We start from the raw sequence: 56,340 nt of genomic DNA, 5'->3' as shown, positions 1-56,340 counted from the left end.
TTGATGGGTGCGATCTGGGGGACGCCGCGCTCAGCCACGAGGCTGTCGTAGATCGGCGTGCCGGAGGAGAAGGACGGAGAGGGGTAGCCGACTCCGTCGTAGGAGCGGGGCGAGGTCATGGGGCATACGGTAAGCCCACAATGCGCCTGCTGAGGAGAGCGGGAGGGGGAGCAGTTCGAGTGTTTACACAGTCTTCGCTCGCACAAAGGCTTCGAAAGTAGGAAGAACGGACATATCGGAGTCTGCTTCCGGACAACCTTGGCGCCCCGTCAGTGATCGAACAGTGGCCGGACGGCGTTGCCGGTCCGCCTTGTGGTGACGGGCCGGTGGACGGCCGGGGGCCCTGCGGAGAAACTTTTGCGGACGGGGCGTGCGCTGGCGCATTCGAGCCCCCACCGAGGGTTCGACAGGGGCTCGTGAATGTTTCGGGAATAAAGATCCCGTCAGCGCGCTGACCTCCCGGTTCGAGGGTCTCCGCCGGGGCCCGATCGAGGGGCTCCGATCGATGGCCGCGGCTCCGGTCCGGCGCGGTCGGGGGCCCGGAACCGTCGGTTTCCCCGGCCCCGCCCGGTCCCGTCGAGTCCCGTCGGGACCCCCGCTCCTCAAGCTCAGTGCGGCTGCATCGCCTGGTTCTGCGCGGGCAGGCCCGGCCTGGTGATCTCCGAGGTGCAGAACGAGCAGCGGGTCGCGGCGGCCGGGATCGAGCTCAGGCACTCCGGGCAGTCCGCCTTCGCGGCCGGCGCGGGCTTCGCCGACTCGAAGCGCGCCTGCAGCTTGCCGACCGGCACCACCACGGCGAAGTAGATGACCGCGGCGGTCAGCACGAAGCCGATCACCGCGTTGACGAAGAGGCCGTACGGGAACCGGGTGCCGGCCACCTCGAAGGTCTTCTGGGTGAAGTCGCCGACGGCGCCGGACGCGACACCGACCAGCGGGGTGAGGAAGGCGCTGACGAACCCGGTGACGACGGCGGTGAAGGCGGCACCGATCACGATGCCGACCGCGAGGTCCACCACGTTTCCGCGCAGCAGGAAGCTGCGGAATCCCTTGAACACCGGGTGACTCCAAATCCGTACGGGGAAGGGGGAGATGGGGGCGCGGCGGCGCCCCGGCCGGACATCCTGCCGAGCGACCCGGCCCGAGGTCCAACCGGGTTCACCCGATCCGCGTAACCGCTTCGGGGCCCGGCGGCGACGGGCCCGGCGGTGCGCGGGCGCTCCGCGTACCGGCCTATCGGGCTTCGGTGCTCCACGCAACTCGGCTGTGCAAAACGGTACTTGACACGGAGGCGAGCTGTGACCCGGTGTGTTCCCCGGACAGGCCCGTCGCGACCGGGCCCGTGGCGGTGCGGCCGGTCGTGACACAGCCCGCCGACGGCCCGCCCCGACGGCCGCCCGGAGCGGAGGCGCCACGGCGCGAGGACGGCGAGCCGGGGCGCGGCCGGGGGTGAGACGGGGCGCACGGTGGTCGCAACCGGCGCACGACGGCGGGTCCCTGGCGCACGTCCGGTGTACAAGCGCGGGCAGACGGGCCACCATCAGGTTGCGCGAAGGGGCTGTCCCGGGCGGAGCACTGTGCCAAGGTCGGTCCATGCCCGACCATATGTCGGCCGATCCGGCCGGAACCCGTCCGCGTGTCCTGCACCTGATCAGTGATTCACGCCGCGGCGGCGCCCAGAACTTCGCCCGTGACCTCCACCGGGAACTGGGCCGCCGGGGCCAGTCCTCCGCGCTGTGCGCCCTCGCCCCGCACCCGGTCGTCCACCCCGGCTCCGTGGAGGCCGACCCCGGGGACTGTCCAGGCGCCTCCGGCCTGCGCACCGCCTCCGTCCTCGGCCCCGGCCGACTGCGCCCGAGCACCCTGAGAGCACTGCGCTCCGCCGCGCGCGCCGCCGACGTCGTGCTCGCCCACGGCTCCGACACCCTGGCGGCCTGCGCCCTCGCCCTGGCCGGCACCCGCACCCCGTTCGTCTACGTCTCCGTCGGCCACCCCCGCTACTGGACCGCCAGTCGCCTGCGCCGGGTGCGCGGCGGCGCGCTGATGCACCGCGCCGCCGCCGTCACCACGCTCACCGACGAGGCGCGCGCCGTCCTGGAGGAGCAGTTCGCACTGCCCGATGGCAAGGTGCACGTGATCCCCAACTCCCGTGCCGCCGAGAGCTATCCGCCCGCCGACGGCCGGGACGACCGGCGCGCCGCCCGGCACGCGCTGGGCCTGCCGGCGGACGTCCTGCTGGTCGCCTGGATCGGCGCGATAGCGCCCGAGAAGCGGCTCGACCTCGCCCTCGACGTGCTCGACCGCCTGCCCGACGTCCGGCTCGCCGTCGCCGGTGACGGCCCGCTGCGCGAGACGCTGGCCCGCCACCCGGCCGCCGCCCGCGCCCACTTCCTGGGCCCGCTGCCCGACCCGGCCCCGCTCTACCGCGCCGCCGACGCGCTGCTGCTCACCAGCGACAGCGAGGGCGTGCCCGGCGCGCTGATCGAGGCGGCGCTGGCCGGGGTGCCCGCCGTCGCCACCGACGTCGGCTGGGTGCGCGAGGTCGTCCGGGACGGCGCCACCGGCGCGCTCGTCGCCCCCGGGGACCCGCTCGCCCTGGCCGAGGCGCTGGGCAAGGTGCTGGCGGTCAACCGGGCCGGCCTCGGGGCCGCCGCCCGGGCGCACGCGCTGGAGCACTTCGAACTGGGCGCGGTGGTGGACGACTGGCAGCGGCTGGTGGCCGAGGTGTGGACGGCGGGTGCGGCACCCGCGGACTGATGCGGCGCCCGCCGACCGACGTGGCGCCCGCCGACTGATGCGGGACGGGCCGACGCGTCGGCCGCCGCTGCGCCGTTCGGACGAATCCGGGCCCGCCGTCGCGCACCGACCCGTCGGTAACAAGGCGTCGCCAGCAGACTTCCCGGTGTGAACTCCAAGTCGCTGCTGCGGTCCACCGTCCTCCTCGTCGTCGCCGCCGGGATCGCCGTGTCCCCGGTCCAGGCCGGCGCGGCGAACCACCAACCCCCCGCCGTGGGGTCCGAGTTCGCCAGGCTCGACCAGCCTCAACCGGTGCGCGAGGACGCCCGGACCGAGGCGGTGGAGTTCTTCTGGTACGACTGCGGACACTCCCAGGCGCTCGAACAGCCCCTGCAGGCCTGGGCCGAGAAGCACCGCTCGGACGTCGCGCTGCGCCGCGTTCCGGCGATCTGGCCGGGCAGCCCGGAGGCGGAGGTCCAGCGCGGCCACGCGCGGATGTACTACACGTTGGAGCGCCTCGGCCTGGTCGAGCGCCTGCAGGTCGGTGTCTTCCGCGCCATCCACACCGAACACGTCGACCTCGCCACCGAGGCCTCCGCCACCGACTGGGCCGCCCGCCACGGCGTCGACGCCCAGCTGTTCGGCCGGACCTACCGGTCCGCCGAGGTGCGCCGGTCGGTCGACGACGCCGCCGCCGCGTTCGTCCGCTACGGCATCAACGAGCTGCCGACGGTCATCGTCCAGGGTGAGTACCGGACTTCGCCGACGAAGGCCGGCGGCGTCCAGGCGATGCCCGAGGTGCTCGACTACCTGGTGCAGCAGGAGCAGTTGAAGAAGGGCTGAGCCCCGCACCATCGGTGACGATGCGTCAGCTCGCTCGTGCACGACTTCGGCCCGCGACTTCACCCGCAGGCCTTGTCTAACCATTCAAATTCTGTTTAATGGTTAGCATGAGCGGGCTGACGATCCCGCACGTCCGCCACCGCCACGTCGACGTCGACGGGCTGCGCGTCTTCTACCGCGAAACCGGCCCGGTCGACGCCCCCGTCCTCCTGCTGCTGCACGGATTCCCGTCCGCCTCCCACCAGTTCGCCCGGCTGCTCGACGCGCTCGGCACCCGCTACCGCCTGATAACCCCCGACTACCCGGGCTTCGGCCACAGCGACAGCCCCGCGCCCGACGCCTTCGCGTACCGCTTCGACACCCTCGCCGACGTGGTCGAGGGCTTCTGCCTCGCCCTCGCCCTGGACCGCTTCGCGCTGTACGTCTTCGACTTCGGCGCCCCCGTCGGCCTGCGCCTGGCCACCCGCCGACCGGAGTGGATCACCGGCCTGGTGGTCCAGAACGGCAACGCCTACGAGGACGGACTCTCCGACCGGGCGCGGCAGTTCATCGCCAACCGGCGCGGCGTCCCGGGCGCGGGGGACGCCGCCCGGTCGATCCTCACCCCGGAGATCACCCGCGGCCAGTACGAGGGCGGCACCGGCGACCCGAGCCTGGTCGCGCCCGACGGCTGGACCCTCGACCAGCACTTCCTCGACCTGCCCGGCCGCAAGGACATCCAGGTCGAACTGGCCCTCGACTACTTCTCCAACGTCGAGCGCTACCCCGACTGGCAGGCCTGGCTGCGCTCCCACCAGCCGCCCACGCGGGTGCTCTGGGGGCGCAACGACCCCTTCTTCACCGAGGCCGGCGCCCGCGCCTACCTGCGCGACCTGCCCCGGGCCGAGCTGCACGTGTTTCGACACCGGGCACTTCGCACTGGAGGAGAAGCTGCCCGAAATCGCCCCGCTGATCGACGACTTCCTCGCGCGCACGCAGAAGTGGCGAGGGGGCGGCGGAGGACCGACTGAGAGGCGGCCGGGAAGCAGCCGACCGGCCGGGGCGTCCTCCCTCCGGGCAGTGGCCCTCAGTCGCGGCGCAGCAGGTACGTGACGAAGCCGAGCGTCCCCCGGTAGCCGTGCAGCCACTCCCTGCGGCGCCGGTCGGCGGCCTCCCGGGCGGCCGCCGCCTCCGGGTGGTCCGGGTGGTCCAGCGCCCACTCGGCGAGCGAGCCCGTCCAGGCGAACTCGTACTCCTCCCACTCCCGTTCCGTGCTGACGTGCCCGGACACCGGCGTCCAGCCGTCGGCCAGGACCCGGTCGGTGGTCGTCGCCAGATCCGTGAACTCGTCCCGGGCCGCGCCCAGCCCGTCCAGCGCGGCCTGCGACGGCTCGCGCTGCCAGAACCCGTCGCCGACCAGCAACCGGCCGCCGGGGGAGAGGAGTTCGCGAGCCGCCGCGAGCGTCGGCAGCAGTCCGCCGAAGGCATGGGTGGAGCCGACGCACACCACCAGGTCGAAGGGCTCCTTCGCGGTGAACTCCCGTGCGTCCAGGTGGTGCAGACCGATCCGGCGCTCGACGCCGAGGACGGTCGCGGTCTCCCGGGCGCGGGTCAGGGCCCGGGCGTCCAGGTCCACCCCCACGGCGTGCCAGCCCGGACGCGCGGCCAGCGTGCGGATCAGCCAGGCGCCCTCGCCGCAACCGAGGTCCAGCGCCCGGCCGTCCGCCCGCCCGGCGGTCGCGCGGTCCAGCAGCCGGGCCACCGACTCGTCCGCCAGCGGGGCCGCGATCGGGTGGTGGGCGTGGGCGAGACGGGAGATCTGCTGACGGTCCATCCGAGCAGTATGGAGGCGATCGGCCGGCCGTGCCGGGGAATCCGCCGGGGGAGCCCGGACCGCAGGGAGGACGCGGGGGCCGCAGGGGGAACCGGGACCTATCCGCAGGCGGGTACGGGGGTCACGCCCGCGAGTAGGTCCGGCCCTTCCACGCCGCGCCCCGGCCGCGCCAGTGCTGCACCGCCGAGTCGACCGTCATCGCCAGGTACAGCCCCGCCGTGAACGGCAGCAGCAGCACGGCCGGCGCCGGCTGCCCGTAGTACCGGACCATCGGCAGGTACGTGCCCGCCATCAGCGCCCACGCCGCCCCGCCCGTGGCCGCCACCGCAGGGGCCCCGGCGACCAGTCCGGCCGCCGTCGCCACCGGCGGCACCAGGTACACCAGCCCCAGCCCCAGCACCGTCCCGAGCAGCAGCAGCGGCGAGTGCCGCAGCTGGGCGTACGCGCTGCGCGACACCATCCGCCACAGCTGCTCCAGCCGCGGGTACGGGCGGACGCTGTCCACCTCGTCGGCGAGGCCCAGCCAGGTCCGGCCGCCGGTGGACTTCACCGCCCGGGCCAGCGACACGTCGTCGATCACCGCGCCCCGGATCGCCGCCACCCCGCCGGCCCGCTCCAGCGCCTCGCGCCGCACCAGCGAACAGCCGCCCGCGGCGGCCGCCGTCCGGGCCCCCGGGCGGTTGCTGCGGCGGAACGGGTACAGCTGGGCGAAGAAGTACACGAAGGCCGGCACGATCAGGCGCTCCCAGCCGGTCTCCACCCGCAGCCGGGCCATCTGCGAGACCAGGTCCAGGCCGTTGCTCTCGGCCGCCGCCACCAGCTCGGCGAGCGAGTCGGGGCCGTGCGCGATGTCCGCGTCCGTCAGCAGCAGGTACTCGACGTCCGGACCGGCCAGTTCCACCCCGTGCCGCAGCGCCCACAGCTTGCCCGTCCACCCGGGCGGCAGCGGGGGCGGGGTGGTGACGGTGAGCTCCAGCCCGTCGATCCTCCGCAGCTCCGCCGCGACCGGGCCGGTGCCGTCCGAGCTGTGGTCGTCCACCAGGATCACCCGCGCCCGCCCCGGGTACTTCTGCGCCAGCAGCGTCGGCAGGCTCACCGGCAGCACCGCCGCCTCGTCCCGGGCCGGCACCACGATCGCCGCCTGCGGCCAGCGGACCGGCGGGCGACGCGGCGGCAGCCGCACGTCGGTGCGCCAGAACAAGCCGTGGCAGCAGGCCAGCCAGAGCCAGACCAGCAGGGAGGACGCGGCGATCCACAGCAGGACGGTCACCCCGGCAGTCTGCCGCAGAACGGGGTCGGGCGGACGGATCGACTAAAGTCTTGACCCGTGAAGATCGCACTGATGGACTCCGGAATCGGCCTGCTGGCCGCCGCCGCCGCCCTCCGGAAGCTGCGCCCGGACGCGGACCTGGTGCTGTCCTCCGACCCGGCCTCGATGCCCTGGGGGCCGCGCACGCCCGAAGAGGTCACCGAGCTGGCCCTCGGCTGCTGCCGGGCCGCCGCCGCGCTCGAACCGGACGCCCTGGTGGTCGCCTGCAACACGGCCTCCGTCCACGCGCTCGCCGCCCTCCGGGCCGAGCTGGAGCCCGGACTGCCGGTGATCGGCACCGTTCCCGCCATCAAGCCCGCCGCCGCGCTGGGCGGCCGGGTCGCGATCTGGGCCACCCCGGCCACCACCGGGAGCGCCTACCAGCGCGGGCTGATCCGGGAGTTCGGTGGGACGGCGGACGTCACGGAGGTCGCCTGCCCGGGCCTCGCGGACGCCGTCGAGCACGGCGACGACGACGCCATCACGGCCGCGATCGCCGACGCCGCCGCCCGTACGCCGGTCGGCACCGACGTCATCGTGCTCGGCTGCACCCACTACGAACTCGTCGACGACCGCATCCGCGTCGCCGTCGCCCCGACCGCCGCCCCGGGGCTCACCCTGCACGGCTCCGCCGACGCCGTCGCCGCCCAGGCCCTCCGCCGGGTCAGCGACCCCACCCGGACGGGGAACGGCACCATCACCGTGCTCCACGCCGGAGCCACCGCCGTCCTGCCCCCGGCCGCTGCGCTCTACCCGCAGGGCATCGCCCTGGCCACCCTCATCGGCTGACCTGCCGGCCCGGCCGCGGATCGTCGTGGCCAGGACCTCCCACCAGGACTTCCCCACCAGGACCTCCCCGCGAGCCGGGGAGGTCCTGGCGTCTTCGCTGCCGAACGCGCACCGGATGTGCCACCGGTACGGCGACGGCCTTGCGCCCCGTGCGCGAGGAATTCGGTGCCCGGAATTCCGGCGAAGGGTCTCGCGGCTCGCGGCCCGATTGTGCTCACCTGATGTCCAATTTCGGGGAGGAATGTCAGGAGGGGCGATCCGCCCGGTTTCTCCCGGTCCGAAGAGTCGATGGGTCCGGCACGGCTCCCCGCAATTCCGGCTGCGCGAGAAGTCGACCCGGTCGATTTTCCGCGCGGGCCATGCGTCGATGGCGACTCCGGTGCATTGGTGTGCGGCACGCCGCACCGGAAGTCTGCCATTCCCCTGCGGGCGTGATGCCGAGCGATGTCACCCGATGACTACTCGCGTAGAAATTCGGGGTTTCCGTGCCTCGCGCGAAGCGGTGCCCGGCAGCCCGTCCGGCCGGTGAGCTGCGGCGGCCTGCGTGAGAAGTCGACTTGGCCGACTTCTCACGCCGCCCGCGGGCCGGCCCGGGCGGGCTGGCACATCCAGGCGGTGGCGCGCTGTGCGAGAGGTCGGTGGGAGCGAGTTTCGGCGAGGGTCGACTTGTCGTGGCCATGCAATGATGGCTCGGATATCTACTCGCCCAGATTTTGATGTGTACATGTGTTCTCGTGCGAGAAGTCGGCCTGGTCGACTTTCGGTGCGGAGCGGCCATCGGATCATGGTCGGCGACTCGGGGGCTTGAGCGTGCCGCGTTATGTGGCGGCGTCGATCTACTCGCGTAGACACGCTTATCGTGCACAGGAAGTCGGCCCAGTCGACTTCCCGCGCAAGGGGCTCACCGGCTTCCCGGGTGGCGCTGGTCGGCATGGGTGGATCGCGTCGGCCGTGCGGGATATCGGGCGATTCGAGTTCTCTGTCCGGCGATGCCTCTGTGGCAATTCCCGACCGCGCTCTACTCGCGTAGACCATTGAAGGTGGCCATCACTGGCCAAGCTACTCGCGTAGATCAATCGCGCACATCGAACACTTTCGTGCCGAACGGGAATTTTGCATGACTGTCGGGCAAGCAGCCATCAGCCCTGGTGGCCGGCGGCCCGGGTGCGTGGGAAGTCGGCCTGGCCGACTTCCCACGCACTCACCCGGGGTCAGGCGACGGCCTGGCGGCGCCAGCGGCGGTAGGCGGGTTCGAGGCCGGAGAGGATGGTGTCGAAGCGGCGGGTGGTGGTGGAGGAGTCGACCTGGAGGCGGCTGATCTGGAGGGGGTGGGAGGGCAGGCGGGGGCCCAGGCGGTGGTCGGAGAGGAAGCCGAGGCGGTAGCCGAGTTCCTGCAGAACGGTTTCAGCACGCGGGTCGTGGCCGCCGTCCGGGTAGGCGAAGGCCGTCGGCGGCTCGCCGAGCCAGCGGGTGAGGGCCTCGTGGGCGCCGGTGATCTCGGCGCGGACGGTGTCGTCGTCGCAGCGCCCGAGGCACGGGTGTCCCTGGGTGTGGTTGCCGATCGCTACGCCCCCGTCCCGCAGGGCGAGGAGGTCGGCGGGGGTGAGCTGCTCCTGGCCGGGCGGTCTGCGGTCGGCGCTGACGCGCAGCTCGTGCAGGCTGCGCCGGCGGTCCGGGTCGGGCATCGCCTTGAGCCGGCGGAGCAGCTGGGAGGGGTGGCCGCGGTCGAGCGAGCGGGCCCGGCCGCCGTGCCGGGCGAGGAAGTCGGCCTCGTGCCACCAGAAGGGTCGCTCGGTGCCGATGAGCTCCGAGATGACGAAGGCGGTGGCCGGAATGCCGCGAGCGTCGAGCGCGGGCAGGGCGTGGGTGAGGACGCTCCGGTCGGCGTCGTCGAAGGTGACCAGGACGCTCCGGGGCGGCAGGGGCCGCCGCTCGGTCACGGCCTGGAGGACGGCGGTGAGCGAGACGGGAGTGGCGAGCCGCTGGAGCCGGTCGAGCTGGGCGCCGAACGACCGGTGGTCGGTTACCCCGTGGTACGCGAGCACGGCGAGGCGCTGGGCGGCCCGGGCCCGGAACAACGGCTGGACGGGGGCGAACCGCAGCCATTCGCCCCGTGCGTCCTGCTGTTCCGTCTCGACGGCCAGTCGGCGACGGCCCCCGCCGTGCCGGCTCGCCTCGTGCCGGCTCGCCTCGTGCCGCTCCGCCGCGCACCCGACGGGCGGTGGCAGCGCGCGCACGCCGGGCGCGGGCCTGGCGCGGGCCGTGGAGATCGATGGTGTGGACTGGGACTGCGGCACGGTTCCCCCTCGTTCGCCGAGCGGCGTGGCGGTACCGCCGGAGGACGGAGCCCGGCCTCCGACTCCAGGGGTCGGCGGCTCCGCCCCTGGACTTTCCTGTTCTCGGTGGGGGGTTCACACCCGTCCCTCGAACGGCTCCTGGATCATTCAATGCCTTTGAGACCGCTGCACCGCAGCGATGGTTGTACCGGGGGGACGAGGATTTTTCGTGGACTGATTGTGGAGTAGAAATGCGCAACCGGGGGCCCGATCGGCCTCCGGTCGGGGCTCCGGATCAACCCCGGCGGACATCTCCGCCCCACTCCCGCCCCACCCCTCCGGTCACCCCCGTCCCATTCCCCTCCCGTTCTCGTTCGACACTCGTTCGACCCCTGTCCGGCGCCCGCTTCCGCGGTCGCGCAGAGTGGTCGGATCCGCACTCCCTGCGGGCTGCCTCCCGCCACGGCCCGGGGTACCTTGGGCTCATGGCAGATGCGGACCGTGATCCCTTCCACCTGCACGGCGCCTCCCGGATGGCCCGTGCGTGCAGCGGCGGAGCCCTGGTCACCCACCAGCTCCCGCTGGCCGTGGTGGGCCTGGCCTGCCTGGCCGTGGGCATCGTGGTGGCGGTTCTCGTCCCGGACAATGACGGCCCGGCCTGGGCGATGGCGGTCGCCGGCTGTCTGGCGGCCGGCGTCCTGCTGCTCGGCCGGATCGCCTTCGGCCTCCTCCGCGATCGACGGCGTGCCGCGCTCTGACCGCCGGCTGGTCCGACGGGTGCGACGGAGGAAGTGGACCAAGAACGGGCCAAGCGCGCGTCAAACGCGGACCGGGCGGGGGATCGGGCGCGGACCGGAAGGGGAACGGAAACCGACCGGATCGGAGAGTGTCGCCCACCCTTATGTCGATCGAGTTCGGAATTTTGAAACCGCGGGTCGAGTGAAATTGGTCAGGGCGACCGAATATCGTCTTGCCGGGCAATCTTTGGCCCCTTTGTTTCCTCATTCTTTGGACGCCGGCTCCACCGCGCCTCTACTGTGAATGCGTTCTTCCGGGTCGAGTCGAAACGCCGTGGAGGGGGAGCGATGAGCGGCAGACCGGATAGTGCCGGGTCGGCCTCATGAAACGCGGTGGCGATCTCGCCGTCGCCGCCCTGGCCGCGGTCGTGGCGCTGCCGCTGGCCCTGCTGATCGCCGTCCTGGTGCGCTGCACCACCGGTGGACCGGTGCTCCAGCGGCAGACCCGGACCGGGCGGCACGGCCGCGAGTTCCAGATCCTGCGCTTCCGGGCCGCCGGGGCCGGTCGGCTCGGCACCCTGCTGCGCCGCACCGGCCTGGAGGAACTGCCGCGGCTCTGGAACGTGGTCCGGGGCGAGATGGGGGTGATCGGCCCGGTACCGGCCCGGCCCGACCAGGTGGACCGCTACTCCGGCCGGGAGCGCGTCCGGCTCGCCGTGCGCCCGGGACTGACCGGCTGGGCCCAGCTCCACGGCCATGCCGCCGAGCTCGACCTCTGGTACGTCGAGCACCGCTCCCTCCGGCTCGACCTGCGCATCCTCGGGCTCACCGTCCTGGCCCTGCTGCGCCCGGCACACCGGTGACCCGCGGGAAACCGCCCGAGCCGACCCCCGGCCGAGCCGACCCCGCTGCCGACCCGGTCGGGCCGCGACTGCCCGAACCGCCCGGCTAGGCTGCGCCACATGGCCATTCCCCCCTTCCTCGCCGACCTCCGCTCCCTCGTGGGCCACCGCCCGCTCTGGCTGAGCGCCGTCGTCGCCGTCGTGCTGGACGACCAGGACCGGGTGCTGCTCGCCCGCCGGGCCGACGACGGCCGCTGGGCCCCGATCGGCGGCATCCTCGACCCCGGTGAGCAGCCCGCCGACGGTGTGGTGCGCGAGTGCGAGGAGGAGACCGGTGTGGTGGCCGTCCCCGAGCTGCTCGCCTCGGTCACCGTCTCGCCCGAGGTGACGTACCCGAACGGTGATGTGACGCAGTACCTGGTGCTGACCTTCCGCTGCCGCGCGGTCGGTGGCGAGGCGCGGGTGAACGACGACGAGTCGCTGGAAGTCGGCTGGTTCGCGCTGGACGCGCTGCCGCCGATGATCGGGATCGAGCACGAGCGGCTGCGCCACGCGCTCGGGTGCGAGGGCCCGGCCGTCTTCACCTGGGAGGGCAAGGAGCGCCCCTGAGCGGCGCCCGCCCCGGCCCCGGTCAGCCCTTGTACTGCCGGTAGGCCTCCTCCGCCGCGTCCAGCACCGCCGCCAGGTCGCCGCCCGCCGTGGCGGTCGCCGCCGCGGCCACGGCGCCCTCGACGAACGGGGCGTTGGCGAACCGGACCGGGAACGGCAGGCCGTGCTCGTCGGCCTCGGACAGCAGGGCCCGGACGGTGGTGACGGCGCCGCCCAGGTCGGCGAGCACCACCACGCCGTGGCCCTGGTCCACCCGGCGGGTCGCGGCCGCTACCAGGACGGCGCTGATGCCCGGCCCGTCCGACGGGTCGCCGCCGGTCGCGGAGACCGGGGCGGGGGAGTCGGATCCGGTCAAAGCGAGCGCCAGGTTGCGCACGGCGGTGGCCAGTTCCTGGCTGTGCGAGACCAGGACGACGCCGACCCGGCCGTGCGTGGGGGGTCGACCGGGGGTCGGCCGGGGCAGCGGCATGGGCGAGGGGGGCGTACGGGGCGCCGGGGGGTGGGCCGAGGGGGCGTCGGAGATGGGGATGACGTCGGCGCGGGTGCCGTCCCGGCGGCTCATCGGCTGCTCCCTTGGGCGGTTCGGTGGGTGGGCGCGGGCGGGGGCGCCCGGCCGTGCGGTGCGGCCCCGTGCGGGGTCGCGGAGGGATCCGTACGGCCGGCGGGGACGGTCTCCCGTGTCCGGCGGCCCGGGCGGCGCCCTGGCAGCACTCTGGCAGCTGCCCGGCGCCCCCGCCGGTCGGGACACGCCTCGACCCTCCCCGCGCCTCCCCGAGGCGGTTCCGGCCCCCCTGTGGCGGCTCCCCGCCCCGCGGGAGGAGTCCTCGTCAACCCGCTGACCGGGGACGGGCGGTGTGGCTAGGCTGGCCCCGGAACGCCGTCGGGAGGAGATCGGTCAGTGGCAGTCAACAGCGGGACGGACCTGGAGGTCGGTGGCGCGCAGCCGGTGCCGACGCCGAGCGGGAAGCCCAAGGTGGACTTCACCGGTGCGGAGTGGCTGTGCAGCAGCCAGGGGGTCGGGGACGTCCAGATCGCTTTCGTGGACGGGTACATCGGGATGCGGGACGGCCGCCAGGAGGACGGGCCGGTCCTGGTCTTCACGCCGGCGGAGTGGCGGGCCTTCGTGCTCGGCGCCCGGGACGGCGAGTTCGACCTCACCTGAGCCGCTCGTCGGGGCTGGCCCGGGCGGCTGGCCCGGGCCTGCTCGGCGGGGTTGCCCGGGCCGGCCATCGCGGAGCGGGACCCCGGACGACGACCGGGGCTCCGCTCCGCGGGCGTTTTTCCGGTCCGAACATCACAACTGATGATCTATTGAGCGTGCCCCGTCATAATTTCTGTTGACTGTTAGACAAACGCAGCTCAGAGTATGAGCACAGGCAGACGCCGTGCCCACCGCCCCCACGCGGCCAGACACGGCGCCTGCTGTGCGGCCCGGCAGCGCTGCCAGGCCATCCTCCCAGTCATCCCCTGCGCACCGGGGTGCGTCGGCCGGTCCCGGCCCACGAGGGGCCGGCAGTCGCCGGGAGGCTGGCGCCGGATCCGAGAGCGACTCGGACGACGGCACCGACGCTCGGGACCCGCACGCCCCCACGCGGCGGCGTCCCGAGCAGATCCACGGGAGCGACGGGCCGGGGCCCCGCGGATCTGGCTTGTGGTGTGGAACTGTTGGCTTGTGTGTTCGTGCTGTGTGCGATGACGAAGCTGGGTGCTCGGCAGTTCGGCACGACAAGTGCACAGTGAGGGATACGCGTGTAGGGCCGCGTTGCGACATGCCGTCCCCCCGGAGGGTGAAACCCAGAACGGCTGTCGTGCTGAACCGAACGTAGCCCGGACGGTTGCTCAGAGTCAACATTGGTCTCTGAGCGTCGATCTCCCGCGCGTCCCCCGTCGGCGCCCCACCCACCTCGCGAGCGTGGTGTGCCGGACACGTACGATGTTCCCATGTCTTTTCTCCGCCGTCGCTCCGGACAGCCCGCCGGCCCGGACTTCGACGTGCTCGCGATGGACCCGGGCGACTGGCCCGGTGACTTCGGTGCGGCCATGATGACCGGCCCGGACGGCTCCTGCCAGGGGATTTTCCTGCGCTACGACCTGTTCGGCGGCAGAGGCCCGGCGATGTTCATCGGCAACCTCCCCGAGGGTTCGCCCGCCCGGGAGACCGGCGACGACGTGCCCTTCGAGGTGCGGCAGCTGCTCGCGGCGCTGGAGAACGACGAGCCGGTCGAGTTCGTCTCGGCCGAGGACTTCCCGGTCATGCTCGGGGACGACCTGCTGATCGTGAAGAAGGTCAAGGTCAGCGAGGAGCGGGTGTTCTGCGCCCAGTTCGGCCGCAGTGACGGTGTTCTGGTCACCATCGCGTCCTGGGACCGACCGATTTCGGACGACCTGTATCAGCTGCTGAAGCCGCTTCCGGCAGACATGTTCCAGCAGGGCTGATCCCTGTGGGTCCCGCGGGCCCTCCTGGGGGCCTCACCGGTCACCCGGAGCCCCAGGGGTCACCCGGGCCCGTACGGTCCTCCCAGGGGCCGGTTCCGGCCGGGCCGACCGGCGCCCGCCCGCGGGCCGGACGCGGCTTGACGGTATCGATCAACGGTTCGTACAGTCGCGAACATGCCGTGCCGTCTCCCGTTGCTGACCCGTCGTAGGCACCTGGACCTGCGGCGCACCGCCAGCGCGGCGTGTCCGGGCCGCTGAGGGGGATCCGTCCCCCGGCGGCGGGCGGTCGACCGGGTCCGGTCGGCGTCGAAACCAGGGGGGGCGGGCCGTGAACCGACCTCCGGGGCCGCCAACCGGTACCGCGCGCCCGTACGGCGTGCCGCCCGCATCCGTCGAGCCCACGCTGCCGCCCGGAGGCACCGCATCATGACGACCCGCGCCGCCGACCGTCCGTCCGTCGACCACTCGCCCGAGGAACGTTCCGCCGGCGACCGCCCGCCCGGCAACCACCCGCTCGCCGACCGCCCGTCCGTCGGCCGCTCCCGGAGGGCGACTTCCGGACAGGCCGATTCCGGCCAACCCGCACCCGGATCCGGCCCCGGGCCGAGCGCCGGGCCGACGTCCCCGCAGGCGTCCGAGCCGACGTCCGACCGCGCGGCGGTCGAGACCGCACTGGCCGGGCTGCCCCGGGTGGTCGACCTGCTCGCCGCCCGCGCGGAGGAGCACGACCGCGACGCGACCTTCCCGTACCAGGGCATCGAGGCGGTCCACGAGGCCGGACTGCTCACCCTCACCGTCTCCCGCACGTACGGCGGACCGGGCGGCACGCTCGCCGACACCGTCCGGCTGCTGTCCCGACTCGGGCGCGGGGACGCCTCGGTGGCCGTGGTCACCGCCTTCACCCTGCTCCGGCACGCCGAGCAGGCCCGCCGCGCCGACTGGCCGACGGCCGGCTACCGGCGCCTGCTCACCGAGTCCCGGCGAGGCCCCGCGCTGGTCAACACGCTGCGGGCGGAGCCCGGAACGGGACCGGGCGGACTGCCGGAGACGGTGGCCCGGCGGGACGGCGACGGCTGGCTGCTGACCGGCCGGAAGACCTACTGCACCGGCGCCGAGGCGCTGGCCTGGATGGCGGTGACGGCGCGGACCGACGAGGCGGAGCCGAGGGTCGGGACCTTCCTGGTCCGCGGTGAGAGCGAAGGCCTCGAGATCGACCCGACCTGGGACCAGCTCGGCCTGCGTGCCAGCGCCAGCCACGACGTGGTGCTGGACCGGGTCCGGGTGCCGGCCGACCTCGCGCTCGGCCTCGGCGCCCGCGAGTCGAGGAGTGCCGCCAGGAACGGCACCGGGGCTGGCGCCGGGGTCGGTGCCGGGACCGTCTCCGCGGCCGAACTCTCCCTCGCCTGGCACGATCTGGCCCTCTCCGCGGTGGCGATCGGTGTCGCCCGGGCCGCCGAGTCCTGGCTGGTCCGATTCCTCGGCCAGCGCACCCCGGCCAACCTGACCGAGCCGCTCGGCACGCTGCCCCGCTACCGCTGCGCCCTCGGCGAGATCGAGGCCCAGCTGATCGGTGCCGAGGAACTGGTCGAGGGCCTGGCGCCCCGGGTGGACCGCGGCGAGCCGGACGCCGTCGCCCGCACCGGCCCGGCCCACCTGCTGGCCACCCGGGCCGCGACGGCGGCGGTCCAGCAAGCCGTCGCCCTGACCGGCAACCCCGGTCTGAGTCGGCGCCACCCGCTGGAGCGTTACCTGCGGGACGTGCTCAGCAGCCGGGTGCACCTGGCGTCGGACGAGACCGTCCTGGAGGCCGCCGGCCGGGCCGCCCTGGAGCGGGGCGCCCGGCTCTGACGGTCGGCCGGCCCGTTCGGGTCCGACCGGCCTGTTCTGGCCCGCCCGGGCCCGGCAGTCGGGCAACCGCCGGTCCGGGCACGGCGGTTCAGCGCGTCCCGACCGCGGCCCGGACGGCCCGCCGGGCGAGCGCGGCGTCGTCGTAGAGCCGGCGGATCATGATCCGCTGCTCCTCGCCGGCGCCCGGCACGTCGTACAGCCGGATCTCCCGCATCAGCACCAGCACCAGGTTCACCAGGAACGCGTCCCGGGCCATCGTGCCGCCGCTCTGGGCGAGTTGGCTGATCTGACGGCGCGCCGCGGTGTCCCCGGAGAGCACGCTCCACAGCACCGCCAGGTCGTAGCCGGGCAGGTACCAACCGGCCTGCTCCCAGTCGACCAGCACCGGGCCGGACGGCGCCAGCAGCATGTTGCTGAGCAGGGCGTCGCCGTGGCAGAGCTGCAGCGGGGTCTGGCCGAGGCCGTGCAGCAGGCCGCGCAGGTCGCCGGCGTCCCGGTCGGTGAGCTGGCCCACCGAGTGGTAGCGGGCGATCTCCAACTGGTAGTCCAGGCGCGGCTGGAACACGTCGGTCGGCGGCCGCCACAGGTTCAGCGTCCGGACCGCGGTGAGCAGTGCCCGCACCTCGCCCGGGGTGGGCGCGTTGACCGGGTGGCGCTCCCGGGCGGCCGGGCGGCCGGGGACGCGCTCCATGACCAGCACGCAGCGGTCGTGGTCGGCCGCGACCAGCCGGGGCAGCCGCACCGGCGGGCGGTGCCGGACGAACGCCCGGTAGACCGCGACCTCGTGGTGGAAGTCGGCCACCAGCTGCTCGAAGTACTCACTCCGCACCGCCTGCGGCGCCAGGCACTTGGCGACCACCGGGGCCCGCCCGATGGTGCCCGCCACCAGGATGTGGCGGCTGCCCTCGCGCAGGACCTGGCGCGGGGTGAACGCGGGACATATCCGCGCGACGCTCGCCAGCGCGGCCCGGACCGACGGGGTCTGCAGCGCCGACGGATCGATCCGCTCCGGCCCGCCGGGCTGGCCGGGCCGCCGGGCGCGCAGCACCTGGCCGTCGGCCTGGCGGGCGAGCGGGATCCGGCCGCCGGCGGGCGGGGCGCTCTCGGGGCCGCGCAGCCCCAGCGCGGTACGGCCGGTGGGACCCAGCGCCGTACGGCCGGCCGGGACGACCCGGGTGTCCGCGGTCCGGCCCTCGACGCCGCGCGGAGCCGCCGGACGGCTCGCCGGGGGCGCCTGCTTGGGGCCGGGCCGCCCGGCGGCTGCGGTGGGGGGGCGCAGCGCGGTGCGGGTCGCGGTCGGCGTGGGGGTCGTCGCTGAGGAGTACATGGGCTGAGGGTGGTCCCTTCCGGTCCGTCGGCGGGTGCGGCCCCGCGGGGGCGGGGAGGGCCGGTGCCGTGTGCTTCCTGGCGTGACGGCGGCCCTGCGGGTGGTGCGGTACGGCGTTGGGCGCTGCGAGTGGTGCGCGGGCGCCGGGCACGGACGCGAGGTCGGCGACCCCTGGTCGGCGGTGCTCCCGCCGTCCGCACCCTGGGGAATGCGGTCGGCCGGACTGCCGTGGCCGTGCCCGGCGCTCCCGCGCCACCCGGCCGCGCCACCCCCTCGGGTGAGTACCGGGAGCGTCCCGTGACACCGTCGGGGGACTGCCCCGACGCCGGTGGGACGCCGTCCGACCCTCGGGGGCGAGGTGGCGCATCCCTACAACACACCCGTCGGGCACTGGCTTAGTAGTCTGGCGGGCCCTGGCGAACGGTGGCGAATGCTCGCCCGAGGCCGACCGGAGCCTCTAGCCTCGGAGGAGCCGAGGAACCTGGGGGCTTCATTGAGCAGGGGACCCAACACCCGACTCGCCGACCTGTTCGTCCTGACCGGATGGTCGAAGGGCGAACTCGCGCGGCTGGTCAACCGCCGGGGTGCCGCGATCGGACAGATGCAACTGTCCACCGACACGTCGAGGGTACGGCGTTGGATCGAGCAGGGGGAGATCCCGCGCGATCCGGTGCCGAGGGTGCTGGCGTCCGTGTTCACGGAGCGGCTCGGCCGTGTCGTCACCACTGAGGACCTCGGTCTGGAACGACACCGGCCCACCAGGTCCGGAGCGGCGTCGTCCGCAGCAGTGCCATGGTCGCCGGATCGAACAGCCGCGGTCCTCACCGAGTTCACGGGAATGGACCTCATGCTGAACCGACGTGGATTGGTGGGCGCCGGAGCCGCGCTCACGGCCGGGGCGGTCATCGCCGACTCGCTGAAGGGCTGGCTGGGCGGGGACGCCGTCGCGTACGCGGCCTCCGTCCCCGGGCCTCGACAGGTGGTCACCGGGAGCGCGGCGCGCCCGGTGGTGGACGTGTACGACGCGGGCCCGGTCGGGCTCGACGAGGTGGAGTCGCTGGAGCGCTCGGTGGAGGTGTTCCGGGCCTGGGACGCGGCCCGCGGGGGCGGGCTGCAGCGCAAGGCGGTGGTCGGTCAACTGAACGAGGTCGGCGGCCTGTTGACGCACCGGCACCCGCCCGCCGTGGAGCGGCGGCTGTGGGCGGTCGCGGCCAACCTCGCGGTGCTGGCGGGCTGGATGTCGCACGACGTGGGCCTGGAGCCCACCGCCCAGCGGTACTTCATGATCGCGGCCGACGCGGCCAAGGAGTCCGGCGACCGGCCGCGGGCCGGCGAGGCGATCTCCCGGGCCGCGCGGCAGATGGTCCACCTGGGCCGGGCCGACGACGCGCTCGACCTGATGTCGGCGGCCAAGGCGGCCGGTGGGGAGCTGATGCCCAGAACGCGCGCCATGCTGAACACCGTCGAGGCCTGGGCGCACGCCTCGATCGGGCACTCCCAGGACACCTACCGGCTGCTCGGCGAGGCCGAGGACCTGTTCGCCGAGGACGCGCCGGAGCCGCCGCCGTCCTGGATGCAGGTGTTCGACGAGGCCGAACTGCGCGGCATGCAGGCCCTGGTGCTGCGCACGCTGTCCGAGCACGACCCGGGGGCGGCCTCCGGGGCCCGCCGGCACGCGGAGCGGGTGATCACCCTGCGGGAGGGCACCGGACAGCTGCGCTCGGCGCTGTTCGACCGGATCACCCTGGCCTCGGTGCACCTGATCACGGGCGAGCCGGACGCGGCGGAGCTGCAGGCCAAGATGGTGATGAACCTGATCGGCCAGAACTCCTCGCACCGGACCTGGGACCGGCTGCGCGAGATGTACCGGCTGACCGCGGCGTACCGGGGGGTGCCGGTGGTGGACGAGCTGCGGGCCGAGCTGGGGCGGGAGTTGCGCGCGGCGGACGGCAAGAACCGGCCGCGGCTGACGTGAGGGGCGCAGCTGGTGTCCGTGGTCCCGGGTGTGGCCGGGGAGTGTGGCCGGGCCCGGTGGGTCCGGTGCGCCCGTCGCCCGGTCCGGCCGGGCGGGGCGGGCGGGGCGACGGGCTCAGTCCGGCGGTGCCGGGCGGAGCAGCATGCGCAGCGCGGTGACGGTGCCGTCCGTGCCGAGGACGGGTTCGCCCGCGCACTCGACGCTGTCGTGCCGGCCGCCGGGCCGGCGGATCCGCAGGGTGCCGGCGGCGATCCGGCCGTGCACCAGGGCGTCGGTCATCATCCGGCGCAGCAGCGGCCGGTCGGCCTCGGGGACGCGGTCGGGCAGCCGGTCGAGGCTGAGCGGGCCGTGGTCCGGGTCGCAGCCGAGGAGGAGGTAGGTCTCCGGGTTCCAGTGGATGCCGTCGGTCAGCAGGTCCCATTCGGCGGAGCCGAGGAGGCCGTCGTCGTCGCGGCCCCCGCCGAGGTGGGGGCCGGACGGCTCCTGCGCCGTGCCGTCCACTCTGTCGTCCGTTCCGCCGTCGGCGTCTCCGCCGGTGCCGTCGTCGCCCGCCCCGCCGTCGTTCGCGCCACCACTGTTCGCACCACGGCCGTTCGCGCCCGCCGGGGCGCCGTCCACCGTGCCGGTGCCCGGCGGCCGGGCAGCTCCTAAGGGCATGTTCATGGCGGGTCCATCGTTCGGATTCGGCCCGCTTTGTGCGGGTCGTTCGGGTAGTGAGAAGACTGTCGCACAACGTCCTCATCCCCGTGGGTGATTTGGACAGAACGCAGGCAAAATTCCCCTGGCATATGCCACTGTGGCAGCCGGCTCCGTCGCCCTGTGTGCGGACCGGGGCCCGAGGCGGTAACCTTCGGTGTTTCCGGCGCCCGGGCGCCCACCGCAGTACCGACCACAGACCCCGGCGACGGAAATCCCGTTGCCACTACGACCGCCGCAACGGATGCTGACCTCATGTTCGAGCCAGTGATAGCACCCAGTGCCAGCCTCCTAGGCCTCCTGCAGCGAGGCCGTGGTGACGGGCAGCTCCATGCGCTGGCCGCCGACCGTGCCGAGGCCATCGCCGCGCTGGAGGAGTGCGTCACCAGGGATCCGCGAGCCGACTGGCAGGTCGAGAGCCGCTCCCTCTACTACGCGCGCCTCTACATGGAGCTGGAGGCCCCCCTCGACGGCATCGAGGACCACCTCCACTCCGCCGAGGACCTCGTCACCGACGACGAGAGCCGCACCGGCCTCGCCCTCTCCGTCCTGGGCCACCTCGCCGCGTACGGCCGGCGCGACGCGCTGCTGATGCTGCGCGAGTACGCCGCCACCGGCGCCAACTGGGCCTGGGCCCTCGACGAACTCGCCCTGCGCGACGACGACCGCGGCCTGCTGCTGCTCGGCACCGCCGTGCTGGACCACTTCCCGCCCGGCCCCGAGGGCGACGCCGAGCTGCGCGAGTTCATCCGCAACGCGTACGAGCCCCGGCCCTGGCGGCTGTGGGCGGCCTACCACCCGCGGGTGGCGGCGGCCGGGGAGCAGTCGCCCTTCGACCTCTGGCAGCGCCAGGTCAACCGCGGCGGCGTCACCCCCGGCTGGTCCACCGCCGACGTGCTGGTCTGGGCCGACCAGGGTGACCTGGGCGGTCTCGGGGCCGGGGCCTTCCTCGGCCGGCCCGACGCCCGCCCGGAGCCCGCGCGCGACACCGACTCCCCGAGCGGCCCCGACGCGGTGGACCGCCGCGCCGCCGCGGCCGCCCGCTGCCTGACCGCCGTGGTCCGGCCCGAGGACCGTCCGGTCTTGCTGGAGGCCGCCCGCAGCGGCCTGCCCGGCGCCCGTCGCGCGGCCCTGCGCCACCTGGTCGAGCAACGGGACCCGGCCGCGGTCGAGCTGATCGAGGCCGCCGCCGCCGACGTGGACGACCGGATCGTGCGGGCCGCCCTGGAACTGCTCGGCCGGATGCGCGGCCCCGAGGTGCTGGCGCAGGCCCGCCGCTGGGCCGATCCGGCCACCGGGGGAGCCGACAGCGCGCTCGGCGAGGCCGCCGTCCAGCTGCTCGCCGACGCCGGGGAGCCGCAGGACGCGCCGCTGGTGGTGGCCGGGCTGCGCCGCTGGGTCTCCGTGCGCGGGGTCGGCGGTACCGGGCTCGGGTCACTGGTGGACGGTGCGGGGCGGCTGGCCGCCGCCGACGCCGTACCGGTCCTGCGCCACATCTACGGGGAGGCCGCCTCCTCCGAGCTCCGCGGACGCGCCGCCCGGGCGCTCGCCGTCACTGACGTGCACTTTCCCGAGGGCCCGGCCGTCGAGTGCCTCTGGGACTGCGAGGAGTCCACGCGTGAGCTCGCCGCGCGCCATGTCGCCACCACGGGCGACGCGCGTGTGCTGGAGCGGTTGCGCAGGCTCGCCGCCGACCCGGCCGAGGAGGCCGAGGTCCACGCCGCCGTGCGCGGCCGATTGACCGCCGCCCGGGAGTTCGGGCGCTAGGTCCTCACAGCCGAGTGGGCCGGGACACCGTCGGGTGTCCCGGCCCACTGCTGTTCGGATCCGCGGCCCCTCGGGGGCGGTTCGGAAACGTGCTTCGGAGTGCTTCGGACAGTCCTTCTGGAACGTGGTTCTACTTCGCCGTGCCTGCGTCGGCGCCGTCCACTTCGGCGCGGCTACTTCACCGCGCCCGCGTCCGGGGCGAGGACGCCGCCGGCCACCAGTCCGATGATCAGGACGCCGAGCAGCACCCGGTAGACCACGAACGGCAGGAAGCTGTGGGTCGAGATGTACTTCAGGAACCAGGCGATCGCCGCGTAGCCGACCGCGAAGGCGATCAGGGTGGCCAGGATGGTCGGACCCCAGGCGGGTGCCGGGCCCTCGCCGATCTTGAACAGTTCCAGCGCCCCCGAGGCGAGCACCGCCGGGATCGCCAGCAGGAACGAGTAGCGGGCCGCCGCCTCCCGGCTGTAGCCGAGCAGCAGGCCCGCGCTGATCGTGCCGCCGGAGCGGGAGACCCCCGGGATCAGCGCCAGCGCCTGGGCGAAGCCGTAGATGCCCGCGTGCGGCAGCGTGAGGTCGGTGATCGGACGGGCGTGACGGATGGCGCGGGTGCGGTCGGCGAAGGCCAGGATCAGGCCGAAGACGATCAGCGTGGTGCCGATGATCCGCAGGTCGCGCAGATGGGTCTCGATGGTGTCCTGGAACAGCTTGCCGAGGATGCCGATCGGCAGGGTGCCGATGATCACGAACCAGCCCATCCGGGCGTCCGGATCCGAGCGCAGCGCCGGGCGGACCAGTGACCGCGCCCAGGTCTTCACGATCGACGCGATGTCCCGGCGGAAGTAGATCAGCACCGCCGTCTCGGTGCCGAGCTGGGTCACGGCCGTGAAGGCCGCGCCCGGGTCGTCCCAGCCCAACAGTGCGGAGAAGACCCGCAGATGGGCGCTGGAGGAGACCGGCAGGAACTCGGTGAGCCCCTGGATCAGGCCGAGGACGGCCCCGTGGAACCAGTTGATCACCGGGCACCCGCCGAGGGTATCCGTCGGGCAGTGGACAGGGGCGGCATGGGCGGGTCCTCGCGGGTCGGAAGGGGCGTGCGGACGACCGCGACCCGCCCGGCCCGCAGGCCGCGCGCGGGCCCGGCGCGCGGCTGATGGTACGGGGTGAAAGTGACAGTTCTTTGTTCGCCCTTTGTCAGGCCTTTGCACGGGGGGTCATTTCGGGCGTCAGGGGCGTTTACGGCCGCGCGGCTGTCTCTCGGGTCGGGTCCGGTTGCTCTGCGGGCGGCGCCCGGCCGCGTCGCGAGTCGGACCCGGCTGCTCTGCGGGCCGTGGCGCGTTCCGGCGGGCCCGCTACCGCTCGTCGCCGTCCAGCTCGGCCAAGGTCGTGTGCAGCCAGGCCAGTTCGGCCTCGGTGGTGGCACGGGCGATCAGCAGCTGGCCGCGTCGGAACGGGTCGGGGAACTCCTCGGCGCCCATCGGGCGGTCGCCGTCGTAGTAGAAGCTCGCCGGTTCGGAGAGGAAGGCCAGCCGGCGGCGGAGCACGGCTGCCTGGGCGGCGGGGTCCCGGAGGTGGCGCAGGAAGGCGAGCAGGGTGAACCAGCGGTTCTCGTCGCTGATGTCCAGCGGCTCGGGCTCGCGCAACCGGTCGAGGAGCGCGGCGCGGCCGGCCTCGGTGAGGTGCAGGGTGTGCCGGGGCGCGGCGGCGCTGCCGGGCTCGGTCGCGCGGACCAGCAGCCCGGCGGCCTCCAGGCGCTTGATCGCGGGGTAGAGCGTGCCGTCGCTGATCGGCTGCACGTGCCCGGAGAGCGCGGAGAGGTGGCGGCGCAGCTCGTAGCCGTGCAGCGGCCGGTCGTACAGGAAGCCGAGGATCGCGAGCTTGGACATGGGCTCACCCTCTCACGCCCGTCCCTCGGCTCGTCGGTATATCGAGTGCGAGATACCTCGACTCCGAGGTATGGTCTCCGCGGTCCGGGACCTCCCGGAGTCCCCCGGCAGAGGAGTCCTCGCGATGCGCCACGCCCCCGTCACCCCGAACGGCGACCTGATCCGCTGGATCGAACTGCCCGGGGCCGAACCCGCCCGCCTCTACCTGCACGGCCTGGGCGCCACCTCACCGGTCTACTTCGCGGCGGCCGCCGCCCACCCACTGCTCGCCGGGCGCCGCTCGCTGCTGATGGACCTGCTCGGGTTCGGCATCAGCGACCGGCCGGCGGACTTCGGGTACACGCTGGAGGAGCACGCCGACGCGGTCGCGGCCGCGGTGCGGGCGGCCGGGGCGAGCCGGGTCGAGGTGGTCGGCCACAGCATGGGCGGCGCGATCGCGATCGCCCTCGCGCACCGGCATCCCGACCTGGTCTCGCGCCTGGTCATGGTGGATTCCAACCTGGATCCGATCGCCCCCGATCGGCAGCGGCTCGGCAGCAGCGGCATCGCGGGTTACACCGAGGAGGAGTTCCTGGCCGGCGGCGGCCGGGAGGAGGTCGCCGAGCGGGTCGGGCCGTTCTGGTGGTCCACCATGCGGCTGGCCGGCCCGGAAGCGCTCCACCGCAGCGCGAGCCACCTCGTCCGGGCGACGGCGCCGACCGTGCGCGAGCTGCTGCTCGGCCTCGACCTCCCGCGCACCTTCCTCCACCCGGCGGCGGACGGCGAGCCGGCGGACGCGGACGGGCTCCGGGCGGCGGGCGTCCGGGTGGTCGCCGTCCCGGACTGCGGGCACAACATCATGCTCGACAACCCGGACGGCTTCGCGGGCGCGGCGGCGGAGGCGCTCGGCCTGGGCTGAGCGGGACCGGTGGGGCCGGCGGGGGCGGTGCGGGCTCGCCGTGGGTATCACCGCGGGTATCGCCGCGGGCCCGGCCCAGGCAGGCGGGAGCACCCGAGAGGAGTCGCCCGATGCCCGTCGAGGCCCCACCCGCGCCGGCCGCGTCCCTGGCGCAGTTCCTCGGGGCGGACGGCGGCGCCTGGACCCGGCCCGCTCGCTGCTGGACCTGCCCGACGGCCTCGCCGCCCTGCGCGTGATCGCCGACCTGCCGAGGGAGTTGATGAAGCATCAAGCGTCGCCCGGCGTAAGGGCGTTGGTTGATCTCGCGGCCGACCGGCTGCCGCACTGGGACCTGCACGACGACGACGTCCTCGCCCCGCTCCCGGGAAGCGGCCGCGGTCCCTGGCCGGCCATCGACCCCGAGCCGCTCGCCGGACACCCCGCCTTCGAGCTGCTCCCGGCACTGCGCGACCGCTGGGAGGACCTGGTGGCCGACGGGGACCTCACCCGGGCGCTGCGGCGGCGCTTCGCCCTGCTGACGGAGGCGCCGGAGCGTGACCGCGCGGCCGCGGCGGCCCGGACGCTCGCCCGGGTGCCGCAGAACGCGGTCCGGGCCGCCGAGGACGGCCGGGCGGGGCTGGACCCGGCCCGACGGGCCATCGCCGAGCCGCTTTCGGGGCGTTGGGGAACCGGGTGTCGGCGCGGTCGGAGCGGCACGCGGTCGCGGTCACCGCTCCCGCAGCGGCACGAACCGCACCGGCGTCCCCGGCCGGGCCTGCGCGGCGGCCGGGAGGTCGGCGGCCGGGACCACGCCGATCACCGGGTAGCCGCCGGTGGTCGGGTGGTCGGCCAGGAAGACCACCGGCTGCCCGTCCGGCGGGATCTGCACCGCGCCCAGCACCATGCCCTCGCTGGGGAGTTCGCCCTCCCGGGCCCGGGCGACCGCCGGGCCCTCGGTGCGCAGGCCGACCCGGTTGCCGGTCGAGGAGACCCGGTACGCGTCGCGGCCCAGCCGGGCCACCGCGTCCGCCGTGAACCAGTCCGCGCGCGGGCCGAGCCGCAGCCGTAGCACCAGTTCGGCCGGGGGAGCGGGCAGCGGCACCAGCTCGGGCCGGGCCCGGAACGGCGGTGGAGCGCCGACCGGCAGCCGGTCGGCGGCGGTCAGCGGGGTAGGCCCGAGGCCGGAGAGCAGGTCCGTCGAGCGGCTGCCGAGCACCGGGGGGACGGTGATCCCGCCCGCCACCGCCAGGTAGCCGCGCACCCCGTCCGTCGCCGCACCCACCTCGACCACCGACCCGTCCGGCACCACCACCGGCGCGCCCCACGCCGCCGCCCGTCCGTCCACCCGGACGGGCGCGGGTGCGCCGGTGACCGCGACCACCACCGTCCCGACGGCCCGCAGGGCGACCCCGCCGAGCGTGGTCTCCAGCCCGGCGGCCCCCGGCTCGTTGCCCACCAGCCGGTTCGCGGCCCGCAGGGCCGGCTCGTCCAAGGCCCCGGCCCGGGGCACCCCGAGGTGCGCGACGCCGCGCCGCCCGAGGTCCTGGACCGTGGTCAGCGGCCCGGGCCGCACCACCACCAGCTCGCTCATCGCCGCCTCCTCAGGTCCGTTCGACCTCGTCGTCCCTCATGTCCGGACCGCCGTGCCCCTCGAGCCGGGGCTGTCGCGCCCCTGAAGCCCGGACCGCCGCGCCCCTCAAGCCCGGACCGCCGTGAACCGGATCCGGACGCCCGGGGCCAGCAGGGCCGGGGGCTCCCGGCCGGTGTCCCAGAGCGGCAGCGCCGTACGGCCGATGAGCTGCCAGCCGCCGGGGGAGGGGTGCGGGTACACCCCGGTGTACGGGCCGGCCAGGGCGACCGAGCCGGCCGGGACGGAGCTGCGCGGGGTGGCCCGGCGCGGCACCTCGTACCGCGCGGGGGTGCCGGTGAGGTAGCCGAAGCCGGGCGCGAAGCCGCAGAAGGCGACCACGTACTCGGGCTCGGTGTGGATCCGGACGGCCGCCTCCTCGGACACTCCCCACAGCGTGGCGACCTCGGCCAGGTCGGCACCGTCGTAGACGGTCGGGACCTCCAGCAGCGGCCCGCGCGCCGCCTCGACGGCCGGGGGCCGGGCGGTGCGCAGCAGCCGTGCCACCGCGTCGACGTCCGCCACGCCGTCCAGCAGCACCGTGCGGGCGGCCGGCACCAGTTCCTCGACCTCCCCGAGCGCGCCCGCCTCCCGTTGCTCGCGCAGCCATCCGTACAGTGCCGCGACCTCGGCCGTCCCGGGCAGCTCGATCAGCAGCGCCCGCTCGCCCACCCGCCGGACCGAGCCGACCGGCCGCACCGGGTCGACCCGCCGTACCGATTCGACAAGCCCTCCCGAGTCGACCTGCCGAATCGAGCCGACCCGCAGGGCCGAACCGACCCGCAGGGCCGAACCGACCGGCTGTCCGGCGCCGGCCGCCGGTCCGGCGTCGACCGTCACGTGAACGCCTCCACCCGGACCCCGGCCGAGGCCAGGGCGCCGCGCACCCGCCAGGCGAGCTGGGCGGCGCCGGGGGTGTCGCCGTGGACGCAGAGCGAGCGGGCCTCGACGGTGATCCGCTCGCCGCCGAGGGACTCCACCGCGCGGTCCCGGGCGATGTCGACCGCGCGGAGGATCACGGCCTCGGGGTCGTGCACCACCGCGCCGGGTTCGCGGCGCGGGACGAGGGTGCCGCCGCGGGTGTACGCCCGGTCGGCGAAGGCCTCGGCGACCACCGGCAGCCCGACGCCCTCGGCGACTTCGAGCAGCCGGGAGCCGGGCAGCCCGAGGACGGGCAGCGGCCCGTCGCAGACCGCGCCCGCCCGCAGCACGCCGGCCACCACGGCCTCGGCCTGCTCGGAGTCGGCGACCACCCGGTTGTAGAGGGCGCCGTGCGGTTTGACGTAGGAGACCTTCGAGCCGGAGGCGCGGGCGAAGACCTGGAGGGCGCCGATCTGGTACGCGATCTCGTCGGAGAGTTCCTCCGGCGGCACGTCCATCGCCCGGCGGCCGAACCCGGCCAGGTCGCGGTAGGAGACCTGGGCGCCGATCCGGACGCCGCGCTCGGCGGCCAGCGCGCAGACCCGGCGCATCGTCGAGGGGTCCCCGGCGTGGAAGCCGCAGGCGACGTTGGCGCTGGTCACCACCGACAGCAGTGCCTCGTCGTCGGTCAGCGTCCAGCGTCCGAACCCCTCGCCGAGGTCCGCATTGAGATCGATCACCGCATCGGCCACGCCCGTCCGCCTCCCAGCAGCTGTTGAGCCAGATGGTAGGGCCTGCGGGTGAAGGCCGTTGTCCGTGACCCGGGCCCGGTGGAGCCCGCGGCCGGCCATCCGGGCCCCGGGGAGCTCCGCAGCATCGTGACCAGGCCCCGCACGCCCCGGGGCGGTGTCGCCCGGGGCCTGCGGGCCGGTCGGCTCAGCGCGCGGGCACCGGTTCCCGGAAGGAACGTTCCAGCGGGCGCAGGGCCCGCAGCACGATCAGCAGCGGGACGACGCCGAAGACCCCGAATGACATGTCGATGAATCGCCATGCCAGCGGGATCCCGCGCAGCGGCCCGCAGATCAGGGCCAGCGGGATGACGGCCCCGCAGGCGAGCGCGGCCCAGCGGATCACCCAGATGTTGCGGACCGGGTCCTTGAGCGGCCCCCAGAAGGCGGCGCCGATCACCAGGTGGGCGAAGGCCAGCCAGTCGGTGCCGTAGGCCAGGAAGGGGTAGCGCTCGTTGGTCTCGGCGATGCCGGTGTGGACCCGCTCGAACCAGGCCGTCACGCCGGGGAGGTGGTCGGTCAGCGGGGCGGCGGGGCCGGTCGCGAAGTCGACCAGCAGCCGGGTCTCGGTCTCCAGCGGGAAGGCGGTCAGGCCGCTGAGCACCAGGCAGACCAGGAAGAGCCACAGCCAACGTCGGACCTTGCGAAGGACGACCGCGGGATCGCCGTCGATGTCGTTCACCCGTACACCTCCGTGCCGGGCACGCCGGGCCCACCCGGCGTGCCGAACTGCAGGCGGAGCCTTGTCCCGTCTGCGCGGAACCGACTCTAGACCCTCCTTTTGAACATGTTCAACTAGCCTCGAAGCGGCCCCGAGGCTGCCCCGAGACGCCCCCGAACGTGCTCGGACCGCACCCGTCCCCGGAAACGCCCCCGCACCCGCCCCCGGAAACGCCGCAGTGCCCGGGCGCCGAAGCACCCGGGCACCGTGAGCGGCGGCTACGCCGTGTACGTGTACGTCACCGGCGCGCTGGTCCCGCCCGCCGTGGTGACCGTGACGCCCACCGCCCCGGTCCGGGAGCCCGCCGGAGCGGTGGCCGTGCAGAAGGACGGGCCGCAGGAGACGTGGGTGGCCGGCACCCCGCCGAACGCGACCGTCCCGTACGTCAGGTTGCTGCCGATCACGTTCACCCGGGTGCCGCCGGCGACCGTGCCGGTGGCCGGGGTCAGGCTGCTGACCGCCGGCGCGGCCGGGGCCGGGGGAGCGGCGCCGGTGTAGTCGAACCCGGTCGGTGCGACGGCGGTGCCGCCGGGCGTCACCACGCTGACCGGCGCGCTGCCCGAGCCGCCCGGCGTGGTCACCGTGCAGGCCGTGTCGGTGCAGCTGCCCGTCGCCGGGACGCCGCCGACCAGCACCATGCCGTGGGAGAGGTTGGTGCCGCTGACCGTCACCGCGGTGCCGCCGGTGCCCGGGCCGGTGGTGGTGCCGAGGCCGGTGACGGCCGGGGCGGCCTGGACGGTCGCCGGCAGGTAGCCGCCGGTGCCGAGGTCGTAGCGGGAGATGTGGCCGGTCGGGTCGGTGTCGTTCGGGTTGCCGGCCGTCACCGTGATCACGCCGGTGATCGGCACCCCGGGCGTGGTGCGCAGGTTGAGCTTCATGAACTCGCTCTTCCCGACCACCCGGGTGCCGGTGAGCACGGCCTCCAGGTGGCGGCCGTCGGGGGAGAGCGTCTCGGTGAAGGTGTAGTCGTACGGCGTGGAGTAGAACATCGCGCCGTCGGTGGTGACGCCCGGGGGCAGGTCGACGGTGAAGTGGGTCGGGCCGGTCAGGTCCGAGGTGCCGGCGGACACCCAGCTCGCCGACATGTTGCCGGAGGTGAAGAAGCCACCGGGGTAGTTCCCGCTCTGCGAGACGGTCACGTGCTGCGCGGAGGTCGATGCCGTGGCGGCCGGCGCGGCCGCGGCGGCGCCGGTGGTGAGGACGGCACCGGTGGTGAGGGTGGTCACGGACAGCGCGGCGGCGAAGCCCGCTTTGGCCAGTCGGGTGATCATGCGTCGATCATCACCGAACCATTGCCCGGCCCTCACGGATTTCTCGAATGTCGATTCGAGAATGGCGGAATACCGTCGAAACACCGTTCTGAAACCGCCCCCCGAAGGGCCGCCCACCTGCCGTTCCGTCCGTCCGCAAGCTCCGTTTCGGTCGATGTCGGTGCGAACCTCTAACCTTGTCCTCCGTGACCGCCATCGCAGACCCGCTCACCGAGCCCGGCTCCCGCCCGTCCGTCGGCCCGGCCGTCGTGCGCCCCGCGCCCGGCCCCGCCGCCGACGAGGGCCTGGCCCGCCGGCTCAAGGCGCTGGCCTGCACCGCCCCGCTGCACGACCTGGACAACCGCAAGGTCAACCTGGCCGGCGAGTACGGCGGCTACGCGATGGCCGAGGTCGGCCTCGCCGCGATCGACCTGGTCACCCTGAATATGGACTTCGACACCGGGGCCGACCGCGACACGGTCCTCGCCCGGCTGCTGCCCCGGGTCGCCGCCCAGGCCCCCGGCCGCCCCGCCGCCGAGCACGAGCGGGTCGCCCGCTGGGTGCTGGAGTCGCTGATCAACGTGGGCAGCGTGGACCGCGGCTTCCGCGCCGTCTACGGCACCTTCGGCACGGACGGCGAGTACGTGCGCCGCGACTACGACTTCAAGCTGATCGAGGAGGTCCCCGGCCCCGACGGCGGCGTCTACCTGCGCACCACCGACGAGGCGGTCAACGTCCTGGTCGGCGCGCTCGACACCGACGTCACCTCGGCCCAGATCGCCGCCGAGGTCAAGCTGGAGGTGCTGATCCGCCGCGGCCGCCTGGCCGACGCCCAGCTCGCCGCCGAACAGGCCCGCTACCGCACCGTCCAGTACGCCGAGACGCTGCGCCGCGCCCTCGACGCCACCCGCCGCAACGTCCGGGCCGTCGACTGGATGCGCGCCGTCCCGGACCTCATCGAGGAGGCGCTGGACCACATCGCCGACCGCTACCGGCACGAGAACGCGATTCTCACCAACATCCGCAAGGCCCGCGACGAGGCCGAGCCCCACACCCCCGAAGGGGCGGAGCACAAGCGCCGCGCCGCCGAACTGCTCGACATCGTCAAGGACTGCATCCGTCGGCACACCAAGCTGCAGACCCGCCTGCTGGAGGCCGGCCCGCTGTTCCGCGCCGAGCAGGACCGGCAGGCCTTCGCCACCCCCGGCGCCCGCAGCGGCATCGACCTGTACGGGCAGCTGCTCGCCCCCGTGCTGCGGCTGCCGATCGAGCAGGCCGTTCGCCCCACCGGTGCCTTCTTCGCCCGCGGCGTGGGCCTGCGCACCCCGGTCTCGGTCCGGGTCGCCGACCTGGTCGACCTGCTGCTCACCCCGCCGGTCGAACGCGAGCACCTCGGCGCCGAGCTGCCCGACCCGGACCTGGTCGCCACCCCGGACGACAGCCGGTTCTCCGAGGCCCAGCTGGAGGCGGCGCTGGTCCTGCTCGACCTGCCCCCGGACGCCCCCCGCCGGCTCTCCGGCCTGCTCGCCGACGCCCGGAAGCAGGACCCGGACCTGCCCTACCTGGTCGCCCTGCTGTCCGTGCACGCGGCCAGCCCGCCGGTCGGCACCGCCTACCGCCAGGGCGAGGAGCGGCTGCTGTTCGCCGTGGACGACGGCACCCCGCTGCACGACCCGGAGTTCGGCGGCGCCGACCTGATCGTCGGCAGCGCCCTGCTCGACGCGGTCGGCATGGCCGCCGACCGCAAGGACGCCGGCTGACCGGCCGTGACGCACCACCGGACCACCCGCGGCGGCGCCCGCCCCGCCGGCCACACCCACGACCGCCGCACCCGCGGCGGCGACCGCCCCGGCAGCACCATCCACAACAGCACCATCCGCGACAGCGACACCCACGACAGCGACACCCACGACAGCAACAGCCCCGAGGAGCACCGCCCGTGACGACCCACCACGACACGTCCTGGGCGACCGAGACCGAACCGGCCGCCCCCGCGCCGATCACCCCGGCCGACGTCGCCGACGCCGCCCGGCTGGTCTCCTTCGGCCTCCAGGCCAAGCTGCTCCCCGCCCGTGACGCCGAGTACGCCGAGCTGGTCCGCCGCCACCGCGAGGACCCGCCGTTCGCCCGGCTCGCCGACGCCATCGCCACCGGCATGGGCCTGGTCGTCCTGGAGGTCTCGCCGCGCGCCGGTATGGCCGTGGCCGCCGCCGAGGACTCGCTGTTCGCCGTCCGGCTGGGCGACTACTCGCGCCGCGCAGCCTCCGAGTCCACCGACCGCTTCCTGCACGGCCTGGCCCACCTGGCCGTCGCCGCGATGGCCTTCCCCCGCCCCGAGGACCTCGCCGACGACACCTACCTCGGCCGGATCACCGTCAACGGCGTCGACTCCTTCGTCCGCCAGGCCTGCCGCCGGCTGGAGGAGCAGGCCGACGCCGAGGGCGCCAACACCGATCCGCAGTCCGACGCCCCCGGCCTGGAGGCCGCGTGGCGGGTCTGGGCCCGGCGCACCGCCACCGGCGCCACCAAGGACGCCCGCCGGCTCTCCGGCTCCACCATCGGCATCGTCGCCAAGGCCGTGATGTTCCTGGTCGACTCCGGTTTCCTGCAGAAGGTCTCCGACGACTCCGGCGGCACCTACCGCACCACCGCCCGCTACCAGCTGCAGGTCCGCGACCTGGCCGGCAGCGCGGCCATGGCCGAACTGCTCGACCTGGGCGTCGTCCCGGTCTCCGACGGCACCGCCAGCCTGCTGCCGCCGGACACCTCCGACGAACTGGTCGCCGACGCCGGCCTGCCGTTCCACTCGCTCTGACAACCCCATAGACGCACGGAGAACCGCCGCACATGTACGAGCTCAACCGGGTCCGCCTCTACTCGATCGGACCGGCCGGCGCCCGCTACGCCGACACGGTGCTCGACCTGCGCGGCGTCGGCGACCCGGTCGCCGACCCGGCCCCGCAGCAGATCGGCCTGTTCGGCGAGGAGGCCGACGGCCCGGTCCGCCGCCCCGCCCCGGCCGGCGTGCTCTTCCTGGAGAACGGCGGCGGCAAGTCCGTCCTGCTCAAGCTGATCTTCTCGGTCATGCTCCCCGGTCACCGCAACACCCTCGGCGGCGCCAGCTCCGGCGTGCTGCGCAAGTTCCTGCTCGCCGACGACTGCGGCCACGTCGCCCTGGAGTGGCAGCACACCGTCACCGGCGAACTGATCGTGGTCGGCAAGGTCAGCGAGTGGCGCGGCCGCCAGGTCTCCTCCGACCCCCGCAAGTTCGCCGAGACCTGGTACTCCTTCCGCCCCGGCCCCGGCCTCACCCTCGACTCCCTGCCCGTCGCCGAGCGGGTCAGCCTGGCCGGCGACCAGAAGGCCCGCGGCCGCCGCCGCACCATGAAGGGCTTCCGCGACGCCCTCACCGAGGCCGGCAAGGCCCACCCCCACCTCGACCTGGTCTTCGAGGACGGCCACGACCGCTGGACCGAGCACCTCGGCGAGCTCGGCCTCGACCCCGAACTCTTCCGCTACCAGCGCGAGATGAACGCCGACGAGGGCGAGGCGGCCGGCCTCTTCGCAGTCAAGCACGACAGCGACTTCACCGACCTGCTGCTGCGCGCCGTCACCGACACCCGGGACACCGACGGCCTCGCCGACCTCGTCCACGGCTTCGCCGCCAAGCTCGGCCGCCGCGCCGAACTCACCGCCGAACGCGACTTCACCGCCGGCTCGCTGGACCTGCTGGAGCGCATCGCCGAGGCCACCACCGCCCGCGAGACCGTCCGCGAGGCCCACCGCACCGCCGAGCGCCGCACCCGCCGGCTCGCTCACGCCCTCGCCTCCCGGGCCGCCGCCGAACGCGACCGCGCCCAGGACCTCGCCATCGAGGTCGCCGCCGCCGCGAGCGCCGTCACCGCCGCCGAGTCCGACCGCACCCGGCACACCCTGATCGCCGACGAACTCACCCACCGGCACGCCACGTTGAGCCTCGCCGCGGCCACCGCCGAGGCCGCCGCGCTGCGCCGCGAACTGATCGACGCCCGCACCCTGCACTCCGCCTGGCAGGCCGCCGAGGCGGTGCTGCGCCAGCGCGCCGCCGCCGACCGGGTCACCCGGGTCGCCGCCGCCATCCGCGAGGCCGAGCTGGACGCCGCCCCCGCGCTCGCCGCCCGCGCCCGCGCCGCCACCGCCCTCGCCCGCGCCCTGGAGGCCGCCGCCGCGGCCGCCGAGACCCGCGCCGACACCGAGGAGCAGCGCGCGGGCGAGCTCCAGGAGGACGGCGCCAAGGCGCAGTCCGACGCCACCGAGGCCGCCACCGCCGCCCAGAAGGCCCGCAGCGAGGCCGAGCACCTGCGCCAGCGCCTCGCCGAGGTCGAGCAGGAGACCGAAGCCGCCGTCGAGGCCGGCTTCATCGACGCCGACGGCGATGTGGACCCAGCCCGCGCCGCACTGCACGCCGCCGACGTCGAGAAGGCCGCCACCGCCGCGCTCGCCCAGGCCCGTACGGCCGCCGAATCCGCCGCCGCCCGGCTGCGCGAGGCCGGCGCCGCCACCTCGCGCGCCGAACTCGCCGCCGAGCGCGCCGGCGACGCCCGCAAGGCCGCCGCCCGGGCGCTCGCCGCCGAACAGCGCACCGCCGCCCTGCTCGCCACCGAGCAGCGCCTCGCCGACCTGCTCTCCCTGACGCCGGCACCCACCGAATGGAGCGAGGAGGGGTCGGACGCCGCGGAGGAGGCCGGCTTCCTCACCCCCGCCGTCCTCGACCGCAACGCCGAGTACCTGCGCGAACTCCTCGACGAGGCCATCGCCACCGCCGAGCGCACCCTGTTCGACCTCCGGACGGCCGCCGCCGACGACTCCCGCATCCTCGCCGCCCTCGGCGACGGCGGCCTGCTGCCGCCCGGCCCGGACGTCCTGGCCACCGTCGAGTACCTCGCCGAGCACGGCATCCCGGCCCTGCCCGGCTGGCGCTACCTCGCCCAGTCCGTCGACCCGGCCGACCACGACGCGATCCTCGCCGCCCGCCCCGAACTGGTCGACGGCGTGGTGGTCACCGACCCGTCCTCGCTGGAGCGCGCCCGCGAGGCCCTGCAGACCGCCGCCCTGCTGCCGCGCTCCACCGTGGCCGTCGGCGCCGCCGCCTCGCTGATCGCCCCGATCACCGACGAGCCCGCCTTCTTCCTGGTACCGCCGAACCCGGCCATGCACGACGAATCCGCCGCCGACGACGAGCGCCGCGACCTGCGCGCCCGGGCGAGCGCCCGCGAGGAACACATCCGCGAACTCGCCGGCCGCCTCGGCGCCGACCGCGCCCTCGCGGCCCGGCTGGCCTCCTGGCACGCCAGCTGCCCGCCCGGCACCCTCGCCGAACTCGCCGCCGCCGCCGAGGCGGCCCGCGAGCACGCCGAGCAGTCCGCCGCCGCCCTGGCCACCCTGCGCGCCGACCACGACGAGGCCGAGACCGACCACGCCGCCGCGGTGTCCGCCCACGAGGAGCACCGCGAGGCCGCCCAGCGGGCCCGCCGCCGCGCCGACGCCCTCTCCGGCCTCGCCTTCCGCCTGCGCGAGCGCGCCACCTGGGCCCGCCGCCAGCGCGAACTCGCCGAGGACGCCGCCGAGTGCGACCGCCGCCAGGCGCTGTGCGCCGAACGCGCCCGCACCTGCGACGAGGACCGCCGCGCCGCCCAGCGCGCCGCCGACGACGCCCGCCGTACGGCCCGCGCGCTGCGCGGCGAACGCGCCGAGATCCCGGCCTCCGAGCAGACCGACGAGCCCGCCGACACCGCCCCCGCCGCGCTGCCCGCCCTGCGCGAGGCCTACCGCGCCGCGTCCCAGCTGTACGAGAAGGTCGGCGTCGGCGCCGACCTGCGCGCCGAACAGGCCCGCGCCGAGGGCGACGAGGCCGCCGCCGCGGCCGAACTCGACCGCCTCACGAACAAGGTGCGCACCCGCGCCGAGGAACTCCTCGGCAGCCCCGACGGCGCCGACGGCCCGGCCCGCCAGGCCGCCGCCGCCCGCGCCGAGGAACTGGTCGCCACCATCGAGGCCCGCTCCGCCACCGCCAGCGAGCAGCTCGGCCGCCTGCGCGGCGACGCCGAGCGCTCCGCCCCCACCGACGGCGAGGCGCACACCGAGCTGCCCGAGGACCTCGTCCCCACCGACCCCGAGCACGCCCAGGCCCTGCTGCGCACCGCCACCAGCCGACTCGCCGAACGCCGCGAGGCCCTGGACGCCGCCCGCACCGCCCACGCCGACCTGCAGCGCACCTTCGACACCGCCCAGGCCGCCGCCGCCGACTTCGACGAACTGGCCGGCCAGCTGCGCGACGGCCTGCGCGACCACCAGGAGGACCAGGAGGACCCGGTCGAGCCGTACCTCGGCGCCCTGGCCGACGCCCGCACCGGCGCCACCGAGGCCCGGCGCGGCCTGCGCACCGCCGCCGGCGAGCTGTCCGGCGCCGAACTCGCCGTCCGCGACGCCTCCGACGCCCTCGTCCGGCACGCCAACGCCGCCCGCTACGAGGCCGTCCGCACCCCCGCCCGCCAGCAGATCCGCGAGCTGCCCGCCTCGGCGCTGCCCGAGCACGCCGCCGCCTGGGCCGCCGCCTTCGCGCCCCGGCTGCGCGTGCTCACCGACGAGCTCGCCCAGCTGGAGAAGAACCGCGGCTCGATCGTGGACCGGCTGCGCGGCCTGGTCGAGTCCTCGCTCACCACCCTGCGCGCCGCCCAGCGGCTGTCCCGGCTGCCCGAGGGCCTGGGGGAGTGGTCCGGCCAGGAGTTCCTCCGGATCCGCTTCGAGGACCCGGACCACGCGACCCTGGTCGAGCGCCTCGGCGAGGTCATCGACGAGGCCACCCGCGCCGCCGTCCGGAAGAACAGCGACCTGCGTCGTGACGGCATGTCCCTGCTGCTGCGCGGCGTCGCCGCCGCGATCGGCCCCAAGGGCGTCAGCGTCGAGATCCTCAAGCCGGACGCGGTGCTGCGCGCCGAGCGGGTCGGCGTCGGCCAGATGTCCGACGTCTTCTCCGGCGGCCAGCTGCTCACCGCCGCCATCGCGCTGTACTGCACGATGGCCGCGCTGCGCGCCAACGACCGCGGCCAGTCCCAGCTGCGGCACGCCGGCACGCTGTTCCTGGACAACCCGATCGGCCGGGCCAACGCCACCTACCTGCTGGAGCTCCAGCGCGCCGTCGCCGACGCGCTCGGCGTCCAGCTGATCTACACCACCGGCCTGTTCGACACCACCGCGCTCGCCGAGTTCCCGCTGGTCATCCGCCTGCGCAACGACGCCGACCTGCGGGCCGGCCTCAAGTACATCTCGGTCGAGGAGCACCTGCGCCCCGGCCTGCCCGCCGCACCGGACCCGGACGGCCCCGCCATCCACGGCGAGATCACCGCCACCCGGATGTTCAAGCGCCCCGCGGAGGCGCCGGCCCGGCCGTGAACCGGGCGGCGCGACCGGCGGGTTGACGACCGCGCACCTCGGTGACCTCCGCGCCGGTCGCGGTCGGGGCCGACCCCGAGGTCGGCCCCGGGGTCAGGGCCGCGGGGCCGACATCCGCGGCTGGTGCGGGGGTTGCGGCGGTCGCTGGTGCGGCTGCTGCTGGGGCTGCCGGTGGGCCGGGTGCTGCGGCTGCTGGTGCACCCCCGGCTGGTGCGGCTGCGGGTACGCCGACGTGCCCGGCCCCGGGCCCGGACGCGAGCCGGGGCGCGGGAACGGGCGGGCCGCCAGCGGCTCGGAGGGCGCCCGACTGCCCGCCATCGGGTACGCGGAGTTCGGCGCCCGCATCCGCTGCGCGGCGACCTGGCGGGAGATCAGGATCTCCAGCAGGCACCACATGGTGCCGAACACCCCGATCCCCATGGCCATCAGCGCGGGCGTCAGCATCCAACTGCCCGCGTACGAGGACAGCGTCGCGACGACCACGCCGACCAGGGTGAAGGCGAGGGAGAGCACCGCCCGGACTGCGGCGGCGCGCACCTCGTCGGGAAGGCGGCGACGGCGGCGTGGCACGGACATCGAGCGACCCCCAGGCGCGAACTCAGCGGCAGACACGGAACGGGCGCACACGAAATGCGCCCCCCTGGCTCACTCTGCCCCACCGAACCAGGACCATGCGTCCGAATCCACCGAACTGCCGTCAAACCATGTCATCCGGCCGCCGGCCGTGTCCTCCGGCGTCCTCCGGCGGCGCACGGCCCGGAGGGTCAGCTCAACTGCTGGTTGAGCTCCTCCAGGGCGCCCGTGACGATCGTCCGCATCGCCTGCTCGGCCTCGTCGGAGTGGCCCGAGCAGATCGCGTCGGCGACCTCGCGGTGCAACCGGATCGCGTACTGCTCCGGCTGATGGGGCATCAGATGGTACTCGGTCCGGCCGGTGAGCACCGCCCCCACGGTGTCCCCGAGATGGGCGAACATCTCGTTGCCGGAGGCGCGCAGCACCAGCGCGTGGAAGGCGATGTCGTACCCGAGGAAGGTGGTCAGGTCGGCCTCGCGCGCGGCGACCGTCAACTCCACGGCCAGCGAGCTGAGTTCGCGCCGGTCGTCGTCGGTGGCGTGGACCGCGGCGAGCGCCGCCGCGGCCGGCTCGACGGCCACCCGCAGCGAACCGAGCGAGCGCAGCTGGGCGGGCCGGTCCGACCCGGCCAGGCGCCAGCGGATCACCATCGGGTCGAAGACGTCCCAGAGCGACTTCGGCAGCACGGTGATCCCGACCCGCCGCCGGGACGCCACCATGCGCATCCCCTCCAGGATCCGCACCGCCTCCCGGACCACCGTCCGGGACACCCCGAAGCGCTCCTCCAGCTCCTCCCCGCGCAGCACCGCGCCCTCGGGAATCTCTCCGGACGCGAGCGCCGGTCCGAGCTCGTCAAGCAGCCGCCCGGGCAGCCCCTGGATCTCCATCCGCCCAGCGTAGACGTCCCCGGCCCCGACCCCCACGCCACCCTCCGCCGCCGCGTGATTCCCCTCACCCGCCGGGCCCGCCCCGCCCCTCGGGCCCGCACCCGGGCCCGCCCCCTCGGGAGCTAAAAGTATGACGATTTGGTTTCCGCCACTTGAATACGTCATATCTTTGAGGCGATAGTGGCGGCCAGGCAACGAAGGAGCACCACCACATGGCTCTCAGCGTCGAGAACCACGACCTCCCGCGGACCCCCCTCACCGTCGTGGTGATGGGCGTCTCGGGCGTCGGCAAGACCACCCTGGCCCGCCTGCTGGCGGACCGCCTCGACCTCCCCTTCGCCGAGGCGGACGACTTCCACCCGGCGGCCAACATCGCCAAGATGTCGGCCGGCGTCCCACTGGACGACGAGGACCGCGCCCCCTGGCTGCGCGCCATCGGCGTCTGGCTCGCGGAGCGGACCGAGGACGGCACCGGCGGCGTGGTCACCTGCTCGGCGCTGAAGCACCGCTACCGCGACACCCTGCGCGCGGCCTGCCCGGGCGCCTTCTTCCTGCACCTCAGCGGTGGCCACGAGCTGGTCGAGGACCGGCTCAGCCACCGCTCCGGCCACTTCATGCCGTCGTCGCTGCTCGGCTCGCAGTACGCCGCCCTGGAACCCCTGGAGGCGGACGAGCGCGGCGCCGTCCTGGACGTGGGCCCGTCCCCCGAAGAACTCGTCGAGATGGCCGCGGCGCTGCTGCGGCCCGTCAATGGAGACCTCGCGTGAGCCTGACTTCCCCCACGCTGCTGGCAGCCGCCCCACCGGTCCTGCCGCACACCGGCAGCAACACCCAGCTGCTGATCGCGGTGCTGCTCAGCATCGGTGCGATCGTCGTACTGATCACCAAGCTGAAGCTGCACCCGTTCCTCGCCCTCACGCTCGGCTCCGGTCTGCTGGCCGCCGTCGCGGGTGCTCCCTTCGACAAGCTGCTCACCAGCTTCTCCACGGGCTTCGGCGCCACGGTGGCGAGCGTCGGCCTGCTGATCGGCCTCGGCGCGATGCTCGGCAAGCTGCTCGCCGACTCCGGCGGCGCGAACATCATCGCGGACACCGTGCTCTCCCGGACCGGCACCAAGGCGCTGCCCTGGGCGATGGCGCTGATCGCGGCCGTGCTCGGCCTGCCACTGTTCTTCGAGGTCGGCGTCGTCCTGCTGATCCCGATCGTGCTGCTGGTCGCCCGCCGCGGCAACGTGCCGCTGATGCGGGTCGGCATCCCGGCGCTGGCCGGTCTGTCGGTGCTGCACGGCCTGGTGCCCCCGCACCCGGGTCCGCTGGTCGCCGTCGACGCCCTGAAGGCCGACCTCGGCGTCACCCTGGCACTCGGCCTGCTGGTCGCCGTCCCGACCCTGGTCATCGCCGGTCCGCTGTTCGCGCGGGTCGCCGAGCGCTGGGTCGGCCCGCTGGAGATCCCGGCCGCCACCGCCCCCGAGGAGTCGGCCAGGCACGACCGCACCCCGTCCTTCGGCGCGGTGCTCGCGACCATCCTGCTGCCCGTCGTGCTGATGCTCGGCAAGGCGCTGGCCGACGTCGTGATCGACGACCCGAAGGCGATCGGCCAGCGGGTGTTCGACTTCATCGGCTCCCCGCTGATCGCCCTGCTCGCCGCGACCCTGCTCGCCATGCTGACCCTCGGCCGGGCGGCCGGCTTCGACAAGGCCCGGATCGCCGAGACCGTCGGCTCCTCGCTCGCCCCGATCGCGGGCATCGTCTTCATCGTCGGCGCGGGCGGCGGCTTCAAGCAGACCCTGATCGACGTGGGCGTCGGCAACGCGGTGAGCGAGTGGTCCGGCAAGTGGCACATCTCCGCGCTGCTGCTGGGCTGGCTGATCGCCGTGCTGATCCGGCTGGCCACCGGCTCGGCGACGGTCGCCACGATCACCGCGGCGGGTATCGTCTCCCCGCTCGCCGCGACCATGTCCTCGACCCACGCGGCCCTGCTGGTGCTCGCGATCGGCGCCGGTTCGCTGTTCTTCTCGCACGTCAACGACGCCGGCTTCTGGCTGGTGAAGGAGTACTTCGGGATGAGCGTCGGGCAGACGCTGAAGTCCTGGTCGGTGATGGAGACGGTGATCTCGGTCGTCGCGATAGCCCTGATCCTGCCGCTGAGCCTGATCGTCTAGCGTCCTCCGGCTCCACCGCTCCGCCACAGCACCACAAGACCGCAGCACCGCAGCACCGCTCCACCGCAGCGCCACTCCACCGCAGCACCGCCGAGGGGCGGCACCCGTGACCGTACGGGTGCCGCCCCTGCGGCGTTCCCCTCGGCCCGGTCGGTCCCCGGCTCAGCCCTGCCGGCCCAGCAGCCCCGAGAGCACCGCCTCGGTCGCCCGCAGCAACTCCTCCGCGACCGCCCCGCCCGCCGCCGTACGGGCCAGCAGCCCCTCCCGCGCGGCGAGGATCACCGCCGCGGCCTGCCAGGCGCTCGCCCCCGGGGGCACCAGCTCCGGCAGCGCCTGCTCCAGGACGTCCGCCAGCTTCCGCGCGACTGCCCGGTCGTGCGCGGCGACCTGCTCGGCCAGCGCCTCGGTCCGGGCGGCGACCAGCCGGAACTCCAGGAACAGCAGGATCCACCCGGTCTCCGCGGGATCGACCCGCAGCAGCGCCTCGACCAGCAGCCGGGCCCGCTCCCGCGGCGCCAGTGCCTCGCAGGCGGCGGCCAGCTGCTCCAGCTGGGCCATCCGCCGCGCCGCCTGGTCGTCGAAGAGCGCCAGCAGCAGGTCCTCCTTGCTGCCGAAGTTCGAGTAGAAGGCGCCCCGGGTGTAGCCGGCGGCGCCGCAGACGTCCTCGATGCTCGTCCGGGCGAAGCCGACGGTGAGGAACAGCTCGCCCGCCGCGGCCAGCAGTCGGGCCCGGGTGTGGACGCGACGGCGCGGCGGTCGGGCGGCGGCGGTGTCAGTGGTGCCAGTGGTGTCGGCGGTGTCGGAGGGGGGTGGGTTCACAGGAGAACGATACATGGTGTATTCAGTACGAGTCGTATTCAATACGAGCCGTACTGAACGGCTGCGGCCGACCGAACCGCCGCAGTCACCCGCCGTACCGGACCCGAGGGGTGCCACCGCCATGAGCCGACTGCTGATCACCAACGCCCACCTGCTCCACCCCGAGGACGGCACCCGTACCGACCTCGGCTGGCTGGAGGCCGCCGACAGCCGGATCGCCGCCACCGGCACCGGCCGTCCGCCCGCCGCCGACGACACTGTCCGGGTGATCGACGCCGCCGGCGGCACCGTCCTGCCCGGCCTGATCGACGCCCACGTCCACCTGCTGGTCACCACCCTCGACCTGCACGACGTCGCCGACTGGACCCCCGGCTACGCGACCGTCCGCGCCCTCGCCGAGGCCGAGCGCATGCTGCGCCGCGGCTTCACCACCGTGCGCGACGTCGGCGGCGCCGATCACGGCATGGCCCGCGCCCTCGCCGAGGGCCTGGTGCCCGGCCCCCGACTGCTGCACGGCGGCAAGGCGCTCTCCCAGACCGGCGGTCACGGCGACCTGCGCCCGCTCGGCGACGACGCCCTGCCCTGTTGCGAGTCCCGGCCGAACTTCGGCCGGATCGCCGACGGCGTGGACGCCGTCCGGGCCGCCGCCCGGGACGAGTTCCGCAAGGGCGCGCGCCACCTCAAGGTGCTGCTCTCCGGCGGCGTCGCCTCCCCGCACGACGAGATCGCCGCCGTCCAGTACAGCGAGGAGGAGATCCGCGCGGCGGTCGAGGAGGCGGAGAACCACAACCGCTACGTCACCGTGCACGCCTACCACCCGCGCGCGATCGACCGCGCCCTGCGGGCCGGGGTGCGCTGCGTCGAGCACGGCAACCTGCTGGACGACGACACGGTCGACCTGCTGCTGGAGAAGGACGCCTTCCTGGTCCCGACCCTGGTCGCCTACGAGCAGACCGCCAAGCTCGGCGCCGCCTCCGGCCTGCCGCCCGCCTCCCTCGGCAAGCTCGCCGAGGTCCGCGACCGGGGTTTCGAAGCCCTGGAGCGGGCGCACCGCGCGGGCGTCAACCTGGTCTACGGCAGCGACCTGCTCGGTCCGCTGCACCCGGCCCAGCTGGAGGAGTTCACCCTCCGCGCCCGGGTCCAGCCGGTCGCGGACGTGCTCCGCTCGGCGACCACCACGGCGGCCCGGCTGCTCGGCATGGCGGGGGAGATCGGCACCCTCGCCCCGGGCGCCCACGCCGACCTGCTGGTGGTCGACGGCGACCCGCTGGCCGACCTCACCGTCCTCACCCGCCCGGAGCAGCACCTCAGGCACGTGGTCAAGGCCGGCACCCCGGTCTGACCCCGCGCCCACCGAACACCGCGCCGACCTGACGAAGCGACCTGACCAAGCGACCGGACCAAGCGACCGGACCAAGCGACCCGACAGGGCGATCCGGCAAAGCGAAGGGCGGGCGCCCGGGGAAACCCCCGAGCGCCCGCCCGTCGTACCGCCGTGCAGCGCTTACTTGCCGGCCTGCTTCGCCAGGAAGGCCTCGACCTCGGCCCGGATCTCCGGCGTGTCCAGCCCGCGCACCGTCATCGTGGTGCGGCGGCGCAGCACGTCGTCCGCCGTGTACGCCCACTCGTTGTCCGCCGCGTACGCGACCTGCGCCCAGACGTCCGGCCCGTCCGCGTGGATCGGCCGGCCGAGCTCCGGGTTCTCGTCGATCAGGCGGGCGATCTCGAAGGAGAGCGTGCCGTAGTGGCTGGCCAGGTGCTTGGCGACCAACGGCTCCATCCGCGAGCCCGGCTCGCGGTCGATCAGCAGGCGGTGCGCCACCGCGTTCGGCGCGCCGACGCCCGGCAGCGGGACGGTCGGGGCGATCGGGGACATGTCCTCGCCGAGGCTGGTGCCGGGCACGTGGGCCAGCTTCTCCAGCACGGCGCGGCCGATGTGGCGGTAGGTGGTCCACTTGCCGCCGGAGACCGACAGCATGCCGCCCTTGCCCTCGGTGACGACCGTCTCGCGCTTGGCGGCGGCGGTGTCGCCCGGGCCGCCCGGCAGCACGCGCAGGCCGGCGAAGGAGTAGGTGATCAGGTCGCGGTCGAGGTGCTCGTCGCGGATCGCGTGCGCGGCCTCGCCCATGATCTGGTCGATGTCCGCGTCGGTGGCCCGGACGTCCTTCGGGTCGCCGGTGTACTCCTCGTCGGTGGTCCCGAGCAGGACGTGGTCCTCCCACGGGATGGCGAAGGAGACGCGGTACTTGTCGATCGGGATGGTCAGCGCGGCGCGCCACGGCGAGCGGCGCTTGACCACGACGTGCGCGCCCTTGGAGAGGCGGATCGACGGCGCGGCGCCGGCGTCCTCCATGGTGCGCAGGTGGTCGACCCACGGACCGGTGGCGTTGAGCACCAGGCGGGCGTTGATGCCGAACTCGCTGCCGTCCAGGCGGTCGCGGAGCTCGGCGCCGGTGACCCGGCCGCCGGTGAAGCGCAGGCCGGTGACCTCGGCGTGGTTGAGCACGACGGCGCCGGCGTCGACCGCGGCGCGCACGGTCATCACCGCGACGCGCGAGTCGTTCATCTGGTGGTCGCCGTAGACGGCCACCGAGCGCAGGCCCTCGGTGCGCAGCGCGGGCACCTGCTGGGCGGCGTGCGCGGCGGTGGAGACCCGGCCCATGCCGTCGCGGAAGGCGGACAGCGCCGAGTACAGGAACACGCCGGCGCCGAGCTTGGCGGCACCGTGCGGGCCGCCCTTGTAGACCGGCACGAAGAAGGTCAGCGGGTTGACCAGGTGCGGGGCGACGTCGGTGGAGAGCGCGCGGCGCTCCTTGTGGTTCTCCGCGACCAGCTTGACCGCGCCGGTCTGCAGGTAGCGCAGACCGCCGTGGACGAGCTTGGAGGAGGCGCTGGAGGTGGCACCGGCGAAGTCGCCGGCGTCGACCATGGCGACCTTCAGGCCGGCCTGGGACGCGGTCCAGGCGACGGCCGTGCCGAGGATGCCGCCCCCGATCACCAGCAGGTCGTAGGTGGCCTTGCCGAGCAGTTCGCGGGTCTCGGCGCGGGAGGCGGTGCGGCCGGCGGTGCGCTCGGCGCCCAGGGTCGGGATGGTTGCCATGGTGGTTGTGTACGGCACGCGGGTCGGGCGCGCCGTTACTCCTCTCGTGTGCGGTGCGGCCCCTGCTGGAGAGGCCGGTCGGCCCGGTGCGGCGGGCCGGCGAAACGCGGTGACACCCGCTGCCGGAACAGCGGGCGGCCGGCCGGGGCACGGGCCCCGGCCGGCTGGTCGGTCAGTTGTTCTCTTCCTCCTCCACCCAGCCCATGGTGCGCTCCACGGCCTTGAGCCACTTCTTGTACTCGCGCTCCCGGGTGTCCTCGTCCATGCGCGGGGTCCACTCGGCGGCGCGGTGCCAGTTGGCCCGCAGGGTGTCGAGGTCGTTCCAGAAGCCGACGGCGAGACCCGCCGCGTAGGCGGCGCCGAGGGCGGTGGTCTCGGCCACGTACGGGCGCTCGACCGGGGCGTCCAGGACGTCGGCGATGTTCTGCATGAGCAGGTTGTTGCTGGTCATGCCGCCGTCGACCTTGAGGGCGGTGAGCTCGACCCCGGAGTCCTTCTGCATGGCGTCGACGACCTCGCGGGTCTGCCAGGCGGTGGCCTCCAGGACGGCCCGGGCCAGGTGGCCCTTGGTGACGTACCGGGTCAGACCGGCGATCACACCGCGCGCGTCGGAGCGCCAGTACGGGGCGAACAGACCGGAGAAGGCCGGGACGAAGTAGGCGCCGCCGTTGTCCTCGACCGTGTTGGCGAGGGTCTCGATCTCGGCGGCGGTGGAGATGATGCCGAGCTGGTCGCGCAGCCACTGGACGAGCGAGCCGGTGACGGCGATGGAGCCTTCCAGGGCGTACACCGGGGCCTGGTCGCCGATCCGGTAGCCGACCGTGGTCAGCAGGCCGTGGTACGAGTTGACGATCTTCTCGCCGGTGTTGAGCAGCAGGAAGGTGCCGGTGCCGTAGGTGGACTTGGCCTCGCCCTCGTTGAAGCAGGTCTGGCCGAACAGCGCGGCCTGCTGGTCGCCGAGCGCGGAGGCGACCGGGACGCCGGCCAGGTCGCCGACGGCCTCGCCGTACACCTCGGCGGAGGAGCGGATCTCCGGCAGGACGGCCATCGGCACGCCCATCGACTCGGCGATGCTCTCGTCCCAGGCGAGCGTCTTGAGGTTCATCAGCATGGTGCGGCTGGCGTTGGTCACGTCGGTGACGTGCTTGCCGCCGTCGACACCGCCGGTGAGGTTCCAGATCACCCAGGTGTCCATGGTGCCGAACAGGATGTCGCCGGCCTCGGCGCGCTCGCGCAGGCCCTCGACGTTGTCCAGCAGCCAGCGGATCTTCGGGCCGGCGAAGTAGCTGGCCAGCGGGAGGCCGGTCTCGCGGCGGAAGCGGTCCTGGCCCACGTTGCGGCCGAGCTCGCGGCAGAGCCCCTCGGTGCGGGTGTCCTGCCACACCAGCGCGTTGTGCACCGGCTCACCGGTGTTCTTGTCCCACAGGACGGTGGTCTCGCGCTGGTTGGTGATGCCGATGGCGCGGATGTCGTCCTTGGTGAGGCCGGCCTTCTCCAGCGCACCGCGGACGACCGACTGCACCCGGGTCCAGATCTCGGCGGCGTCGTGCTCGACGTAGCCGGGCTGGGGGAAGATCTGCCGGTGCTCCTGCTGGTCGACGGCGACGATCCGGCCGTCGGCGCCGAAGATGATGCAGCGGCTGGAGGTGGTGCCCTGGTCGATCGCGGCGATGTAGTTACCGGTAGAGGTCATGGGGAGGGTCCTCGGCTCGGGTTCGGGGGTTACGGGGTGGGTGGGCCTGACGCGCTTCTCGGTCAGTCCCCGTGTGCGGCGGGTTCGACACCGCTCTCTTGACAGGGGTCTTTAGAAGAGGGCGTTGTACACGCCGCCGGCCGCGAGGCCGCCGATGATCGGGCCGACGACCGGAACCCAGGCGTACGACCAGTCGGAGCCGCCCTTCTTGGGGATCGGCAGCAGGGCGTGCGCGATGCGCGGGCCGAGGTCACGGGCCGGGTTGATCGCGTAGCCGGTCGGGCCGCCCAGCGAGAGGCCGATGCCGACGACGGTGAAGGCGACCATCAGGGTGCCGGTGCCGGTCTGCGCGAGCCCGGCGTTGGTACCGATGGTGAGGATCGCGAAGCAGAGCACGAAGGTGCCGATGACTTCGGTGAGCACGTTCTGGAACGGGTTCCGGATCTCGGGCCCGGTCGAGAAGATGCCGAGGGTGGGCTCTTCGTTGGCGTTGAACTGGCCGAGGTAGGTGGCCCAGACCAGCACGGCGCCGATGATCGCGCCGAGCATCTGCGAGCCGATGTAGAGCGGCACCTGGCTCCAGTCGCCGCTCTTGACCGCGAGCGCGATCGTGACGGCGGGGTTGAGGTGCGCGCCGGACTTCGGAGCCGACATGTAAGCGGCGATGAGGACCGCGAATCCCCAGCCGAAGGTGATCGCCAGCCAGCCGGCGTTGATGGCCTTCGACTTCTTGAGGGTCACGGCGGCGCACACGCCGCCGCCGAGGAGTATCAGGGCGGCGGTGCCGAGGGTTTCGCCGACGAAAACGTCGCCGTTGGAGAACGCGGACACAAAGACTCCCTTGTCCATATGGCCCGGAGGTGCGGGTGGGGGCAGGCGGCCGGTCGATCCCTATGCGGAGTGAGCGCACTGTGGGAGTGATCTTCCCGGCCATCGTTCGACAATGTCGACCGTCATGCGGAAGCTTCCTCCCCAGGTTGCCCCCACGTCAAGGCAGGGTTACGCAGCTGTGACCCTCGCCTTCGCCCGTCCGTCGAAGTTACCGAGCGGAGCGCCCCGAAACCGGACAAAACGCCAAGGCGCGGACAGGCCGACCGCCCGTCCGCGCCTCAGCGTGACGATGTGAACGTCGTTTCTCAGAACCGGCCGGCGCCCAGATCGCGCGAGATCGCCCGCGCCGCGCTGCGCACCGAGGCCACCAGCGAGGGCTTCACGAAGCCGTCCTCGCAGACCCGCTCCACCGCCCCGCTGACGCACACCGCGCCCACCGGGTTGCGCCGCCGGTCCTGGATCAGCGCGCCGATCGAGGCCACGCCCTCCCAGGTCTCCTCGATCGAGTCGGCCCAGCCGCGTTCGCGGATCAGCGCGCACTCGGCGTCCACGTCGGCCGCCCGGGTCAGCGTGCGCACGGTGTAGGACTCGTACGGTCCGTCGCCCAACTCCCCGCGTGCGACCGGGTCGTAGGCGACCAGCACCTTGCCCAGCGCGGTGCTGTGCAGCGGCTGCATCGAGCCGACCTCCAGCACTTGCCGGGTGTCGTCCGGCCGGAACACGTGGTGCACGATCAGCACGCCCTGCTGGTGCAGCACCCCCAGGTAGACCGTCTCGCCGGCCGCCCGGGCCAGGTCGTCCGCCCACACCAGGGCCCGCGCCCGCAGCTCGTGCACGTCCAGGTAGCTCTGCCCCAGCCGCAGCAGCTCGGCGCCCAGCTGGTACTTGCCGCTCTCCGGGTCCTGCTCGACGAACCCCTCCTGCTGCAGCGTGCGCAGGATGCCGTGCGCGGTGCCCTTGGCGAGGTCCAGCGCCGTCGCGACCTCGGACAGGCCGAGACGGCGCTCACCGCCGGCCAGCAGGCGCATGATCGCGGCGGCCCGGGAGAGCGACTGGATCGGGCCGGGCATGGATACCTCCGCGCTGACAGGCGGTCGACAATGTCGACCGCAGTGGTGACGGGACGAGTCTGCCAGGCCGCACTGACTCCGTGCACCTTTCCCCCTCGGTAACCCGCCCCCGGCCGGGTGTTAACCTCCCGCGTCGTTCGACCGGCCCCGGCGCACCGCGACCTCCGCCGCGAGCGCCGCGATCCCGTCCGGTCCGATCCGGCAGCAGCCGCCCACCAGCCGCGCCCCCTGCGCGAGCCAGCCGCCCACCCGGGCCGAGCGGAAGGTCGGCTCCCCGCGCCAGCCCCGGTGCTCGGCGTCCCAGCGCTCCCCGCTGTTCGGATAGACCACCACCGGCTTCCCGGTCACCTCGGCGGCCACCGCCACCGCCCGGTCCGCGTCCTGCGGCGTGCAGCAGTTGACGCCCACCGCCAGCACCTCGTCCACCTCCGCCGCCGGCGCGAACGCCTCCGCCAGCGGCTGCCCGGCCCGGGTCCGGTCCCCGTCGACGCTGAACGACAGCCAGGCCGGCACCCCCAGCCCGCGCACCAGCTCCAGCAGCGCCCGCGCCTCGTCCGCGTCCGGCACCGTCTCCAGCGCCAGCACGTCCGGCCCGGCCGCCGCCAGCACCTCCAGCCGCGGCCGGTGGAAGGCCACCAGCTCCGCGACGCCCAGCCCGTACCGGCCCCGGTACTCCGAACCGTCCGCCAGCACCGCCCCGTACGGGCCCACCGACGCCGCCACCCAGCGCCGCCGCCCGCCCGGCTCGGCCCGCGCCGCCTCCCGGGCCAGCTCCACACTGCTCGCCAGCAGCCGCGCCGCCTGCGCCCGGCCGACGCCGCGCCGTGCGAAGCCCTCGAAGCTCGCCTGGTAGCTCGCCGTGATGGCGACGTCCGCGCCGGCCGCGAAGTACGCCCGGTGCGCCGCGACCACCGCCCCCGGGTCGTCCGCCAGCAGCCGCGCCGACCACAACTCGTCCGACAGGTCGTGCCCCGCCGCCGTCAGCTGGTTCGACATCCCGCCGTCCAGCACCAGCGGACCGGCGGCCAGCGCCGCGGCGAAGTCCGGCGGGGGAGCAGTGGGCATGACGGCCTCCTCTGGCGCGGTCGTTGCTGGTCACAGCCTAGAAGGCGGAGGCCCCCGCCCGCCGGGAAAAGCATTTGCCGCAGGGGAACGCGAATGGCTACGTTGTGCTCAGGCCGAGAACGACAACACCTGACCGCACCGGAACCACACCAGGGCGAGAGCGGACACCCGAGCACGGAGAGGACGGGCGATGGCGGCGGACGACCGGCCCGGCACCGGGCCCGCGGCCGAGCAGGACTGGCTCGCCGCGTACGACCCGCGCGCCTACACCCCGATCGCCGTCACGGTCGACGTGGTCGCCCTGACCTTGCGCCACGGCAGCCTGCACGTCCTGCTCGTCGAGCGCGGCGCCCCGCCCCACCAGGGCTGCTGGGCGCTGCCCGGCGGTTTCCTGCGGGCCGGCGAGGAGAGCCTGGACGAGGCCGCCGCCCGCGAACTCGCCGAGGAGACGGGCCTGCAGAGCGCCGCCGACGCCGAGGCCAGGCTCTGCCGCCTCCACCTCGAACAGCTCGGCACCTACGGCGCCCCCGACCGGGATCCGCGAATGCACGTGGTCTCCGTCGCCTACCTCGCCTTCGCGCCGGACCTCCCCGACCCCCGGGCCGGGACGGACGCCGCGGCCGCCGCCTGGCACCCCGTCCACGACCTGGACCTCCGGCCCCGCGGCCGGACCCTTGCCGCCGGTGCGCCCGCCGACACCCACGGGGGTGGCGTCGACGGGCGCACCGGCCCCAGGCCGCTCACGCTGGCCTTCGACCACGCCCGGATCCTCGCCGACGGCCTCGACCGGGTGCGCGCCAAGCTCGAATACAGCCCGCTGGCCACCGCCTTCCTGCCCCACGACTTCACCATCCCCGAGCTGCGCGCCGTCTACGAGGCGGTCTGGGACGAGAAGCTCCACCCGGGCAACTTCCACCGCAAGGTCCTCTCCGTCCCCGGATTCGTCGAGAGCACCGGCACCACCACCGCGCGCGGCGGCGCCCGCGGCGGCCCGCGCGCCCGCACCTACCACGCCGGCGGCGCCGGCCTGCTGCACCCCGCCCTGCTCCGCCCCACCCGCGAGAACCCGCCCGGCGACGGCCCGCCGGGGGAGAGCCCGCCGGGGGAGAGCCCGTCCCACTGACCCTCCCGGAGACCGGGAGCCCGGCCGACCCACCGGGCTACCATCCGGCCATGACCACCGACGAAGCGACCCGGACCGTCCACCGGCCGTTCTCCCACTGCCACTTCTGCGGCACGCCCTACCCGCCCGACACCCGCTCCTGGCCTCGCACCTGCCCCGGCTGCGCCGAGATCAGCTACCGCAACCCGCTGCCCGTCGCCGTCACCGTCCTCCCCGTCACCCGGCCCGACGCCGACCCCGCACTGGTCGTCATCCGCCGCACCATCGAACCCGGCTACGGCGAACTCGCCTTCCCCGGCGGCTACATGGACTACGGCGAGAGCTGGCAGCAGGCCTGCGTCCGCGAACTGCACGAGGAGACCGGCATCACCGCCGACCCCGCCGAGGTCACCCTGATCCACACCGCCTCCGACCCCGACGGCCGTTTCGTCATGCTCTGCGGCCTGCTCCCGGCCCGCCCGCTCGCCGAGCTCCCGCCCTCGCGCCCCACCGACGAGACCGAGGGCTGGCTCCTGGCCACCGCCGACACCGCACTCGTCTGGGACTTCCACAACGGCGTCCTGCGCCGCTGGTTCAGCGGCGAGTTCACCCTCCGCTGACCACCCCGCCGTGCAGCTGCCGACCCTGGCGCGACGGCCGCTCACGTGGCATGGTCTGCACCGACAGCCCAACCGGACGGGTCTGCCACAAGCCCTCCCGTCCCCACCACCGGCCGGGAGACCACCACCGTGAGCACCCCACCACCCCAGGACCAGCCGCTCTGGCGCCCCAACCCCGCTCGCGCCGCCACCACCACCCTCGTGGCCTTCCAGGCCTGGGCCGCCGAACACCACGGCGCCCCGGCCGCCCCGCTCGCCCCGGTCGCCGACGACCAGCAGGCCGCCGAGCGCTACGCCGCCCTGCACGCCTGGTCCACCGAGGACCTCGACCGGTTCTGGACCGCGGTCACCCAGTGGTTCGACGTCCGCTTCACCCAGGCCCCCGAGGCCGTCCTCGCCGACCCGGCCATGCCCGGCGCCCGCTGGTTCCCCGGCGCCCGCCTCAACTACGCCGAGCACGCCCTGCGCGCCGCCGAGGACGCCGCCAACGCCGACCGGCCGGCCATCCTCCACCTCGACGAGACCACCGACCAGCCCGTCGTCCTCACCTGGTCCGACCTCCGCCGCCAGGTCGGCTCGCTCGCCGCCGCCCTGCGCGCCCGGGGCATCGGCCCCGGCGACCGCGTCAGCGCCTACCTGCCCAACATCCCGCAGGCCGCCGTCGCCCTCCTGGCCACCGCCGCCGTCGGCGCGATCTGGACCAGCTGCGCCCCCGACTTCGGCGCCCGGAGCGTCCTCGACCGCCTCCAGCAGATCGAACCCGCCGTCCTCTTCGCCGTCGACGGCTACCACTACGGCGGCAAGGACCACGACCGCACCGACGTCGTCGCCGAACTGCGCCGCGAGCTCCCCAGCCTGCGCACCGTCGTGCACGTCCCGCTGCTCGGCACCCCCGCCCCCGACGGCGCCCTCGGCTGGGACGACCTGGTCGCCGACGACGTGCAGCCGGTCTTCGAGCCGGTCCCCTTCGAGCACCCGCTCTGGGTCCTCTACTCCTCCGGCACCACCGGCCTGCCCAAGGCCATCGTCCAGAGCCAGGGCGGCATCCTGCTCGAACACCTCAAGCAGGCCGGCCTCCACCTCGACCTCGGCCCCCGGGACCGCTTCCTCTGGTACACCTCCACCGGCTGGATGATGTGGAACTTCCTGCTGGCCGGCCTCCTCGTCGGGTCCACGATCGTCACCTACGACGGCAGCCCCGGCCACCCCGACACCGGCGCCCTCTGGTCGGTCGCCGCCCGCACCGGCGCCACCGTCCTCGGCACCTCCGCCGCCTACGTGATCGCCAGCCGCAAGGCCGAGCTGCACCCCGGCCGCGACCTCGACCTCTCCGCCGTCCGCTGCCTCGGCACCACCGGCTCCCCGCTGCCCCCCGACGGCTTCCGCTGGATCTACGACGAGGTCAAGGAGGACGTCTGGCTCGCCTCGGTGAGCGGCGGCACCGACGTCTGCTCCTGCTTCGTCGGCGGCGTCCCCACCCTCCCGGTGCACCTCGGCGAGATCCAGGCCCCCTGCCTCGGCGCCGCCGTCGAGTCCTGGGACGTCCAGGGCAAGCCGCTCACCGACGCCGTCGGCGAACTCGTCGTCACCAAGCCCATCCCGTCCATGCCCACCGGCTTCTGGAACGACCCCGAGGGCACCCGCTACCACGACAGCTACTTCGACACCTACCCCGGCGTCTGGCGCCACGGCGACTGGATCACCGTCACCTCCCGGGGCACCGTCGTCATCCACGGCCGCTCCGACTCCACCCTCAACCGCCAGGGCGTCCGGATGGGCTCCTCGGACATCTACGAGGTGGTCGAGCGCCTCCCCGAGATCGCCGAGTCCCTGGTCATCGGCCTGGAGGAGCCCGACGGCGGCTACTGGATGCCGCTGTTCGTCGTCCTCGCACCCGGCGCCGAACTGGACGACGACCTCATCGGCCGCATCCGCACCTCGCTGCGCACCGAGCTCTCCCCGCGCCACGTCCCCGACGAGGTCATCGCCGTCCGCGGCCTCCCGCACACCCTCACCGGCAAGCGGATCGAGGTCCCGGTCAAGCGCGTCCTCTCCGGCACGCCGCTGGAGCAGGCCGTCAACCCCGGTTCCGTCGACCACATCGAGCACCTGCGGTTCTTCGAGCAGCTCCGCGTCGACCGCCAGGCCTGACCTCCTCGCCGCACGCCAAAGGGGCGCCTCCCACCGCGATGGTGGGGGCGCCCCTCTCCCGTCCTGCTACCGCGACCGGCCGCTACCCGGGCCTCACTCGCCCGACAGCACCTGCTGCGCCGCGGCCCGCGCCTCCTCGGCGCTGTCCGCGGCCCGGGCCGCCTCGGCCGCCCGGCGACACTGCGCCAGCGTGTACTTGGCCAGCGCGGTCCGCACGTACGGGATCGACGCGGAGCCCATCGAGAGGCTGGTGACGCCCAGACCGGTCAGCACCACGGCCAGCAGCGGATCGGCGGCCGCCTCACCACAGACGCCGCAGCTCTTGCCGCTCACCCGGGCGGCGTCGGCCGCCGCGGCGATCAGGTCCAGCAGCGCCGGCTGCCACGGGTCCTGCAGCCGCGCCAGCGCACCGACCTGGCGGTCGGCCGCGAAGGTGTACTGCGCGAGGTCGTTGGTCCCCAGCGACAGGAACTCGACCTCCTGCAGGATCGACCGGGCCCGCAGCGCGGCCGACGGAATCTCCACCATCGCACCGAACTTGGCGGCCAGCCCGGCCTCGCGGCACGCGGCCGCGAAGTCCTTGGCGTCCTTGCGGTCGGCCACCATCGGGGCCATCACCTCGAGGTGCACCGGCAGGCCCTCGGCCGCCGTGGCCAGCGCCCGCAGCTGGGTGCGCAGCACGTCCGGGTGCTCCAGCAGGGTGCGCAGGCCGCGCACGCCGAGCGCCGGGTTCGGCTCGTCGGCCGGGGTCAGGAAGTCCAGCGGCTTGTCCGCACCCGCGTCGAGCACCCGGACCACGACCCGGCCCTCGGGGAAGGCCTCCAGCACCTTGCGGTACGCCTCGACCTGCTTCTCCTCGCCGGGAGCCTTCGCCGAGTCGTCCAGGAACAGGAACTCGGTACGGAACAGGCCGACACCCTCGGCGCCGTTCTCCAGCGCGGCCGGCACGTCCGCCGGGCCACCCACGTTGGCCAACAGCGGCACGCGGTGCCCGTCCGAGGTCTGCCCGGGGCCGGAGGAGGCGGCCAGCGCGGCCTTGCGCTCGGCGGCGGCCGCCCGCAGCTCGTCCTGCTTCTCCTGCGACGGCTCCAGCAGCACATCGCCCGAACTGCCGTCCACCGCGACGACGGTGCCCTCGGCGACATCGGCCGCACCGGGCAGCGCCACGACGGCCGGCACGCCCATCGCCCGCGCCAGGATGGCGCTGTGGCTGGTCGGCCCGCCCTCCTCGGTCACGAAGCCGAGCACCAGCGCCGGGTCCAGCAGCGCGGTGTCGGCCGGCGCCAGGTCACGGGCGAACAGCACGTACGGCTCGTCGCTGTCCGGTACGCCCGGCATCGGCACCCCGAGCAGCCGGGCCACGATCCGGTTCCGCACGTCGTCCAGGTCGGCGACCCGTCCGGCCAGGTACTCCCCGGCGGAGGCGAGCAGCGCCCGGTAGGCGGCGAAGGCGTCGTACACACCGCGCTCGGCACTGCTGCCGACGGCGATCCGGCGGGACACGTCGGCCATCAGCTCCGGGTCCTGCGCCATCAGCGCCTGGGCCTCCAGCACGGCCTGCGCCTCGCCGCCGGCCAGGTTGCCGCGCGCGATCAGGTCTGCGGCGACGGCCTCCACGGCGGCCTGGGCGCGCGCCTGCTCACGCGGGGCGTCCTCGGTCGGGATCTGGGTGGCCGGGGGCTCCAGCACCGCCGTCCCCATGTGCCGCACCTGGCCGATCGCGACCCCGTGGCTGACACCCACGCCGCGCAGTGTCTTCTCCATGTACCTGTCTCCGCTGAGAGGAGCGGCCCCGCCGGGAACCGCTGAGTGCCGGGCCGCCCCGTCACTTCCTGCGGGGCGGGTGTGTAGGTGGTCGAGAGGTCAGCTCCAGCTGAACAGGGGCTCGCCGGAAACGGCCTCGCCGTCCTCCCGCAGGTCGCCGAGCGAGTCCGGGGCGGCCTCCAGCGCGACGATCGGCGAGATCGGCGACTTGCCGGCGGCCTCGACGGCGGCCGGGTCCCACTTGATGACGGCCTGGCCGCGGGTCACCGTGTCGCCCTTGTTGACGAGCAGTTCGAAGCCCTCGCCGTTCAGCTGGACGGTGTCGATCCCGAGGTGGGTCAGCACACCGTGGCCCTCGGCGTCGACGACGACGAAGGCGTGCGGGTGCATGGAGACGACGACGCCGTCCACCGGAGCGACCGCCTCGGTGGGTCGACGGACCGGGTCGATCGCGGTGCCGGGGCCGACCATCGCACCCGAGAACACCGGGTCGGGCACGCCGGCGAGCCCGACGACCTTGCCGGTCAGCGGCGACGTCACAGTGGTCATGGTTGTGCCTCCCAAGAGCGCAGTACTGCGAGCGGCCGCGAGGAGCGGCACGACGATCAACTGAAGCCTAAATCATGCCAACTGAGGACATCTGTCGACATTCCAGGGCGAATCCCCGCCCTCACCCACCTACTGGCCGGCGTCCCACCGACCCGCGAGTGGTCTAGTCCTCTCGGTCGATGCGCCGCACTCTACAGGCATCTTGGCGAATCGGGACCATTGCTGTATATGCTCGCGAGAGCAACAAATCATGCCGCCACCCGGGTGACACCGGCCGCGCCCCGATTCGCGCCGCAGCCACCGACCCGCTATGGTTGGTCGGGTCGCCGCAACTCGGCGGTTAACACCAGATTTCAGATGCAAAAAGCTCCGGTAAACGGAGCGCAAAACATCTGGTAAGCTGGAAACACGAACGAAGCAAGCCCGGAGGGTCCGCTGGAAGGCGGTCCGAAGGAAGCGTCCGTTCCTTGAGAACTCAACAGCGTGCCAAAAGTCAACGCCAGATATGTTGACA

The 56,340-nt window shown here is 74.3% G+C and carries 50 protein-coding genes and 1 pseudogene (1 of these 51 only partly in view); 26 read left to right on the top strand and 25 right to left on the bottom strand.

Features of this window, described 5'->3' with window-relative positions:
- Positions 1-119 carry the start of a DUF6643 family protein gene (locus AB0Q99_RS28470; protein WP_363576420.1) on the bottom strand. The gene continues 685 nt to the left of window position 1, outside the view, so only the first 119 of its 804 coding nucleotides appear in the window; its start codon is at positions 117-119; its stop codon lies beyond the left edge, outside the window.
- Positions 120-608: 489 nt separating this feature from the next.
- Entirely contained in the window at positions 609-1,055 is a 447-nt protein-coding gene (gene mscL, locus AB0Q99_RS28465) for a large conductance mechanosensitive channel protein MscL (protein ID WP_363576419.1), read from the bottom strand.
- A 535-nt stretch (positions 1,056-1,590) separates the two neighbouring features.
- Here mscL and AB0Q99_RS28460 point away from each other — a divergent pair.
- The 3 genes from AB0Q99_RS28460 to AB0Q99_RS28450 all read left to right on the top strand — a co-directional run bounded on the left by AB0Q99_RS28460 (position 1,591) and on the right by AB0Q99_RS28450 (position 4,586).
- Positions 1,591-2,754 carry a glycosyltransferase family 4 protein gene (locus tag AB0Q99_RS28460; RefSeq protein ID WP_363576418.1) on the top strand — a complete coding sequence of 388 codons (1,164 nt, stop codon included), beginning with the start codon at positions 1,591-1,593 and terminating at the stop codon, positions 2,752-2,754.
- A 147-nt stretch (positions 2,755-2,901) separates the two neighbouring features.
- Complete coding sequence (locus AB0Q99_RS28455; RefSeq protein WP_363576417.1) at positions 2,902-3,576, top strand: thiol:disulfide interchange protein DsbA/DsbL; 675 nt, start codon at positions 2,902-2,904, stop codon at positions 3,574-3,576.
- Positions 3,577-3,683: 107 nt separating this feature from the next.
- On the top strand, positions 3,684-4,586 hold the full coding sequence (locus AB0Q99_RS28450) for an alpha/beta hydrolase (RefSeq protein WP_363576416.1): 903 nt from the start codon (positions 3,684-3,686) through the stop codon (positions 4,584-4,586).
- A gap of 56 nt (positions 4,587-4,642) precedes the next feature.
- On the opposite strand, the gene AB0Q99_RS28445 is transcribed toward AB0Q99_RS28450, so the two are convergent.
- Positions 4,643-5,389: a class I SAM-dependent methyltransferase gene (locus AB0Q99_RS28445; RefSeq protein ID WP_363576415.1), complete on the bottom strand. Its 747-nt coding sequence runs from the start codon at positions 5,387-5,389 to the stop codon at positions 4,643-4,645.
- 121 nt (positions 5,390-5,510) lie between these two features.
- Positions 5,511-6,659, bottom strand: a complete 1,149-nt coding sequence (locus tag AB0Q99_RS28440) for a glycosyltransferase (protein ID WP_363576414.1) — start codon at positions 6,657-6,659, stop codon at positions 5,511-5,513.
- Between the two features lie 57 nt (positions 6,660-6,716).
- Here AB0Q99_RS28440 and AB0Q99_RS28435 point away from each other — a divergent pair, with 57 nt between their 5' ends.
- Positions 6,717-7,487, top strand: coding sequence for an aspartate/glutamate racemase family protein (locus AB0Q99_RS28435; RefSeq protein ID WP_363576413.1), 771 nt, complete (start codon positions 6,717-6,719; stop codon positions 7,485-7,487).
- Positions 7,488-8,698: 1,211 nt separating this feature from the next.
- On the opposite strand, the gene AB0Q99_RS28430 is transcribed toward AB0Q99_RS28435, so the two are convergent.
- Positions 8,699-9,784 carry a polysaccharide deacetylase family protein gene (locus AB0Q99_RS28430; protein WP_363576412.1) on the bottom strand — a complete coding sequence of 362 codons (1,086 nt, stop codon included), beginning with the start codon at positions 9,782-9,784 and terminating at the stop codon, positions 8,699-8,701.
- Between the two features lie 464 nt (positions 9,785-10,248).
- On the opposite strand from AB0Q99_RS28430, the gene AB0Q99_RS28425 reads away from it, so the two are divergent.
- The 3 genes from AB0Q99_RS28425 to AB0Q99_RS28415 all read left to right on the top strand — a co-directional run bounded on the left by AB0Q99_RS28425 (position 10,249) and on the right by AB0Q99_RS28415 (position 11,951).
- Complete coding sequence (locus AB0Q99_RS28425) at positions 10,249-10,521, top strand: hypothetical protein (protein WP_363576411.1); 273 nt, start codon at positions 10,249-10,251, stop codon at positions 10,519-10,521.
- Positions 10,522-10,883: 362 nt separating this feature from the next.
- Complete coding sequence (locus AB0Q99_RS28420; RefSeq protein ID WP_363576410.1) at positions 10,884-11,363, top strand: sugar transferase; 480 nt, start codon at positions 10,884-10,886, stop codon at positions 11,361-11,363.
- Positions 11,364-11,462: 99 nt separating this feature from the next.
- Entirely contained in the window at positions 11,463-11,951 is a 489-nt protein-coding gene (locus tag AB0Q99_RS28415; protein ID WP_363576409.1) for an NUDIX domain-containing protein, read from the top strand.
- A 22-nt stretch (positions 11,952-11,973) separates the two neighbouring features.
- On the opposite strand, the gene AB0Q99_RS28410 is transcribed toward AB0Q99_RS28415, so the two are convergent.
- A complete protein-coding gene (locus AB0Q99_RS28410) occupies positions 11,974-12,513 on the bottom strand; it encodes a PTS fructose transporter subunit IIA (RefSeq protein WP_363576408.1) in 540 nt (179 codons plus the stop codon).
- Between the two features lie 360 nt (positions 12,514-12,873).
- Here AB0Q99_RS28410 and AB0Q99_RS28405 point away from each other — a divergent pair, with 360 nt between their 5' ends.
- The 4 genes from AB0Q99_RS28405 (at position 12,874) to AB0Q99_RS28390 (ending at position 16,235) form a co-directional block, all read left to right on the top strand.
- Entirely contained in the window at positions 12,874-13,113 is a 240-nt protein-coding gene (locus AB0Q99_RS28405) for a DUF397 domain-containing protein (RefSeq protein WP_363576443.1), read from the top strand.
- Positions 13,114-13,892: 779 nt separating this feature from the next.
- Positions 13,893-14,387, top strand: a complete 495-nt coding sequence (locus AB0Q99_RS28400) for a hypothetical protein (RefSeq protein ID WP_030058989.1) — start codon at positions 13,893-13,895, stop codon at positions 14,385-14,387.
- 174 nt (positions 14,388-14,561) lie between these two features.
- Positions 14,562-14,645 carry a putative leader peptide gene (locus tag AB0Q99_RS28395; protein ID WP_350526312.1) on the top strand — a complete coding sequence of 28 codons (84 nt, stop codon included), beginning with the start codon at positions 14,562-14,564 and terminating at the stop codon, positions 14,643-14,645.
- A 168-nt stretch (positions 14,646-14,813) separates the two neighbouring features.
- Positions 14,814-16,235 carry an acyl-CoA dehydrogenase family protein gene (locus AB0Q99_RS28390; RefSeq protein WP_363576407.1) on the top strand — a complete coding sequence of 474 codons (1,422 nt, stop codon included), beginning with the start codon at positions 14,814-14,816 and terminating at the stop codon, positions 16,233-16,235.
- A gap of 88 nt (positions 16,236-16,323) precedes the next feature.
- Here AB0Q99_RS28390 and AB0Q99_RS28385 read toward each other — a convergent pair whose 3' ends face one another.
- Entirely contained in the window at positions 16,324-17,562 is a 1,239-nt protein-coding gene (locus AB0Q99_RS28385) for an aminoglycoside phosphotransferase family protein (RefSeq protein WP_363576406.1), read from the bottom strand.
- Between the two features lie 493 nt (positions 17,563-18,055).
- On the opposite strand from AB0Q99_RS28385, the gene AB0Q99_RS28380 reads away from it, so the two are divergent.
- Positions 18,056-19,537, top strand: coding sequence for a hypothetical protein (locus AB0Q99_RS28380; protein ID WP_363576405.1), 1,482 nt, complete (start codon positions 18,056-18,058; stop codon positions 19,535-19,537).
- Positions 19,538-19,651: 114 nt separating this feature from the next.
- Here AB0Q99_RS28380 and AB0Q99_RS28375 read toward each other — a convergent pair whose 3' ends face one another.
- On the bottom strand, positions 19,652-20,200 hold the full coding sequence (locus AB0Q99_RS28375) for a PAS domain-containing protein (RefSeq protein ID WP_363576404.1): 549 nt from the start codon (positions 20,198-20,200) through the stop codon (positions 19,652-19,654).
- 288 nt (positions 20,201-20,488) lie between these two features.
- Here AB0Q99_RS28375 and AB0Q99_RS28370 point away from each other — a divergent pair, with 288 nt between their 5' ends.
- Positions 20,489-22,000 carry a HEAT repeat domain-containing protein gene (locus AB0Q99_RS28370; RefSeq protein ID WP_363576403.1) on the top strand — a complete coding sequence of 504 codons (1,512 nt, stop codon included), beginning with the start codon at positions 20,489-20,491 and terminating at the stop codon, positions 21,998-22,000.
- A 173-nt stretch (positions 22,001-22,173) separates the two neighbouring features.
- Here AB0Q99_RS28370 and AB0Q99_RS28365 read toward each other — a convergent pair whose 3' ends face one another.
- Both AB0Q99_RS28365 and AB0Q99_RS28360 read right to left on the bottom strand, forming a co-directional pair.
- A complete protein-coding gene (locus tag AB0Q99_RS28365; RefSeq protein WP_363576442.1) occupies positions 22,174-23,016 on the bottom strand; it encodes an undecaprenyl-diphosphate phosphatase in 843 nt (280 codons plus the stop codon).
- 336 nt (positions 23,017-23,352) lie between these two features.
- Positions 23,353-23,886 carry a PadR family transcriptional regulator gene (locus AB0Q99_RS28360; protein ID WP_363576402.1) on the bottom strand — a complete coding sequence of 178 codons (534 nt, stop codon included), beginning with the start codon at positions 23,884-23,886 and terminating at the stop codon, positions 23,353-23,355.
- 124 nt (positions 23,887-24,010) lie between these two features.
- Here AB0Q99_RS28360 and AB0Q99_RS28355 point away from each other — a divergent pair, with 124 nt between their 5' ends.
- The 3 genes and pseudogenes from AB0Q99_RS28355 to AB0Q99_RS28345 all read left to right on the top strand — a co-directional run.
- Positions 24,011-24,784: an alpha/beta fold hydrolase gene (locus AB0Q99_RS28355; RefSeq protein WP_363576401.1), complete on the top strand. Its 774-nt coding sequence runs from the start codon at positions 24,011-24,013 to the stop codon at positions 24,782-24,784.
- A 110-nt stretch (positions 24,785-24,894) separates the two neighbouring features.
- Positions 24,895-25,020 carry a hypothetical protein gene (locus tag AB0Q99_RS28350; RefSeq protein ID WP_363576447.1) on the top strand — a complete coding sequence of 42 codons (126 nt, stop codon included), beginning with the start codon at positions 24,895-24,897 and terminating at the stop codon, positions 25,018-25,020.
- Positions 25,021-25,043: 23 nt separating this feature from the next.
- A pseudogene (locus AB0Q99_RS28345) lies at positions 25,044-25,379 on the top strand (aminoglycoside phosphotransferase family protein); the annotation flags it as partial.
- Between the two features lie 111 nt (positions 25,380-25,490).
- Here AB0Q99_RS28345 and AB0Q99_RS28340 read toward each other — a convergent pair.
- The 5 genes from AB0Q99_RS28340 to AB0Q99_RS28320 form a co-directional block, all read right to left on the bottom strand.
- On the bottom strand, positions 25,491-26,354 hold the full coding sequence (locus AB0Q99_RS28340; protein ID WP_363576400.1) for a biotin-dependent carboxyltransferase family protein: 864 nt from the start codon (positions 26,352-26,354) through the stop codon (positions 25,491-25,493).
- Between the two features lie 105 nt (positions 26,355-26,459).
- Positions 26,460-27,089: a 5-oxoprolinase subunit PxpB gene (pxpB, locus tag AB0Q99_RS28335; RefSeq protein WP_363576441.1), complete on the bottom strand. Its 630-nt coding sequence runs from the start codon at positions 27,087-27,089 to the stop codon at positions 26,460-26,462.
- A gap of 137 nt (positions 27,090-27,226) precedes the next feature.
- Positions 27,227-28,003: a 5-oxoprolinase subunit PxpA gene (locus AB0Q99_RS28330; protein WP_363576399.1), complete on the bottom strand. Its 777-nt coding sequence runs from the start codon at positions 28,001-28,003 to the stop codon at positions 27,227-27,229.
- 184 nt (positions 28,004-28,187) lie between these two features.
- Positions 28,188-28,721, bottom strand: coding sequence for a hypothetical protein (locus tag AB0Q99_RS28325; protein ID WP_363576398.1), 534 nt, complete (start codon positions 28,719-28,721; stop codon positions 28,188-28,190).
- 257 nt (positions 28,722-28,978) lie between these two features.
- Positions 28,979-30,031 carry an IPT/TIG domain-containing protein gene (locus tag AB0Q99_RS28320; RefSeq protein ID WP_363576397.1) on the bottom strand — a complete coding sequence of 351 codons (1,053 nt, stop codon included), beginning with the start codon at positions 30,029-30,031 and terminating at the stop codon, positions 28,979-28,981.
- Between the two features lie 194 nt (positions 30,032-30,225).
- On the opposite strand from AB0Q99_RS28320, the gene AB0Q99_RS28315 reads away from it, so the two are divergent.
- The 4 genes from AB0Q99_RS28315 to AB0Q99_RS28300 are packed head-to-tail and all read left to right on the top strand — an operon-like array spanning position 30,226 to position 37,441.
- Positions 30,226-31,770, top strand: a complete 1,545-nt coding sequence (locus tag AB0Q99_RS28315; protein ID WP_363576440.1) for a hypothetical protein — start codon at positions 30,226-30,228, stop codon at positions 31,768-31,770.
- 6 nt (positions 31,771-31,776) lie between these two features.
- On the top strand, positions 31,777-31,953 hold the full coding sequence (locus AB0Q99_RS28310; protein ID WP_363576396.1) for a hypothetical protein: 177 nt from the start codon (positions 31,777-31,779) through the stop codon (positions 31,951-31,953).
- Positions 31,950-32,825, top strand: a complete 876-nt coding sequence (locus AB0Q99_RS28305; protein WP_363576395.1) for a hypothetical protein — start codon at positions 31,950-31,952, stop codon at positions 32,823-32,825. The genes AB0Q99_RS28310 and AB0Q99_RS28305 overlap by 4 nt, the downstream gene beginning before the upstream one ends.
- A 32-nt stretch (positions 32,826-32,857) precedes the next feature.
- The gene (locus AB0Q99_RS28300; RefSeq protein ID WP_363576394.1) at positions 32,858-37,441 is read left to right on the top strand and encodes a hypothetical protein; all 4,584 of its coding nucleotides are present in this window, start codon (positions 32,858-32,860) and stop codon (positions 37,439-37,441) included.
- A gap of 93 nt (positions 37,442-37,534) precedes the next feature.
- On the opposite strand, the gene AB0Q99_RS28295 is transcribed toward AB0Q99_RS28300, so the two are convergent.
- Together AB0Q99_RS28295 and AB0Q99_RS28290 are read right to left on the bottom strand one after the other, a co-directional pair.
- The gene (locus AB0Q99_RS28295) at positions 37,535-38,017 is read right to left on the bottom strand and encodes a hypothetical protein (RefSeq protein WP_363576393.1); all 483 of its coding nucleotides are present in this window, start codon (positions 38,015-38,017) and stop codon (positions 37,535-37,537) included.
- Positions 38,018-38,205: 188 nt separating this feature from the next.
- The gene (locus AB0Q99_RS28290; protein ID WP_363576392.1) at positions 38,206-38,901 is read right to left on the bottom strand and encodes an FCD domain-containing protein; all 696 of its coding nucleotides are present in this window, start codon (positions 38,899-38,901) and stop codon (positions 38,206-38,208) included.
- Between the two features lie 212 nt (positions 38,902-39,113).
- Here AB0Q99_RS28290 and AB0Q99_RS28285 point away from each other — a divergent pair, with 212 nt between their 5' ends.
- A complete protein-coding gene (locus tag AB0Q99_RS28285) occupies positions 39,114-39,668 on the top strand; it encodes a gluconokinase (protein WP_363576391.1) in 555 nt (184 codons plus the stop codon).
- 2 nt (positions 39,669-39,670) lie between these two features.
- Positions 39,671-41,062: a gluconate:H+ symporter gene (locus tag AB0Q99_RS28280; RefSeq protein WP_363576439.1), complete on the top strand. Its 1,392-nt coding sequence runs from the start codon at positions 39,671-39,673 to the stop codon at positions 41,060-41,062.
- 162 nt (positions 41,063-41,224) lie between these two features.
- Here AB0Q99_RS28280 and AB0Q99_RS28275 read toward each other — a convergent pair whose 3' ends face one another.
- Positions 41,225-41,881 carry a TetR/AcrR family transcriptional regulator gene (locus AB0Q99_RS28275; protein WP_363576390.1) on the bottom strand — a complete coding sequence of 219 codons (657 nt, stop codon included), beginning with the start codon at positions 41,879-41,881 and terminating at the stop codon, positions 41,225-41,227.
- A 121-nt stretch (positions 41,882-42,002) separates the two neighbouring features.
- On the opposite strand from AB0Q99_RS28275, the gene AB0Q99_RS28270 reads away from it, so the two are divergent.
- The gene (locus AB0Q99_RS28270; protein ID WP_363576389.1) at positions 42,003-43,223 is read left to right on the top strand and encodes an amidohydrolase family protein; all 1,221 of its coding nucleotides are present in this window, start codon (positions 42,003-42,005) and stop codon (positions 43,221-43,223) included.
- Between the two features lie 162 nt (positions 43,224-43,385).
- Here AB0Q99_RS28270 and AB0Q99_RS28265 read toward each other — a convergent pair whose 3' ends face one another.
- The 5 genes from AB0Q99_RS28265 to mmuM form a co-directional block, all read right to left on the bottom strand.
- On the bottom strand, positions 43,386-44,981 hold the full coding sequence (locus AB0Q99_RS28265) for a glycerol-3-phosphate dehydrogenase/oxidase (protein WP_363576388.1): 1,596 nt from the start codon (positions 44,979-44,981) through the stop codon (positions 43,386-43,388).
- Positions 44,982-45,153: 172 nt separating this feature from the next.
- The gene (glpK, locus tag AB0Q99_RS28260) at positions 45,154-46,674 is read right to left on the bottom strand and encodes a glycerol kinase GlpK (RefSeq protein ID WP_363576387.1); all 1,521 of its coding nucleotides are present in this window, start codon (positions 46,672-46,674) and stop codon (positions 45,154-45,156) included.
- A gap of 111 nt (positions 46,675-46,785) precedes the next feature.
- Positions 46,786-47,505 carry an MIP/aquaporin family protein gene (locus tag AB0Q99_RS28255; protein WP_363576386.1) on the bottom strand — a complete coding sequence of 240 codons (720 nt, stop codon included), beginning with the start codon at positions 47,503-47,505 and terminating at the stop codon, positions 46,786-46,788.
- A 305-nt stretch (positions 47,506-47,810) separates the two neighbouring features.
- Positions 47,811-48,575, bottom strand: coding sequence for an IclR family transcriptional regulator (locus AB0Q99_RS28250; RefSeq protein WP_363576385.1), 765 nt, complete (start codon positions 48,573-48,575; stop codon positions 47,811-47,813).
- Between the two features lie 120 nt (positions 48,576-48,695).
- The gene (gene mmuM, locus AB0Q99_RS28245; protein ID WP_363576384.1) at positions 48,696-49,640 is read right to left on the bottom strand and encodes a homocysteine S-methyltransferase; all 945 of its coding nucleotides are present in this window, start codon (positions 49,638-49,640) and stop codon (positions 48,696-48,698) included.
- Between the two features lie 190 nt (positions 49,641-49,830).
- Here mmuM and AB0Q99_RS28240 point away from each other — a divergent pair, with 190 nt between their 5' ends.
- The 3 genes from AB0Q99_RS28240 to AB0Q99_RS28230 all read left to right on the top strand — a co-directional run bounded on the left by AB0Q99_RS28240 (position 49,831) and on the right by AB0Q99_RS28230 (position 53,513).
- Positions 49,831-50,763 carry an NUDIX domain-containing protein gene (locus AB0Q99_RS28240; RefSeq protein WP_363576383.1) on the top strand — a complete coding sequence of 311 codons (933 nt, stop codon included), beginning with the start codon at positions 49,831-49,833 and terminating at the stop codon, positions 50,761-50,763.
- Between the two features lie 50 nt (positions 50,764-50,813).
- On the top strand, positions 50,814-51,362 hold the full coding sequence (locus AB0Q99_RS28235) for an NUDIX domain-containing protein (RefSeq protein ID WP_363576382.1): 549 nt from the start codon (positions 50,814-50,816) through the stop codon (positions 51,360-51,362).
- Positions 51,363-51,491: 129 nt separating this feature from the next.
- A complete protein-coding gene (locus tag AB0Q99_RS28230) occupies positions 51,492-53,513 on the top strand; it encodes an acetoacetate--CoA ligase (protein ID WP_363576381.1) in 2,022 nt (673 codons plus the stop codon).
- A 93-nt stretch (positions 53,514-53,606) separates the two neighbouring features.
- Here the strand turns inward: AB0Q99_RS28230 and ptsP are convergent, their stop codons facing one another.
- Both ptsP and AB0Q99_RS28220 read right to left on the bottom strand, forming a co-directional pair.
- A complete protein-coding gene (gene ptsP, locus AB0Q99_RS28225; RefSeq protein ID WP_363576380.1) occupies positions 53,607-55,277 on the bottom strand; it encodes a phosphoenolpyruvate--protein phosphotransferase in 1,671 nt (556 codons plus the stop codon).
- 99 nt (positions 55,278-55,376) lie between these two features.
- The gene (locus AB0Q99_RS28220) at positions 55,377-55,826 is read right to left on the bottom strand and encodes a PTS glucose transporter subunit IIA (protein ID WP_363576379.1); all 450 of its coding nucleotides are present in this window, start codon (positions 55,824-55,826) and stop codon (positions 55,377-55,379) included.
- Positions 55,827-56,340 lie beyond the last annotated feature (514 nt).

It is taken from the genome of Kitasatospora sp. NPDC086791 (assembly GCF_040685975.1).
In the GTDB taxonomy this organism is placed as follows: Bacteria; Actinomycetota; Actinomycetes; order Streptomycetales; family Streptomycetaceae; genus Kitasatospora.
This window is presented reverse-complemented; position numbering and strand designations above follow the sequence as displayed.

Coding starts and splice junctions, on each gene's coding strand:
- AB0Q99_RS28460 (WP_363576418.1), top strand. CDS start 1,591: ATGCCCGACCATATGTCGGCCGATCCGGCCGGAACCCGTCCGCGTGTC.
- AB0Q99_RS28450 (WP_363576416.1), top strand. CDS start 3,684: ATGAGCGGGCTGACGATCCCGCACGTCCGCCACCGCCACGTCGACGTC.
- AB0Q99_RS28445 (WP_363576415.1), bottom strand. CDS start 5,389: ATGGACCGTCAGCAGATCTCCCGTCTCGCCCACGCCCACCACCCGATC.
- AB0Q99_RS28425 (WP_363576411.1), top strand. CDS start 10,249: ATGGCAGATGCGGACCGTGATCCCTTCCACCTGCACGGCGCCTCCCGG.
- AB0Q99_RS28420 (WP_363576410.1), top strand. CDS start 10,884: ATGAAACGCGGTGGCGATCTCGCCGTCGCCGCCCTGGCCGCGGTCGTG.
- AB0Q99_RS28415 (WP_363576409.1), top strand. CDS start 11,463: ATGGCCATTCCCCCCTTCCTCGCCGACCTCCGCTCCCTCGTGGGCCAC.
- AB0Q99_RS28410 (WP_363576408.1), bottom strand. CDS start 12,513: ATGAGCCGCCGGGACGGCACCCGCGCCGACGTCATCCCCATCTCCGAC.
- AB0Q99_RS28400 (WP_030058989.1), top strand. CDS start 13,893: ATGTCTTTTCTCCGCCGTCGCTCCGGACAGCCCGCCGGCCCGGACTTC.
- AB0Q99_RS28395 (WP_350526312.1), top strand. CDS start 14,562: ATGCCGTGCCGTCTCCCGTTGCTGACCCGTCGTAGGCACCTGGACCTG.
- AB0Q99_RS28390 (WP_363576407.1), top strand. CDS start 14,814: ATGACGACCCGCGCCGCCGACCGTCCGTCCGTCGACCACTCGCCCGAG.
- AB0Q99_RS28385 (WP_363576406.1), bottom strand. CDS start 17,562: ATGTACTCCTCAGCGACGACCCCCACGCCGACCGCGACCCGCACCGCG.
- AB0Q99_RS28375 (WP_363576404.1), bottom strand. CDS start 20,200: ATGAACATGCCCTTAGGAGCTGCCCGGCCGCCGGGCACCGGCACGGTG.
- AB0Q99_RS28370 (WP_363576403.1), top strand. CDS start 20,489: ATGTTCGAGCCAGTGATAGCACCCAGTGCCAGCCTCCTAGGCCTCCTG.
- AB0Q99_RS28360 (WP_363576402.1), bottom strand. CDS start 23,886: ATGTCCAAGCTCGCGATCCTCGGCTTCCTGTACGACCGGCCGCTGCAC.
- AB0Q99_RS28355 (WP_363576401.1), top strand. CDS start 24,011: ATGCGCCACGCCCCCGTCACCCCGAACGGCGACCTGATCCGCTGGATC.
- AB0Q99_RS28350 (WP_363576447.1), top strand. CDS start 24,895: ATGCCCGTCGAGGCCCCACCCGCGCCGGCCGCGTCCCTGGCGCAGTTC.
- AB0Q99_RS28340 (WP_363576400.1), bottom strand. CDS start 26,354: ATGAGCGAGCTGGTGGTGGTGCGGCCCGGGCCGCTGACCACGGTCCAG.
- AB0Q99_RS28320 (WP_363576397.1), bottom strand. CDS start 30,031: ATGATCACCCGACTGGCCAAAGCGGGCTTCGCCGCCGCGCTGTCCGTG.
- AB0Q99_RS28300 (WP_363576394.1), top strand. CDS start 32,858: ATGTACGAGCTCAACCGGGTCCGCCTCTACTCGATCGGACCGGCCGGC.
- AB0Q99_RS28295 (WP_363576393.1), bottom strand. CDS start 38,017: ATGTCCGTGCCACGCCGCCGTCGCCGCCTTCCCGACGAGGTGCGCGCC.
- AB0Q99_RS28290 (WP_363576392.1), bottom strand. CDS start 38,901: ATGGAGATCCAGGGGCTGCCCGGGCGGCTGCTTGACGAGCTCGGACCG.
- AB0Q99_RS28285 (WP_363576391.1), top strand. CDS start 39,114: ATGGCTCTCAGCGTCGAGAACCACGACCTCCCGCGGACCCCCCTCACC.
- AB0Q99_RS28270 (WP_363576389.1), top strand. CDS start 42,003: ATGAGCCGACTGCTGATCACCAACGCCCACCTGCTCCACCCCGAGGAC.
- AB0Q99_RS28265 (WP_363576388.1), bottom strand. CDS start 44,981: ATGGCAACCATCCCGACCCTGGGCGCCGAGCGCACCGCCGGCCGCACC.
- glpK (WP_363576387.1), bottom strand. CDS start 46,674: ATGACCTCTACCGGTAACTACATCGCCGCGATCGACCAGGGCACCACC.
- AB0Q99_RS28250 (WP_363576385.1), bottom strand. CDS start 48,575: ATGCCCGGCCCGATCCAGTCGCTCTCCCGGGCCGCCGCGATCATGCGC.
- mmuM (WP_363576384.1), bottom strand. CDS start 49,640: ATGCCCACTGCTCCCCCGCCGGACTTCGCCGCGGCGCTGGCCGCCGGT.
- AB0Q99_RS28240 (WP_363576383.1), top strand. CDS start 49,831: ATGGCGGCGGACGACCGGCCCGGCACCGGGCCCGCGGCCGAGCAGGAC.
- AB0Q99_RS28235 (WP_363576382.1), top strand. CDS start 50,814: ATGACCACCGACGAAGCGACCCGGACCGTCCACCGGCCGTTCTCCCAC.
- ptsP (WP_363576380.1), bottom strand. CDS start 55,277: ATGGAGAAGACACTGCGCGGCGTGGGTGTCAGCCACGGGGTCGCGATC.
- AB0Q99_RS28220 (WP_363576379.1), bottom strand. CDS start 55,826: ATGACCACTGTGACGTCGCCGCTGACCGGCAAGGTCGTCGGGCTCGCC.